The sequence below is a fragment of the Kitasatospora sp. NPDC127116 genome, assembly GCF_042677365.1.
Lineage (GTDB): Bacteria > Actinomycetota > Actinomycetes > Streptomycetales > Streptomycetaceae > Kitasatospora > Kitasatospora lactacystinica.
Map to the genome: position 1 here is coordinate 1 of NZ_JBHXTL010000028.1, position 48376 is coordinate 48376.

47 protein-coding genes are annotated in these 48376 nt (G+C 75.2%); 25 read left to right on the plus strand and 22 right to left on the minus strand.

All coding sequences use genetic code 11. The annotated features are described in order from the left end of the window. Positions 1–65: 65 nt before the first annotated feature. The 4 genes from ACFVHV_RS14085 to ACFVHV_RS14100 form a co-directional block, all read right to left on the minus strand. Positions 66–1364 (minus strand): PLP-dependent aminotransferase family protein, encoded by a 1299-nt coding sequence (locus ACFVHV_RS14085; protein WP_359902545.1) that lies wholly within the window; start codon positions 1362–1364, stop codon positions 66–68. Continuing rightward, complete coding sequence (locus ACFVHV_RS14090; protein ID WP_359902547.1) at positions 1361–2296, minus strand: alpha/beta hydrolase; 936 nt, start codon at positions 2294–2296, stop codon at positions 1361–1363. Before ACFVHV_RS14090 ends, ACFVHV_RS14085 begins: the two co-directional genes overlap by 4 nt. 26 nt (positions 2297–2322) lie before the next feature. Continuing rightward, entirely contained in the window at positions 2323–3099 is a 777-nt protein-coding gene (locus tag ACFVHV_RS14095; protein ID WP_380351322.1) for a class I SAM-dependent methyltransferase, read from the minus strand. 97 nt (positions 3100–3196) lie between these two features. Then, positions 3197–4297: an alpha-hydroxy acid oxidase gene (locus tag ACFVHV_RS14100; protein ID WP_380351324.1), complete on the minus strand. Its 1101-nt coding sequence runs from the start codon at positions 4295–4297 to the stop codon at positions 3197–3199. 179 nt (positions 4298–4476) lie between these two features. On the opposite strand from ACFVHV_RS14100, the gene ACFVHV_RS14105 reads away from it, so the two are divergent. The 11 genes from ACFVHV_RS14105 to ACFVHV_RS14155 all read left to right on the plus strand — a co-directional run bounded on the left by ACFVHV_RS14105 (position 4477) and on the right by ACFVHV_RS14155 (position 16698). Then, positions 4477–5916, plus strand: coding sequence for a class I adenylate-forming enzyme family protein (locus ACFVHV_RS14105; RefSeq protein ID WP_380351326.1), 1440 nt, complete (start codon positions 4477–4479; stop codon positions 5914–5916). 80 nt (positions 5917–5996) lie between these two features. Further along, positions 5997–6272: a phosphopantetheine-binding protein gene (locus ACFVHV_RS14110; protein WP_359902554.1), complete on the plus strand. Its 276-nt coding sequence runs from the start codon at positions 5997–5999 to the stop codon at positions 6270–6272. After that, complete coding sequence (locus ACFVHV_RS14115; RefSeq protein WP_380351328.1) at positions 6269–6535, plus strand: acyl carrier protein; 267 nt, start codon at positions 6269–6271, stop codon at positions 6533–6535. Before ACFVHV_RS14110 ends, ACFVHV_RS14115 begins: the two co-directional genes overlap by 4 nt. Beyond that, entirely contained in the window at positions 6532–7689 is a 1158-nt protein-coding gene (locus ACFVHV_RS14120) for a beta-ketoacyl synthase N-terminal-like domain-containing protein (protein WP_380351329.1), read from the plus strand. The genes ACFVHV_RS14115 and ACFVHV_RS14120 overlap by 4 nt, the downstream gene beginning before the upstream one ends. Before the next feature lie 11 nt (positions 7690–7700). Next, a complete protein-coding gene (locus tag ACFVHV_RS14125; RefSeq protein ID WP_380351331.1) occupies positions 7701–8342 on the plus strand; it encodes a hypothetical protein in 642 nt (213 codons plus the stop codon). A gap of 190 nt (positions 8343–8532) precedes the next feature. Then, positions 8533–10149, plus strand: coding sequence for a class I adenylate-forming enzyme family protein (locus tag ACFVHV_RS14130; protein WP_380351332.1), 1617 nt, complete (start codon positions 8533–8535; stop codon positions 10147–10149). A 73-nt stretch (positions 10150–10222) separates the two neighbouring features. Further along, positions 10223–11479 (plus strand): beta-ketoacyl-[acyl-carrier-protein] synthase family protein, encoded by a 1257-nt coding sequence (locus tag ACFVHV_RS14135; protein ID WP_359902564.1) that lies wholly within the window; start codon positions 10223–10225, stop codon positions 11477–11479. Between the two features lie 177 nt (positions 11480–11656). Further along, positions 11657–13627, plus strand: a complete 1971-nt coding sequence (hppD, locus tag ACFVHV_RS14140; protein WP_380351334.1) for a 4-hydroxyphenylpyruvate dioxygenase — start codon at positions 11657–11659, stop codon at positions 13625–13627. Next, positions 13624–14811, plus strand: coding sequence for a thiamine pyrophosphate-dependent dehydrogenase E1 component subunit alpha (locus ACFVHV_RS14145; protein WP_380351335.1), 1188 nt, complete (start codon positions 13624–13626; stop codon positions 14809–14811). Before hppD ends, ACFVHV_RS14145 begins: the two co-directional genes overlap by 4 nt. Continuing rightward, complete coding sequence (locus ACFVHV_RS14150; RefSeq protein ID WP_359902571.1) at positions 14808–15776, plus strand: transketolase C-terminal domain-containing protein; 969 nt, start codon at positions 14808–14810, stop codon at positions 15774–15776. The genes ACFVHV_RS14145 and ACFVHV_RS14150 overlap by 4 nt, the downstream gene beginning before the upstream one ends. 133 nt (positions 15777–15909) lie before the next feature. Then, on the plus strand, positions 15910–16698 hold the full coding sequence (locus ACFVHV_RS14155) for a DUF3050 domain-containing protein (RefSeq protein WP_380351337.1): 789 nt from the start codon (positions 15910–15912) through the stop codon (positions 16696–16698). Between the two features lie 37 nt (positions 16699–16735). On the opposite strand, the gene ACFVHV_RS14160 is transcribed toward ACFVHV_RS14155, so the two are convergent. Next, on the minus strand, positions 16736–18085 hold the full coding sequence (locus tag ACFVHV_RS14160) for an acyltransferase (RefSeq protein WP_380351339.1): 1350 nt from the start codon (positions 18083–18085) through the stop codon (positions 16736–16738). 429 nt (positions 18086–18514) lie between these two features. Between ACFVHV_RS14160 and ACFVHV_RS14165 the strand changes: the two genes are divergently transcribed. Both ACFVHV_RS14165 and ACFVHV_RS14170 read left to right on the plus strand, forming a co-directional pair. Continuing rightward, a complete protein-coding gene (locus tag ACFVHV_RS14165; protein WP_359902582.1) occupies positions 18515–18889 on the plus strand; it encodes a DUF1304 domain-containing protein in 375 nt (124 codons plus the stop codon). A 75-nt stretch (positions 18890–18964) separates the two neighbouring features. Next, on the plus strand, positions 18965–19471 hold the full coding sequence (locus tag ACFVHV_RS14170; protein ID WP_359902585.1) for a hypothetical protein: 507 nt from the start codon (positions 18965–18967) through the stop codon (positions 19469–19471). Positions 19472–19575: 104 nt separating this feature from the next. Here ACFVHV_RS14170 and ACFVHV_RS14175 read toward each other — a convergent pair whose 3' ends face one another. Both ACFVHV_RS14175 and ACFVHV_RS14180 read right to left on the minus strand, forming a co-directional pair. After that, positions 19576–20916, minus strand: coding sequence for a streptophobe family protein (locus tag ACFVHV_RS14175; protein WP_380351341.1), 1341 nt, complete (start codon positions 20914–20916; stop codon positions 19576–19578). Between the two features lie 361 nt (positions 20917–21277). After that, on the minus strand, positions 21278–21721 hold the full coding sequence (locus ACFVHV_RS14180; protein WP_359902591.1) for a helix-turn-helix domain-containing protein: 444 nt from the start codon (positions 21719–21721) through the stop codon (positions 21278–21280). 135 nt (positions 21722–21856) lie between these two features. Here ACFVHV_RS14180 and ACFVHV_RS14185 point away from each other — a divergent pair, with 135 nt between their 5' ends. Then, on the plus strand, positions 21857–23098 hold the full coding sequence (locus tag ACFVHV_RS14185; protein WP_380351343.1) for an MFS transporter: 1242 nt from the start codon (positions 21857–21859) through the stop codon (positions 23096–23098). A 22-nt stretch (positions 23099–23120) separates the two neighbouring features. Here the strand turns inward: ACFVHV_RS14185 and ACFVHV_RS14190 are convergent, their stop codons facing one another. Then, positions 23121–23555 carry a DUF4259 domain-containing protein gene (locus ACFVHV_RS14190; protein WP_380351344.1) on the minus strand — a complete coding sequence of 145 codons (435 nt, stop codon included), beginning with the start codon at positions 23553–23555 and terminating at the stop codon, positions 23121–23123. 121 nt (positions 23556–23676) lie between these two features. Between ACFVHV_RS14190 and ACFVHV_RS14195 the strand changes: the two genes are divergently transcribed. Together ACFVHV_RS14195 and ACFVHV_RS14200 are read left to right on the plus strand one after the other, a co-directional pair. After that, positions 23677–24504 carry a nucleotidyltransferase domain-containing protein gene (locus ACFVHV_RS14195; RefSeq protein WP_359902599.1) on the plus strand — a complete coding sequence of 276 codons (828 nt, stop codon included), beginning with the start codon at positions 23677–23679 and terminating at the stop codon, positions 24502–24504. Continuing rightward, positions 24501–24833 carry a hypothetical protein gene (locus tag ACFVHV_RS14200; RefSeq protein ID WP_380351346.1) on the plus strand — a complete coding sequence of 111 codons (333 nt, stop codon included), beginning with the start codon at positions 24501–24503 and terminating at the stop codon, positions 24831–24833. The genes ACFVHV_RS14195 and ACFVHV_RS14200 overlap by 4 nt, the downstream gene beginning before the upstream one ends. A 22-nt stretch (positions 24834–24855) precedes the next feature. On the opposite strand, the gene ACFVHV_RS14205 is transcribed toward ACFVHV_RS14200, so the two are convergent. Together ACFVHV_RS14205 and ACFVHV_RS14210 are read right to left on the minus strand one after the other, a co-directional pair. After that, a complete protein-coding gene (locus ACFVHV_RS14205) occupies positions 24856–26484 on the minus strand; it encodes an LCP family protein (RefSeq protein ID WP_359902605.1) in 1629 nt (542 codons plus the stop codon). After that, positions 26477–27091 carry a DUF6542 domain-containing protein gene (locus ACFVHV_RS14210; RefSeq protein WP_380351347.1) on the minus strand — a complete coding sequence of 205 codons (615 nt, stop codon included), beginning with the start codon at positions 27089–27091 and terminating at the stop codon, positions 26477–26479. The genes ACFVHV_RS14205 and ACFVHV_RS14210 overlap by 8 nt, the downstream gene beginning before the upstream one ends. 267 nt (positions 27092–27358) lie before the next feature. On the opposite strand from ACFVHV_RS14210, the gene ACFVHV_RS14215 reads away from it, so the two are divergent. Together ACFVHV_RS14215 and ACFVHV_RS14220 are read left to right on the plus strand one after the other, a co-directional pair. Further along, positions 27359–27565, plus strand: a complete 207-nt coding sequence (locus tag ACFVHV_RS14215; RefSeq protein WP_359902610.1) for an antitoxin — start codon at positions 27359–27361, stop codon at positions 27563–27565. A 71-nt stretch (positions 27566–27636) separates the two neighbouring features. Continuing rightward, positions 27637–28329: a lytic transglycosylase domain-containing protein gene (locus ACFVHV_RS14220; protein WP_380351349.1), complete on the plus strand. Its 693-nt coding sequence runs from the start codon at positions 27637–27639 to the stop codon at positions 28327–28329. A 13-nt stretch (positions 28330–28342) separates the two neighbouring features. On the opposite strand, the gene galE is transcribed toward ACFVHV_RS14220, so the two are convergent. The 4 genes from galE to ACFVHV_RS14240 all read right to left on the minus strand — a co-directional run bounded on the left by galE (position 28343) and on the right by ACFVHV_RS14240 (position 32285). Continuing rightward, entirely contained in the window at positions 28343–29359 is a 1017-nt protein-coding gene (gene galE, locus ACFVHV_RS14225) for a UDP-glucose 4-epimerase GalE (protein WP_359902616.1), read from the minus strand. 130 nt (positions 29360–29489) lie between these two features. Next, complete coding sequence (locus ACFVHV_RS14230; protein WP_359902618.1) at positions 29490–30113, minus strand: hypothetical protein; 624 nt, start codon at positions 30111–30113, stop codon at positions 29490–29492. A gap of 845 nt (positions 30114–30958) precedes the next feature. Then, complete coding sequence (locus ACFVHV_RS14235; protein WP_380351351.1) at positions 30959–31468, minus strand: hypothetical protein; 510 nt, start codon at positions 31466–31468, stop codon at positions 30959–30961. Between the two features lie 52 nt (positions 31469–31520). Further along, on the minus strand, positions 31521–32285 hold the full coding sequence (locus ACFVHV_RS14240) for a sigma 54 modulation/S30EA ribosomal C-terminal domain-containing protein (RefSeq protein WP_380351353.1): 765 nt from the start codon (positions 32283–32285) through the stop codon (positions 31521–31523). Positions 32286–32627: 342 nt separating this feature from the next. On the opposite strand from ACFVHV_RS14240, the gene ACFVHV_RS14245 reads away from it, so the two are divergent. After that, positions 32628–35219: a cytochrome P450 gene (locus ACFVHV_RS14245; protein ID WP_359902626.1), complete on the plus strand. Its 2592-nt coding sequence runs from the start codon at positions 32628–32630 to the stop codon at positions 35217–35219. A gap of 19 nt (positions 35220–35238) precedes the next feature. On the opposite strand, the gene ACFVHV_RS14250 is transcribed toward ACFVHV_RS14245, so the two are convergent. From ACFVHV_RS14250 to ACFVHV_RS14260, 3 genes are all read right to left on the minus strand, one after another. Then, positions 35239–35370: a DUF6126 family protein gene (locus tag ACFVHV_RS14250; protein ID WP_359902629.1), complete on the minus strand. Its 132-nt coding sequence runs from the start codon at positions 35368–35370 to the stop codon at positions 35239–35241. A gap of 43 nt (positions 35371–35413) precedes the next feature. After that, on the minus strand, positions 35414–35755 hold the full coding sequence (locus ACFVHV_RS14255) for a metalloregulator ArsR/SmtB family transcription factor (RefSeq protein WP_359902632.1): 342 nt from the start codon (positions 35753–35755) through the stop codon (positions 35414–35416). A gap of 284 nt (positions 35756–36039) precedes the next feature. After that, positions 36040–36501: a hypothetical protein gene (locus tag ACFVHV_RS14260; RefSeq protein WP_359902635.1), complete on the minus strand. Its 462-nt coding sequence runs from the start codon at positions 36499–36501 to the stop codon at positions 36040–36042. 221 nt (positions 36502–36722) lie between these two features. Here ACFVHV_RS14260 and ACFVHV_RS14265 point away from each other — a divergent pair, with 221 nt between their 5' ends. Further along, complete coding sequence (locus tag ACFVHV_RS14265; RefSeq protein ID WP_380351355.1) at positions 36723–37451, plus strand: polysaccharide deacetylase family protein; 729 nt, start codon at positions 36723–36725, stop codon at positions 37449–37451. A gap of 160 nt (positions 37452–37611) precedes the next feature. Here ACFVHV_RS14265 and ACFVHV_RS14270 read toward each other — a convergent pair whose 3' ends face one another. Together ACFVHV_RS14270 and ACFVHV_RS14275 are read right to left on the minus strand one after the other, a co-directional pair. Then, complete coding sequence (locus tag ACFVHV_RS14270) at positions 37612–38805, minus strand: glycoside hydrolase family 3 N-terminal domain-containing protein (protein WP_380351357.1); 1194 nt, start codon at positions 38803–38805, stop codon at positions 37612–37614. 115 nt (positions 38806–38920) lie between these two features. Further along, positions 38921–40441 (minus strand): PLP-dependent aminotransferase family protein, encoded by a 1521-nt coding sequence (locus tag ACFVHV_RS14275; RefSeq protein WP_380351359.1) that lies wholly within the window; start codon positions 40439–40441, stop codon positions 38921–38923. Positions 40442–40470: 29 nt separating this feature from the next. Here ACFVHV_RS14275 and ACFVHV_RS14280 point away from each other — a divergent pair, with 29 nt between their 5' ends. After that, the gene (locus tag ACFVHV_RS14280) at positions 40471–41382 is read left to right on the plus strand and encodes a methyltransferase domain-containing protein (RefSeq protein ID WP_380351360.1); all 912 of its coding nucleotides are present in this window, start codon (positions 40471–40473) and stop codon (positions 41380–41382) included. 267 nt (positions 41383–41649) lie between these two features. Here the strand turns inward: ACFVHV_RS14280 and ACFVHV_RS14285 are convergent, their stop codons facing one another. Further along, a complete protein-coding gene (locus tag ACFVHV_RS14285; RefSeq protein ID WP_380351361.1) occupies positions 41650–42147 on the minus strand; it encodes a MarR family winged helix-turn-helix transcriptional regulator in 498 nt (165 codons plus the stop codon). Between the two features lie 111 nt (positions 42148–42258). On the opposite strand from ACFVHV_RS14285, the gene ACFVHV_RS14290 reads away from it, so the two are divergent. From ACFVHV_RS14290 to ACFVHV_RS14300, 3 genes are all read left to right on the plus strand, one after another. Then, positions 42259–43182: an EamA family transporter gene (locus ACFVHV_RS14290; protein ID WP_359902649.1), complete on the plus strand. Its 924-nt coding sequence runs from the start codon at positions 42259–42261 to the stop codon at positions 43180–43182. 95 nt (positions 43183–43277) lie between these two features. Then, positions 43278–43919, plus strand: coding sequence for an NAD(P)H-binding protein (locus tag ACFVHV_RS14295; RefSeq protein ID WP_359902652.1), 642 nt, complete (start codon positions 43278–43280; stop codon positions 43917–43919). Positions 43920–44029: 110 nt separating this feature from the next. Then, entirely contained in the window at positions 44030–45631 is a 1602-nt protein-coding gene (locus ACFVHV_RS14300) for an alpha/beta hydrolase (RefSeq protein ID WP_380351363.1), read from the plus strand. Positions 45632–45643: 12 nt separating this feature from the next. Here ACFVHV_RS14300 and ACFVHV_RS14305 read toward each other — a convergent pair whose 3' ends face one another. Further along, complete coding sequence (locus tag ACFVHV_RS14305) at positions 45644–45952, minus strand: hypothetical protein (RefSeq protein ID WP_380351365.1); 309 nt, start codon at positions 45950–45952, stop codon at positions 45644–45646. Positions 45953–45968: 16 nt separating this feature from the next. Beyond that, a complete protein-coding gene (locus tag ACFVHV_RS14310; RefSeq protein WP_359902661.1) occupies positions 45969–46352 on the minus strand; it encodes a hypothetical protein in 384 nt (127 codons plus the stop codon). A 572-nt stretch (positions 46353–46924) separates the two neighbouring features. Between ACFVHV_RS14310 and ACFVHV_RS14315 the strand changes: the two genes are divergently transcribed. Beyond that, positions 46925–48307: a lytic transglycosylase domain-containing protein gene (locus ACFVHV_RS14315; RefSeq protein ID WP_380351367.1), complete on the plus strand. Its 1383-nt coding sequence runs from the start codon at positions 46925–46927 to the stop codon at positions 48305–48307. The last annotated feature ends 69 nt before the right edge of the window (positions 48308–48376 follow it).

The following is a 48376-nucleotide window of genomic DNA, read 5'->3' on the forward strand; positions in this document are numbered from 1 at the left end:
GGGCCCGGCTCACCACGAGCCGGGCCCCTCCGCCGTTCCGCGCCCCCGCCGTTCCGCGCGGGCTCTCAGTCCGTCACGAAGGCCGTCACGAAGGCCGCCAGCCTCGCCACGCCGTCGATGATCTGCGCCTGCGTCAGCGAGCTGACGGACAGCCGCAGCCGCTGCTCGCCACCGCCCGCCGGGTAGAACGGCGCCATCGGTGTCCAGAGCACCCCGTGCTCGCGGGCACAGCGCTCCATGGCGGCCTCGTCGGCGACGAACGGCACCGTCAGCACCGCGAAGAAGCCGCCGTCCGGCCGGGTCCAGGAGATGCCCAGCCGGTTCCGCACGGAGGCCGGGAAGTGCCGGTCCAGCTCCCGCAGCAGGGTGTCCAGGCCGGCCGCGTAGTGGGCCGTGGCACGGGCGTTGGCGGCCCGCAGGCGGCAGTCGTGGGTCAGCAGCATGCCGCCGATGACGGCCTGGCTGAGCGCCGGGGTGTTGACCGTCGTCATGCTCTTCAGCTTGGCCAGCTCGTCCGCGAGGAGGCTGCGCCGGCCGTCGGGGCCTGTCACCTCCTGGTCGGCGACCACGTAGCCGAGGCGGGCCCCGGGGAAGCAGGTCTTGGCGAAGGAGCCCAGGTGAACGACCTGGCGGCGGCGGTCCAGCGCCTTGAGGGTGGGCCGCAGCCCCGGGGTGCGGGAGAAGAAGCCGTACGGGTTGTCCTCGACGACGAGCACGCCCTCCTCGGCCGCCGCCTCCAGCAGCCCGGCGCGGGCCGGGACCGGCATGCTGGTGCCGGAGGGGTTGGCGAAGTCCGGGACGACGTAGAAGGCGCGCGGACGGCGCCCCTCGGCCCGCACCGCGCGGGCGGCCTCCCGGAGCGCCGCCGGGTCGGGGCCGCCGTCCGGGCCCTCGGGGACGGGGCGGACGGTCAGGTCGAGCAGCCGGGCGGCGCCGGTGACGCCGACGTAGCAGGGCGAACTGACCAGCAGGACGTCGTCCGGGCCGGCGCACAGGGCGCGCAGCGTCAGCAGCATGCCCTCCTGGGCGCCGACCGTGACCACCACGGCCGCGGGGTCGACGGTCAGGCCCTCGTCGTGGGCCAGCGTGCGGGCGATCAGCTCGTTGATGATGCCCTTGGTCGGACCGTACTGGAACAGCGCGGTGCGCACCGCGTCCCGGTCCAGGCCGCGGTCGGCCAGGTGGGCGAGGTAGGTCTCCAGGTACGCCGGGACGTCCTGGGGCTCGAAGAAGCCCTCGTAGGGGCGGCCGGGGGCGAAGGAGACCGCCTCCGGGTAGCGGGTGGTGACCTCGTTGAGGAAGGTCATCGCGTCCAGCAGCGGATCGGCCAGGGAGGCGTGCAGGTCGCTCAACGGGATCGTCATCGCAGCGCCTCCCGGAGGCGCTCGGCCGCGAAGTCCTGGGCCTCGGCGGCGGCGTCCAGGGTGCCGGTCATGGCGAAGAAGCCGTGCGGCATGCCCTGGTAGCGGCGCAGGTCCACCGGGACCCCGGCGGCGCGCAGCGCCTCGGCGTACTGCTCGCCCTCGTCCCGCAGCGGGTCGTACTCGGCCGTCAGGACGGTCGCGGGCGGCAGGCCGGCCAGGGTGGCGGCGCGCAGCGGGGAGGCGTACGGGCTGGCGCCGTCGCCCTCGTCGGCCAGGTAGTGGCCCCAGTACCAGGCCACCGAGCGGCGGTTGAACAGTGCCGGGTCGTCGTGGGCGCGCAGCGAGGGGGTGTCGGCGCCGTGGTCGGTGTTGGGGTAGACCAGCAGTTGGTGGCGCAGGGCGGGGCCGCCCTCGGCGCGCAGCAGCAGGGTGAGCGCGGCGGTGAGGTTGCCGCCGGCGCTGTCGCCGCCGACCGCGATCCGGTCCGGGTCGATGCCGAACTCCGCCGCCCTTTCTACGAGTTGCAGCAGTGCGGCGCGGCAGTCGTGCAGCGCCGCGGGAAAGGGGTGTTCGGGGGCGAGCCGGTAGCCGACGGAGGCGGTGACGCAGCCGACGGCGTTGGTGAGCCGGCGGCAGATCGCGTCGCTGGTGTCGGGCGAGCCGAGCGTCCAGCCGCCGCCGAACAGGTAGAGCAGGGCGGGCAGCCGGCGGCCGGGCGGCTCGGGGCGGTAGAGCCGCAGCGCGAGTTCGCCGCCGGGACCGGGGATGCGGTACTCCTCGACGGCGGCGACCGGTTCGGGTGTGCCGGCCGCCGCGCGGATGTCCGCGAGGTCGGCGGCACGGGCCTCGGCGAGGCTGAGGGTGTAGAGCGGCGGGGCACCGCTGCCGGCGCGCCTGGTGCGCAGCGCTTCGGCCTGGGGGTGCAGGGGCATGGGCGGATCCATTCGGTGCGGAGGGCTCAGCGGTCTGCCTCGACGTAGACGGTCTCGTCGGTGCGGAAGGCCGTGTCGAGGTCGGCGACGTCCGGCCGGGTGCCCTGCCGGTAGGCGCACGGGCGAATCCTCCCGGGGTCGAAGCCGGCCCGGGTGAGGACATGCCGCAGTTCGTCCAGGTCGTAGATCCACTGGTGCCCGAAGTGCCGGAAGATCTGGTTCACCAGGAAGGCCGGACGCGCGGGCATCGGCGGGCCGAAGCCGAGGGTGGTCAGCCGGCGCCGGTGCTTGGCGAGGAAGCCGTCGCCGGTGGCGTAGCCGACCAGGTAGCGGGCGAGGTCGGGGGTGGTCAGGCGCAGGACGCCGCCGGGGCGCAGCACCCGGCGGGCCTCGCGCAGCCAGCCGACGGCGACGGGCATGGTGACGTGCTCGATCAGGTGCTCGGCGTACACCCAGTCGACGCTGGCGTCGGCGAAGGGCAGCGGTTCGGCGATGTCGAGCCGGGTGAACCAGCGGTCGCCGTCGACCCGGTAGAGGGTGCCGGGCTCGGTGGCGGTGTCGGGGCTGCGCAGGGTGGCGAGGTCGGTGCCGAGCCCCTGCGGGTGGGCGGTCCGGAAGGCGGCGAACTCGATGCCGGTGATGCCGAGTTCGCTCAGGCCCGCGTGGTCGCGCGGCAGCCCGCCCGGATGCGCTTCGAGCTTCTCGCAGGTGGCGACCTGTTCGCCGAAGGCGTCCAGTCGGGGGGCCAGCCCGTCCGGGTCGTCCCAGTCCCAGCCCGGGAATCGCTCGCTCTGCTCGGTCATGTGTCGGACCTCCTGGTGGGAAGAACGCGGTTCGGGGGCGGCGCGGTTCAAGGGCCGCGCGGGTGCGAAGCGGACGAAGGACCGCGCGGGTGCGGTGTCAGCCGGCCGGGAAGGGCCAGGGGGCGAGGACCGTGCGGTCCAGGTCGGCGAGCCGGGGGCGGCCCAACAGGGCCATGGTGTGCTCCAGTTCCTCGCGCAGCAGGTCGAGCACCCGGTGCACCCCGGCCTCGCCGCCGGCGGCCAGGCCCCAGAGCGCGGGGCGGCCGATCAGCACGGCGCGGGCGCCGAGGGCGAGGGCGATCGCGAGGTCGGTGCCGCTGCGCACGCCGCCGTCGAACAGCACCGGCAGGTCGGCGGGCACCGCCTCGACCACGTCCGGGAGTGCCGCCAGGGCCGGTACCGCCCCGTCGAGTTGGCGTCCGCCGTGGTTGGAGACCAGGAGGGCGTCGACGCCGTGCTCGACGGCCAGCCGGGCGTCCTCGGCGGTGAGGACGCCCTTGAGGACCAGCGGCAGCCGGGTGCGTTCGCGCAGCCAGGCCAGATCGGTCCAGCTCAGGGTGGGGTCGAACTGTTCGCGGGCGTGCTCGGCGATGCCCGAACCGCCGTCGGCGGCGCGGTGGCTGGCGGACATCAGGGACGGGTCCAGGTTGACCGCCCGGACGGTGGGCGGGACGGCGAAGCCGTTGCGCAGGTCGCGCAGTCGGCGGCCGATCCTGGGGGCGTCCACGGTCAGCACCAGTGCGCGGTAGCCGGCCGCCTCGGCGCGCTCCACCAGGGCGGCGAGGGCGGCGCGTTCGCGCAGCCAGTACAGCTGGAGCCAGAGCGGTCCGGTGGCGGCCGCGGCGATCTCCTCCAGGGTGCGGCTGGCGAACATCGCGGCGACCAGCAGGGCTCCGGCCCGTCCGGCGGCGCGCGCGGTGGCGGTCTCGCCCTCCGGGTCGACCAGCCGGTGGTAGGCCATCGGGGCGATCCCGAGCGGGAGGCGCAGCGGTGCGCCGAGCAGGGTCAGTGCCGGGTCGCAGACGGAGACGTCGACCAGCGTGCGCGGACGCAGCGCATGGCGTCCGAACATCTGCCGGTTGGCCGCCAGGGTGCGTTCCGCATCGCTGCCGCCTTCGATGAAATCCCAGATTTCCGTTGGGAGTCGGTCGCGCGCCGCGCGCTCGATCCCGGCCGACGTGAGAACTCTCACGGGCATTCCTCGTTCCAGGACGGCCACGCGCGGGCCGGTCCTGGTTGGGCAGCGTAGGAGCAACGACCACATTGGTATAGACCTTGATTTGACCAAACGTCTGTGCCATGGTCTGGCCACGGAATTGGCCGTTCTGACTTGTTAACGGCGTTCATGTCAAATCCCCTCACTTGTGTGGAGCCGCGTTGACCGGCTTTTCCCCCTCCGTACTTCCGGCTGCCTTCCTGCCGCACTCCGACGCCCCGGACTCCTGGGTCGACCGGCTGCTGCTGGCCGGCCCCGGCACCGAGGAGTGCCTGCGCCTCGGCGCACCGCTCGACCGGGACGCCCTGCGCGCCCTGGTCGAGGAGCAGTCCGACCGACTGGCGGCCGCCGGACTCGGCCCCGGCGGCACGGCGGCGCTGCGACTGCCGCCCTCGGTGGCGTTCGTCGCGGTGCTGCTGGCATGCTGGCGTCTCGGCGCCCAAGTCGCACTGCTCGACCACCGGTTGACCGACCACGAGATCGACGCGGCGGTGGCGCGGCTGACCCCGCAGGTGCTGGTAGGCTCCGCCCATCGGTCCGCGGCGGCCCTGCGCGGCTTCTCCGAAGTCGAGCCGGTGGCCGTCCCGTTGACGGACGGACGCCCGGCCCGCACCGGGCACGCGTTGATCCAGCTCAGCTCCGGATCCACCGGTCCGGCCAAGGTCATCGCCCGCACGGCGGCCGATCTACTACGCGAACTCGACTGTTACCGAAGGCTGGTGGAGTTCCCCGGCGAGGGCGAGCGGGTCGTCCTGCTCTCCTCGGTGGTGCACGTTCTCGGCCTGGTCGGCGGGCTGCTCAACAGCCTGCACGCCCGGGTCGCGCTCACCGTGCCGGAGCGGATGACGGCGGCGGGCATCCTCGCCGAGGTCGCCGCGAGCGACCGGCCGACCACCGTGATCGGGGTACCCTTCCACGCCGAGCTGCTGGCGGGGACGGTCGCTCCCCCGCCACTGCCCCGGCTGCGGCGGATGGTCGTGGCGGGCGAGCTCGTCCGCCCGGGACTGCCCGCGCTGTTCACCGAACGCTACGGCGTCCCGCTCGGCACCATGTACGGCATGACCGAGACCGGGGTGATCGCCACCGACCTCTCCGGCACGCTCCACCCCGCCAAGCGGCCCGTGCACGGCATGGAACTGCGCCTGGTGAAGGGCGAGTTGCAGATCGGCGCGGCGGCCTCCCCGTACCCCGGGCTGGACGATCCGACCCGCTGGTCGGACGGCTGGCTGCACACCCGGGACGCCGCCGAGCTGACCGCCGACGGCCTGGTCACCGTGCTCGGCCGACTGGACTCCCAGGTCTCGATCGGCGGCCTGAAGGTCGACCTCACCGAGGTCGAGCAGACGCTCGCCGCGCTGCCCGAGGTCCGCGAGGCCGTGGTGGTCTTCGACGGCGGCGCGATCGAGGCCTACCTGGCCACCGAACCCGGGGCCGACCTCGCCTCCGTCCAGGACGGGCTGGCCCGCCGGCTGGCCGCCTACAAGCGGCCGCGCCGGCTCGCCCGGCTGGACCGGCTCCCCCGCACCGCCACCGGAAAGCTGCTGCGCGACCCGGCCGCACTGCGCGAGAGCGCGGCCGCCGGCCGGCCCGCCGCAGGCTGACCCCGCCCGCCACCGGGCCGGCCGCACCCGGCCGCACCCCGATCCCTTCGCACCACCACCCCGACAAGGAGCCCACCACCATGCAGGACCGCATCCGCGCCTTCGTCCTGGCGGCACTCGCCGAGATGCAGTACGACGTCTCCGAGGTCACCGGGGACACCGACCTCGGCCCGGCCGGACTGGACCTCGAATCGCTCGCCCTCGCCGACCTGTCGGTGCAGGTCGAGGACGAGTTCGGGATCAAGTTCGACCTGGACGAGATGGAGACCACCGCGCTGATGACGCTGGACGAGTTCACCGCCGACGTCACCCGCCGGGTCGACGCCCTCGCCGCCACCTCCGGCAGCGCCGCGTGACCGGCTCCCCGCTCCCCGGCGCCCTCCCGGACCGGACCGAGGTCCTCACCATGCTGGCGGCGTTCGGGCAGCGCGCCGTCGACGCCGTGCCGGAGGACCTCGGGTCGCTCGAACTCACCTGGCTCGTCGCCGAGTTCGAGCAGCGGTACGGGCTCCAACTGGACCTGGACGACGACCGCTTCGGCGCGGTGCGCACCGTCGACGACGCCGCCGAACTGCTGCGCGAGGCCGTCCTCGCCGACCGCGCGGGCGCACGGCCGTGATCGCCGCCGGGACGGGCACCGGACCACCGGGCCGGACGGCCGGCCACCCGGTCGTCACCGGTGTCGGGGTGCTCAGCGCCGCCGGGCGCGGACTCGCCCCGCTCACCGAGGCCGTCACCCACGGCAAGTCCCTGTTCGGCCCGGTCACCCGCTTCGACGTGAGCTCCCGCCGCACCACCCGGGCCGCGCTGTTCCCCGCCACCGTGCCGCTGGCCTGCACCTTTCCGCTGGCCAGGGCCGTGCTCGACGCGATCGGCCAGGCCTGCGGGCAGGCCGGACTGACCGCCACCGAGGGCGCCGGACCGCCCGTGCTGCTCGCGCTGCACAGCGACGAGCGCACCCGCGCGACCGCCGCCGCGGTGGCCGCCGGGGTCCGCGCCGACTGGGGCGCGCCGGGCGTCACCCGGGTGTACAACGGCGCCTGCGTGGCCGCCGCGACCGCCGTCGCCGACGCGGGCGCCCTGGTGGCCGCCGGACGGCACGAGCGGATCCTGGTCGCCGCCGGACACCTGGTCGAACCGGGCGTCTTCGCGGTCTTCGACGCCGGACGGGCGCTGGCCCGGGACGGCGAGGCGCGCCCGTTCAGCGCCGGCCGCACCGGCACCCTGCTCGCCGACGCGGCCGCGGCCGTCCTGGTCGAGTCCGCCCCGGCCGCCGAACGCCGCGGCGCGCCCGCCCTCGCCCGGCTGGCCGGCTGGGGCCGGGCCGGGGACGCCCACCACGTCTGCCGCCCGGAGCCGGAGGGCGGCGGGGCGATCCGGGCGATCGGGGCCGCGCTCACCCGCGCGGGCGCCGACCCGGCCGAGGTCGGCTACGTCAACGCCAACGGCACCGGCTCCGCCCTCGCCGACCGGGCCGAGGCCCACGCCCTGCGGCGGGTGTTCGGCCCGCACACCGACCGCCTGCCGGTCAGCTCCAGCAAATCCGTGCACGGGCACGCCCTGGAGGCCTCCGCGCTGCTCGAACTCGCCGCCACCATCGGCGCGTTGGGCACCGGACTGCTCCCGGTCAACGCCGGCTGGCTCGGCCCGGACCCGGACCTCGCACTGGACCTCGTCCTGGACGGCCCGCGCGCCGCCCGCCCCCCGTACGCCCTCAGCCTCAACTCCGCCTTCGGCGGCGCCAACACCGCGCTGCTGCTGGCCCCGGGATGACAGCCACCGCCATGACCACCCCTGCCGACCACACCCACGGACTGCGGATCCTCGCCGAGGCCCGCCACCCCGCACCGGGCCCGGACGGGCCCCCGCCACCACTGCCCGGCTTCTCCGCCTCCGGCTTCAATCCGCTGGTCGCCGACACCGCCGAACGCTGCCTGCGCGCCCACCACGGCGAGCCGCCCGCACCCGGGCGGACCGCCCTGCTGCTCGCCAGCGCGAGCGGCGACCTCGAAACCGCGCGGGCCATCGAGCGCAGCGCCGAACCCGGGCAGCGGACCGGCCCGCTGCTGTTCTTCCAGTCCAACCCCAACGCCGTCCTCGGACACATCGCCGCGCGCTGGGGCCTGAACGGTCCGGTCGTGGCGATCTGCCCGGCCGAGGCCGAACCCGGCCGTGTCCCCGCCGAGGCGTTCGAACTCGCCGCACTGCTGCTCCAGGACGGCGACGCCGACCGGGTGCTGGCCGTGGCCGCCGAGCAGACGCCCGACGGGGACCTGGCCGCGGCCGTCCTGCTCGCCGGTCCGGCCACGGAATCCGGACGGGCCGAAACCGAACGGACCGAACCCGGACGGGCCGAAACCGAACGGACTGAACCCGAACGGGCCGAAACCGAACGGACTGAACCGGCCGCCCGCCCCTGGCCGTAGCAATCATCGAGGCCCGGCGCCTGACGCAGCCGCACCCGGCACACCAGCGCCCCCGCCCGTCCCCGCCTCACTCCCGACATCCGCCGCCCGACGACGCGCGGCCGACCGGACCCGCCGCCCGTGCGGCCGCCCCTGCCACCCGATCAGCCGCCCGGGCCGTCCACCGGCCCCGAGGGAGGGATCCACCCCCGTGACCATCCGCAGCCTCCGCACCCAGCTCGCGGACGACCCCGACGTGGGCGCCGGCAACGTCCTGACCGCCCGGATCGCGCTCGGGCTCGACCTGGACGTGCCGTTGCTCAGCTTCGACACCCCGGTGGACGACCACCCCGCCTGGCAGCCCTTCACCCTGCGCGAGCTGGACCGCGCCGTCCGGGCCCGCGCCGCCGCGCTGCACGCGCTGGGCATCACCCGGCGCGACCCCGTCGTGGTGTACGCGAGCGACGCCGCCGACCACGTGCTCTCCTTCCTCGCCCTGGCCCGGCTCGGCGCCGTCCCGGCCCTGCTCAACCCCAACCTGGACGGCGAGCGTGCCGCCCGCTACATCGCCCGCCTCGGCGCGGCCGGCGTCCTCGCCGACCCCGCCCACCTGGCCGCACTGGCCGGCCACGACCCCGGCGCGCCGCTGCTGCCGGAGATCTCCACCCTCGGCGCCGGCGACCCGGACGCCGCCCCCGAGCCGTACCGGCACTGGTCCGGCGACCCGGTGGCGATCACCCACTCCTCCGGCACCACCGGAATGCCCAAGGCCGTCGTCCACTCGCACGCCAGCCTGTACGCCGCGATCCGCCACCGGCTGCGGCTGCCCCGCCCGCAGGGCCAGGACCGGATGCTCAGCGCACTGCCCGCCCCGCACGCCGCCACTCTGATCGCCCTCAACCTCGCGCTCAGCTCGCACACCGAACTCGCCGTGCTCTCCCGGCAGTCCGGCGACGGCGTGCTGGAGGCCGTCGAGCGGTGGCGGCCCACCGGGGTGATCGGCTTCGCCGCCACCTGGGCCGACCTCGCCCGGCACGACCTCGCCGCCCGCGACCTGAGCTCCGTCGCGCTCTGGTGGAACACCGGAGACTGCGCCCACGAGGTGCACATCCGCCGCCTGATCGCCACCGGCAGCCGGGAGACCGTCACCCGGGCCGGCCGCACCCGGCTGCCCGGCTCGCTGTTCGTGGACGGCCTCGGCTCCACCGAGATGGGCCACTCGCACTTCTTCATCACCCACGGCCCCGGCACCGAGCGCTACGGCCGCTGCGTCGGCCGCCCGCACGCCTTCGTCGACTGCGAGCTGGTCGGCCCGGACGGCGAACCGCTCGGCCCCGGCGAGGTCGGTGAACTCGCCACCGCCTCACCCACCTTGGCGCTCGGCTACTGGAACGACTCGGCCACCACCTTCCGCACCCGGCTGCGCGGCCGCTTCCTCACCGGGGACCTGATGTACCGGGACGAGGAGGGCTACTACTACCACGTGGACCGGGCCGTCGACTCGGTCGAACTCGGCGGCGGCAAGCGGCTGTTCACGGCCATGTCGGAGGAGCGGGTGCTGGCCGCCTGCCCGGACGTGCTGGACTGCACGGTGGTCGCGGTACGGGACGGCGAGCGCGTGGTCACCGACGTGCTGCTGCTCCTCGCCGCGGACGCCGACCCGGCCGCCGACCGCACCGCGGCGGTCGTCGCCGCCCTGGACGAGGCCGTCGGCGCGACCGTCCGCAAGGTGCTGGCGGTCTCCCCCGACGACATCCCGCTCGGCCCGACCGGCAAGGTCCGCAAGGTCCTGCTGCGGGAGATCCACCTCGCGGCGGTGGGCGCATGAGCGAGCGGAGCGAACGCGTCGTCGAGGGGTGCGCGTCGCGCGAGGCGACCGCCGAGCGGAACGAGGTCCGCGCATGAGCCCGCGCCCCGGTGCCGTCGTCACCGGCATCGGCCTGCTCTCCCCGCTCGGCCGCCGACCCGCCGAGGTGTTCGAGGCGCTGGTCACCGGCCGCTCCGGCCTGCGGGCCGTCCCCGAGGACCACCCCGCGCACGGCTGGCTGCCCGCCGCCGGGATCGCCCCCGTCGTCGACGGCCGGGAGGTGCTGCCGCCCACCGAGACCCGCTGCGTGGACCGCTTCGTGCTGCTCGCCCTGGCCGCCGCCGACGACGCGCTCGCCGACGCCGGCCTGGCCGTCGGCCGGGACTCCGACCCGCACCGCACCGCCGTGGTACTGGCCACCGGCGGCGGCGGACTGGAGACCTTCGAGCAGCAGTCGCACCGCCGGCTGGAACGCGGCCGACCCGGCGTCAGCCCGTACCTGCTGCCCGGGATGCTCTCCAACATGGCCGCCGCCCGGATCGCCATCAAGCACGGCATCCGGGGCTACAGCTCGGCCGTGGTGACGGCCTGCGCGGCCGGCGCCCAGGCGATCGCCGAGGGGCTGCGGCTGATCCGGGCCGGGGACGCCGACGTGGTGGTGTGCGGCGGCACCGAGTCGTCGCTGCACCCGACCATCGCCGCCGCCTTCACCAACGCCCGCGCCCTGGCGCAGGGTTGGGACGAACCGGAGCAGGCCAGCCGGCCCTTCGACACCCGCCGCAACGGCTTCGTACTGGGCGAGGGCAGCGCCGTCCTGGTCCTGGAGCGGGCCGAGCACGCCGAGGCCCGCGGTGCCGCCGGGTACGCGGACGTCCTCGGCTGGGGCGCCTCCACCGACGCCCACCACCCGACCATGCCCCGCCCCGACGGCACCGGCGCCGCCGACGCGATGCGCGCCGCACTCGCCAACGCGGGCCTGGCCCCGGGCGACATCGACTACGTGAACGCCCACGGCACCGGCACCAAGCTCGGTGACGTGGCCGAGACCGCCGCGCTGCGCGCCGTCTTCGGCGCGCAGCCGCCCGCGGTCAGCTCCACCAAGGGCGCCACCGGCCACCTCCTCGGCGCCGCGGGCGCGCTGGAGGCGGCGGTGACCGCCCTGGCGGTGGCGCGGGGGACGCTGCCGCCGACGCTCAACCTGACCGACCCCGACCCGGCCTGCGACCTGGACCACGTCCGGGGCGCCGCCCGATCCGCCCCGGTGCGCGCCGCGCTGAGCAACGCGTTCGCCTTCGGCGGCCACAACCTCAGCCTGATCCTCGGCCCGGCCTCCACCCGGGCCGGCCGGTAGCGGTCGCCCAGTAACGGTCGCCCGACAGACGCCGCCCGACAGTGGCCGCCCGCCGGCGGTGGCCCGAGTGCCGCCGGCCGGGTGCCGCCGCCCGTCGGCGACCGCCCGCCGCCCACCGCCGCGCGGCGGCCCGCGCGCCGATCCCCGATCCACCGTTCCCTCCGGGGGGAGATCCCGTTGTCCATCCAGACCATCACCCACGTCGAGTTCCATTGCGCGGACGCCGACAAGACCGCGGCCGGACTCCGCGCCGACCACGGCTTCACCGTCGACGCCCCGGCCACCGCGCCCGACGGCGCCCGCACCGTCGGGCTGCGCCAGGGCACCATCCGCCTGCGGCTGACCTCCGCCCCCGACCCGGAGCACCCGGTGGCCGAGTACGTCGCCCGGCACGGGGACGGCGTGGCCGTCCTCGCGCTCGGCTGCGCCGACCCGGCGGCCGCGCTGGACCGGGCCGAGCGGCACGGCGCCCGGGTGCTCGACCGGGCCGGCGCCCTGATCGAGGGCTTCGGCGACACCGCACTGCGCCTGGTGCCGCTGCCGGACGCCGGGCCCACCCCGGAGCCCCGCCTGCTGGAGGACCTCGACCACGTCGCGATCTGCCTGCCGGCCGGCACGCTCGCGGACGCCGTGCGGTTCTGCGAGACGGCCCTGGGCTTCCGCACGATCTTCGAGGAGTACATCGAGGTCGGCGAGCAGGCGATGGACTCCAAGGTGGTGCAGAGCGCCTCCGGCGGCGTCACCTTCACCCTGATCGAGCCCGACACCACCCGCCGCCCCGGCCAGATCGACGAGTTCCTCGCCGCCCACGGCGGGGCCGGCGTCCAGCACCTCGCCTTCAGCACCCGCGACATCACCGGCGCCGTCCGGACCGCCCGGGAGCGCGGCGTGGAGTTCCTGAGCACCCCGGACGCCTACTTCGACGCCCTGACCGAGCGCTTCGGCGGGACGGCCATCCCGGTGGCGACCCTGCGCGACCTGCACGTCCTGGTCGACCAGGACCACGGCGGCCAGCTGTTCCAGATCTTCGCCCGTTCGACACACCCCCGGCGCACCTTTTTCCTCGAACTGATCGAACGGCAGGGAGCGGGTACCTTCGGCACCGCGAACATCAAGGCCCTCTACGAGGCCGTCGAACGGCACAGTCCCACCGCCGACGACCGGCCCGCAGCCGTCGCCCGGCCCACCGCCGCCGACCGGCCCTCCCCCGCGCATCCGAAGGAGGCCCTCCCGATGGCCGCAGCCTCCGAGTTCCGGCTCACCGAGGCCGAGCTCGCCCTGCTGCCCACCCCCGACGAGGTGGCGCACTACCGCGAGCACGGCTGGTACCTCTCCCGCAGGCTGTTCAGCGACGAGGAACTGGACACCCTCCAGGCCGCCACCGAGCTGTACTACGCCGGCCACCGCGACCGCGAGCTGCCCGCCCGGCCGCCCCGGCTGGCCTCCTGGCGGCCCGAGGACGGGCCGGTCCAGCGGCACAACGACTACGTGCACTACGAGAGCGACGCGATCGGCGCGGTCCTGCGCAAGCCGCTGATCGGCGCGGTGGCCGCGCTGCTCGCCGGAACCGAGGAGATCCGGATCTTCCAGTCGACGCTCATCTACAAGCCCCCGGTGCCCGAGGAGCCCAGCAACCGGGTGCCGTGGCACTTTGACAAGCACTACTGGCAGACCTGCACCTCGGACGAGATGCTCACCGCCTTCATCCCGTTCCACGACTGCCGCGAGGAGAACGGCACCATCACCATGGTCGACGGCAGCCACCGCTGGCGGGAGCTGCCCTCCGGCGAGGACTCCACCCGGCACTTCGCCGACCGCGACGGCTCCGAGCTGGAGGACATCCTGGCCGCCAACGCCGCCCACAACGGGCAGCGGGTGCGGAAGGTGCCGATGCTGATCCCGCGCGGCCACATGTCCTTCCACCACTGCCGCACCTACCACGGCAGCGGCCCCAACCTGGCCTCCCACCCGCGCCGGGCGATCTCGCTGCACCTCCAGGACAGCGCCAACGAGTACCGCCGGCACGACCGGCCGGACGGCGAGCCGGTGGTGTACAACCACGACGTCCTGGTGCGCCGCACGGACGACGACCGGCCGGACTACGCGGACCCGCTGTTCTGCCCGGCGATCTGGCGGGGACGGCCGTGACCGCTCCCGCACGCACGACCGACGAGGGCGCCGGCCCGCCGGAAGGCCCCGGCGCGCAGGCCCGCCCCGACGCACGGGCCCGCCGCGATGTGCGGGCCCGCCCTGGTGCGCAGGCCCGCCCCGGCGCGCAGGCCCGCCCCGCCCCGCTGGACACCCCCGCCGAGCGCTACCGGATGCTGCGGCTGATCCGCGGCTTCGAGGAGCTGGCGCTCGGCCTGGTGAAGTCCGGCGCGATCCCCGGCGGCATCCACCCGTACATCGGGCAGGAGGCCGTCGCGGTGGGCGTCTGTTCGGCGCTCGGCCCCGACGACCGGCTCGCCAGCACCCACCGCGGCCACGGCCACGTGCTCGCCAGGGGCACCGCCCCGCACCGGCTGCTCGCCGAGCTCCTCGGGCGGGTCGACGGATCGAACGGCGGCCGGGGCGGCTCCATGCACGCCGCCGACTTCGCGCTGGGCATCCTCGGCGCCAACGGCATGGTGGGCGCCGGCGCCCCGATCGCCGTCGGCGCCGCCTGGGCGGCCCGGGCCGCTTCCTCCCCCGAACGGTCGGCGGCCGAACGGGTGACAGCCGACGGTCCCGTCGCCGGGCGGCCCGATTCGGGCCGGACCCCGGTCGCGGTGGCCTTCTTCGGCGACGGCGCGCTCAACCAGGGCGTCCTGCTGGAGTCGCTCAACCTCGCCGCGATGTGGCGCCTGCCGGTGCTGTTCGTCTGCGAGGACAACGGCTACGCCACCACCCTGCCCGCCGCCACCGCCGTCGCGGGCAGCGCCACCGGCCGGGCGGCCGCCTTCGGCATCCCCGCCGAGGAGGTGGACGGCATGGACACCGAGGCCGTTCGCACCGCCGCGCTGCGCGCCGTCGAACGGGCCCGCACCGGCCGCGGCCCCGGCTTCCTGGTCTGCCGCACCTACCGCTACGAGGGCCACCACACCATGGAACGCCGGATGAAACTGCGCTACCGCTCCCCGGAGGAGGTCGGGTCCTGGCGCGAGCGCGACCCGCTCCCCCGGGCCGCCGCCCTGCTCGACCCCGCGACGGTCGCCGACCTGGACCGCGCGGTGGCCGAACAGCTCTCCGCCGCCGAGGAGTTCGCGCTCGCCTCGGCGCACCCGGACCCGGCGGGGGCGCTGGACCACCTGTATGCCGACGGGCTGCGGCCCCGGGCGGGGGTGACACCGTGACCAGGCTCTCGTACACCAAGGCGCTCAACCGGGCGCTGGCCGACGAACTCGCCGCCGATCCGGCGGTCTGCGTCTTCGGCGAGGACATCGGCGCCGGTCTGGCCGGGCCGACCCTCGGCCTGCTGGACCGCTTCGGGCCGGGGCGGATCGTCGACACCCCGCTGTCCGAACAGGCCTTCACCTCGATGGCGGTCGGCGCCGCGCTGGCCGGCCGGCGTCCGGTGCTGGAGTTCCAGATCCCGTCCCTGCTGTTCCTGGTCTTCGAGCAACTCGTGAACCAGGCCCACAAGTTCTCGCTGATGACCGGTGGCCAGGCGACCGTCCCACTGACCTGCCTGGTGCCCGGCTCGGGCTCCCGGGACGGCTGGGCCGGGCAGCACTCCGACCATCCGTACAGCCTGTTCGCGCACGCCGGGGTGAAGACCGTGGTGCCCGCCACCCCGACCGACGCCTACGGGCTGCTGCGCTCGGCGATCCGCGACCCGGACCCGGTCGTGGTGTTCGCGCCCGCCGCCGCGATGCCGGTGCGCGAGACCGTCACCTGGGACCTCGTGCCCGTCCCGCTGGGCCGGGCCCGGATCCACCGGCCGGGCACCGACGTCACCGTGGTCGCCCTCGGGCACCTGGTGCACGACGCCCTCGCGGTTGCCGAGGAGCTGGCGCCGGACGTCTCGGTGGAGGTCCTCGACCCGCGCACGGCGTACCCCTTCGACTGGCAGGCGCTCGCCGACTCGCTGGAGCGCACCGGGCGACTGGTCGTCCTGGACGACTCCAACCGCAGCTGCGGCTTCGGCGCCGAGGTGCTGGCCACCGCCGCCGAGGAGATGCGCCTGATCGCCCCGCCCCGCCGGATCACCCGCCCGGACGGCGCCGTGCTGCCCTTCGCCCCGGCCCTGGACCGCGCCGTCCAGCCCGGTCGTGAGCAACTGCGGCACGCGCTCGGCCTCGTGCTGAAGCACCGCTGACCGCACCCGTCCACGAACTGTTCGGCATCGAATCACAAAGATCACTGACGAGTACGCGCCAGAAACCGTACGATGATCGCGCAAGACCCCCGTAGACCCGTTGACTGTCCAACGAGCCCACCAAGGAGTCGCATTGTCCACGAACCGCTACCACTGGGACCGTTCGCACCCCGGCCTGAGCAGCCTTCAGCAGGCCATCGACCCGCTGCGCCGCGAGGTCGTCGAGCACTCGGTGTACCGCTCGCTCACCGGCATCGAGCGTGTCCGCACCTTCCTCGGCAGCCACGTGTTCGCCGTCTGGGACTTCATGTCGCTGCTCAAGAGCCTCCAGCGCGACCTCACCTGCGTGGACGTGCCGTGGGTCCCGAACGGCCCGACCGCCAGCCGCCGGCTGATCAACGAGATCGTCCTGGTCGAGGAGAGCGACGAGCTCGGCGAGGGCTACACCAGCCACTTCGAGCTGTACGTGGAGGGCATGCGGCTGGCCGGTGCCGATCCGCGTCCGATCGAGGAGTTCCTGGCCCTGCTGGGCGCCGGCAGCACCGTTCCGGAGGCCCTGAAGAAGGCCGAAGTTCCGCAGGCCGCCCTCGACTTCACCTCCACCACCTGGTCGATCGTGGAGAACGCTCCGGTGCACTGCCGGGCCGCCGCCTTCGCCTTCGGCCGCGAGGACCTGATCCCGGACATGTTCGCCCAGGTCATCCGGATCGACGACCCCGAGGACACGCTCACCGTCTTCAAGGACTACCTGGCCCGTCACATCGAGGTCGACGGCGAGCAGCACACCCCGATGGCGATGCAGATGCTGATCGACCTGTGCGGCGACGACCAGGACAAGTGGGACTCCTGCGCCGAGACCGTCCGCACCGCGCTGCGCGCCCGGCTCGGCCTGTGGACGGCGATCGAGCAGTCCTTCCAGTAGTCCTTCCAGTAGTCCTTCAGGACGGACCCCGGACCACCTAGATCACCTTGGGCAGGACGGCCGCCGACGCGGGCGGCTGATCCTCCGCCCGCCGGTAGCGGTGCAACGCCGCCCGGCCCTCCGCCCCGCGCACCCGGGCGGCGAGCCGGGCCGGCAGCACCACGGTGGCCAGCCGGCCCTCGCCGCGGAACCCCTCCACCGTCCAACAGACCCAGGGAATCGGATAGTTGGCGGAAGGACTGAAGAGCACCGGACGCCTCCCCTGGAAGCCCACCGCATAGGCACCGAAGCCGCTCCAGTTGGAGAAGCTGAACCGCCGTGCCGCCGGGTCGAAGCCCAGCGGCACGCAGTCGCGCAGCCGCGCGCGGCCGAGGGTCGCCAGGAACCACAGGTTGGCGCGGAGGTTGAGGTGCGCGGCGGGGAACTCCTCCAGCGCCGTGCGCAGCGCGCCCGCCAGCACCGCCGGGCCGTCCTCGGGCCGGTGCGGCAGATGGACCTCGCTCAGCAGGTTGCCCATCAGCGCGGGCGACAGGCCCAGCCAGCGGCGCACGTTGACCGGCACCGTCAGCATCCGTTCGGCCTCGTCCCCGTCCAGCTCCCGCAGGGTGCTCAGGAGGTGGGCGCAGAGCACGTCCCCGGAGGAGAGCCGGCGCCCGGCCACCGCGCCGAACTCCTCGCACATCCGGGCCAGTTCGGCATCGGTGAAGGCGATCTGGACGAGCCGGTTGGCGCGCGGCCCGGCCGCCACCTCGCGGGCCAGCAGCTCCGCCTCCTCCGCCGAGGGCAGCCGGAAGCCGGGCCGGCCGCAGTCCTCGACGGGGAGCACCTCGGCCAGCAACTCGTCCTGGTCGTCGACGAGTTCGGCCTCCGGCAGCGGCTCCCCCTCGACCGCCGCGGACCAGGCCCGCAGCAGCAGCATGAAGCTGTGCAGGTCGCCGATCGCATGGTGCCAGGAGCAGCCGAGCACCGTGCCGCCGTCGGCCGTGCGGGTCACCCGTACGGTGAGCAGCGGGACGCCGCCGTCGCGCGCGGCGCGGGCGTCCAGCGGGGCGACCAGTTCGGAGCCGGGCGCCGTCACCCGACCCATCGCCTCGGCGAGCGTGCCCTCCACGGCGTAGACCTCGAACGGCACGCCGGTGTCGTCGCAGACGGCCTCCAGGACGCCCTCGACGGTGCGCAGGCGTCCGGCGAAGACCGGCACCCGCTCCAGCGCACGGGCCAGCCCGGCGGCGAGCCGGTCGTCGTCCAGCGGGTGCTCGAAGCAGAGCGCGACCGAGACGGCGAGGTCGGCGAGCATGGTGTCCATCAGGCCGCAGCGCAGCACCCGGCCGGTGGCCTGCCCGACCCGGACGGTCCTGGATCTTCGCAACTGCGGCCAGATGCTCATGGGTTCCGTTCCGAAGCACTCGACGACTTCCGGCGACGCGCGATGCGTTCCGGCGGCGCGCGATCCGCGGGCACGCCGAACGATAGTGGTGCGCGGAGGCAGTGGTCCAGTCCAATCCCGCACTCCGGAAGGGCTCTTCGACCGCCGCGGCGACCGCACCGGCGATAGAATGCGCACCATGGGAAAGCGCCCCGGCGCACCCGCCGCGCCGCCCCTCGCACGGGTCACCGGCACCGGATCGCCCTCGATCGGACCGGCCCGGGCCCATCTCGACGATCCGCCGCCGGCGCTGCGCGAGCAGCGGCCCGCCCGCGGCGCCGCGGCCGCCCGGCCGGGCCGATCCGACCGCTCCGGCCGCCCGGCGTCACCGTCCGGCCACCGCCACCGCCCACCCGCCTCCGCCGCCCCGCCAGGAGGGAGCCGTCCGCCATGAACGCCGTGAGCCAGGTCTTCGCCGTGGTCGCCGCGGCGATCCACCTGATCGTGTGGCCGCTGGAGAGCTTCCTGTACGGACACCCACGGGTGCGCCGCGTGCTGACCGGCAGCACGGCGGACGCCCCGGAGGTCCGGCTCTGGCGCGTCAACGTGGGCTTCTACAACCTGTTCCTGGCACTCGGCCTGGTCGCCGGACTGGTCCTGCTGCACGCCGGGCACCCGGGGGCCGGGCGACCGGTGGTGCTCTACGTCGCCGCGTTCATGGTCGCGGGCGGGATCACCCTGTTCACCTCGGAACCGAAGCTGTGGCGCGGCGCACTCGGTCAGGCCGTCCCGGCGGCCATCATCCTTCTGGCCGAGGCTTTCTGACGCCGCACCAGCGGTTTCGAGGCCCTCCGGAAGGGCTACGATCCGCCTACCCCGCGACGGTCGCGGAGGCTGGGGGTGGCAGCAGTGGTCAGGATCCCGATCAGCGACCGGTACGTCGTCAGCCTCGGCTGCCGGGTGAGCGTCGAGCACGGAGCCTCCGTGACGAAGGTCAACTGGAGCATCGCCCACCTGCCGGAGGGCGGCTCGCCCCGGCCCACCGGCGGCGACCGGGAGATCGGCGTCATCTGCCCGCGCTGCCGGCGCTCCTTCTCCGTCCGGGTGGAGACCGCCACCAGGGCGCGGGTCAAGCGGCGGATCCACCGGGCGCTGGGCTGGCTGCTGGTGCTCTCGCTGCTGGTCACCGTCCCCCTGCTGATCCAGCTGGGCGGCCGGACCGTCGAGGAGGGCGACGACCAGGCGGTCGACAACTTCGGCATGCTCTTCGCCCTGGCCGCCGCGGGCGTGATCGTCGGCCCCTCGCTGCTGTTCAGCGCGAGCGTGCACGACGGCATCAAGAAGCTGCGGCTGATCCGGGCCAACGGGCGGAAGACCATGTGGGTGCAGGGCCACCGGCTGTTCTGAGCCGGTCCGCGCAGTCCCTCATCCCGCGCCCCCTCACCTCACCCCGCGCCCCCTCGCCGCCGAGATCGCCGCCCCTCGCTTCCGTGCTCCTCGCCCGGCGCCCCTCACCGCGGATCCGCCGGCAGCTCGCCGCGGTGGCGCACCCGGGTGGCGAGCAGGGCGCCGAGCGCACCGGTCAGCAGACCCCAGCCCGCCGCGAGCGGCACCGCCGTCCACAGCACCGGGCGCAGGGTGAGGCTGCCGCCGCCCAGCGCGGCCAGCGGGTTTTCGGCGCCGAGCACGGCGCCCAGCAGGTCGCCCAGACCGCCCTGGCCGAGGCCGACGCCGAGCACGGAGAGCCCGTAGGCGGCGTCCACCCGGCTCCACAGACCCACCAGCAGCACGGTGACGGCGGTGGCGACCGCGAACCGGACGGCGTGCTGCCGGAGCAGGACGGTGCGCGGCGCACTGCGGGCCGCCAGGAAGGCGGCCGCGAGCAGCAGGACGGCGGCCAGCGGCAGCAGCCACCAGCTGGCGGCACCCTGCTCCGCGAGGGTGCCGAGGTCGACGGTCGCCTGCCCGCCCTCGGGGGCGCGCAGCACGGCGCTGAGCGCCTTGGGCACGGGCAGCCCGAGCGTACCGACCAGCCGACCGTGCCACTCGGCCCCGAGTCCCAGGCCGAAGGCCGGCCAGGCCAGGTTCGGCAGCGCGAGCAGCACCACGGCCAGGGTCTGCCGGGCGTCGCCGTGCACGATCGCGGTCAGCACCCCGGCCACCGCACCGATCGCAAGGTACGCCAGCAGGACCAGCCAGAGCGCCGAGGCGGCCGGGCGGACGGCGAGTTGGTGGCGCACCAGCGCGGGCGGCAGCGGGGCCCGTCGGGACACCGCGAAGGTGAGCGCGAGCACCAGCAGCAGCCAGGCCAGCCCGATGCCGACGGTGGTCGGGCCGTCCGCGTGGAAGCCGACCTCCGGGGTCAGCCCGAGCGCTCCGCCGATCGACTCCGCCAGGTCACCGCCGAGCGGGACGACGAAGCTGTGCCGGGCACCGAGGGTCAGCAGCACCAGGGCGAGCGCCCAGAGCAGCAGCGTCCGGCCGATCCGCCCGAGCAGTTCACCGCCGCTCGCGACCGCACGGAAGCGCAGCCCGCGCAGGAACACCTCGGCCATCGCGACCGCTCCGGCCACCGAGACACTCAGCGGCATCGCGCTGATCCCGGCCCCGACGGCCGCGAAGTCTCCCGCGCCGCCGTCGAGTCGGACGGTTCCCCCGACCGCGAGCGCGAGCGTCGCGGCCAGCACGGCGGGGAAGCCGCCGTCCGGGAGGTCGTCGGCGCCGGCCAGCCAGAGGCCGAGCGCGGCCACCGCCGCCATCGCGACCAGTCCGGCCAGCACGACGGCGAGCGCCTCCAGCCAGCCGCGTACGGCGCCGGGCGGGCCCGCGACCCGGGTGGTGGGCTGCTGCATGCCGCCTCCTCGTCGCTCGCGGGCCGCTCCGGGGCCCGGGGCGGGCCTGGGCTCGATCGGCCCGATCGAGCTCCCGGCGGACGCCCGGCCGACGCCCGGTGAGGTTTCCAGGGTGACCGACGACCGACGGGCACGCTCGGCGACGCCCCGCACACCCGCTGTTGCGACGGGCGGGGGCGGCGGGAGTGGCGGACGGGGCGGCGGGAGCGGCGAACGGGGCAGCGGGAGCGGCCGGAAGCCGGCGACAGGGCTCGCCGGGCCGGACGCGCCCGACTCGGCCGCCCGCGAAACGGCGAGCCGACCCGGCGCCCGCACCGCTCCCCGCCTCCGGCCGCCGCCCGTCCGGTGGCGGCGGCGCGCCTCAGGGCAGCAGCACCCTCGTGTCCTCGGGGCCCAGCACCCGGCCGTCCGCCGCGTGCACCTCGACCGGCGCGACGGGCGCACCGGAGTCACGGTCCACCAGCCGCGCCCGGGGCTCGCCCTCCTCGAAGAACCACTGGTCGCCCCACTGGCGCAGCGCCGTGATCACCGGGAACAGCGCGCGGCCCTTCTCCGTGAGCACGTACTCCTGGTACGGGCTGCCGTCGGTGGCCGGCGCGAGGTCGAACACGCCGTTGGCGACCAGGTTGGCCAGGCGGGTCGACAGGATGTTCTTGGCCAGGCCGAGGTTCCGCTGGAACTGCCCGAAGCGGCTCAGCCCGTCGAAGGCGTCACGGACGATCAGCAGCGTCCAGCCGTCCCCGACGACGTCGAGCGGACGGGCGACCGGGCAGGCCGATTCCTCGTGCGTGGTGCGTTTCGGCACTTCTCCCACCTCTCAGCCCTCACCGGTCGGCGCCCAGCCTACCGACCAGGACGTGGTTGCTTATTAAAACCAGGCTATGCCATGGTGTCGCGGTAGCACTTTGAAACCACCGTGCCGTTCGAGGGAGCCCCGCCCATGACCTCGCCCGCCCGCACAACCGCCTCCGCCACGGACGCCACCGCCGACCCGTCCGGCATCCCCGGCGGAGCCCCGTCGCGCGGCCTGTCACCCGCCGTCGCCTGGCTGCTGTCCGTCGCCTGCGGCCTCGCCGTGGCCAACGTCTACTACTCGCAGCCACTGCTCGACCTGATCGCCCGGGACTACGGCATCGACCCGGCGACCATCGGCCTGGTCGGCACCCTCACCCAGACGGGCTACGCCCTGGGCCTGCTGCTGCTCGTGCCGCTCGGCGACCTCGTCAACCGCCGCACCCTGATCACCTCCCAGCTCGGCCTGTCCGTCCTCGCCCTCCTCGCCGTCGCACTCGCCCCCTCCGCTCCGCTGCTGCTCGCCGCGATGGCCGCCGTCGGCGTCCTCGCGGTCGTCGCCCAGGTGGTCGTCGCCCACTCCGCCCAACTCGCCGCCCCGGCCGACCAGGGCCGCGTGGTCGGCACCGTGACCAGCGGCATCGTGATCGGCATCCTGCTCGCCCGAACCGTCGCCGGAACCATCGGCGACCTGGCCGGCTGGCGGGCCGTCTACCTCGTCTCCGCCGTCGCGACCGCCGCCATGGCCCTCGCCGTCGCGGCCGCCGTCCCCTCCGAACGGCACCGCACGGCCGAGCGGATCGGCTACCCGCGCCTGGTCGGCTCGGTGTTCGCGCTCTTCGCCCAGGAGCGCGTGCTCCGCACCCGGGCCGTCCTCGCCCTGCTCGGCTTCACCTCCGTCACCGTGCTGCTCACCCCGATGGTGCTCCCGCTCGCCGCACCGCCGTTCAACCTCAGCCACACCCAGATCGGGCTCTTCGGCCTCGCCGGCGCCGCCGGAGCGCTCGGAGCCGGGTACGCCGGCCGTCAGGCCGACCGCGGCCGGGCCGAACGCACCGCCGGAATCGGCCTGGTGGCCATGCTGGTCGGCTGGCTCCCGGCCGCACTGCTGCCGCACTCGGTCTGGTGGCTGGTGCTCGCCATGGTGGTGATCGACTACGGCCTGCAGTCCCTCCACGTCGCCAACCAGCACCTGCTCTACCAGCTCCGCCCCGAGGCGCGGAGCCGCCTGACCGCCGGCTACATGCTGCTCTACTCCGCCGGGTGCGGCGCGGGCGCGATCCTGTCCACCGTCGTCTACGACCACGGCGGCTGGACGGCCGTCTGCCTGCTCGGCGCCGCCACCAGCCTCACCGCGCTCGGCTACTGGTGGACGGCGGCCCGCACGTGACGGCCGATCGCCCCGGGCCCGCTCAGCTCCCGGCCACCGGCGCGTCCGCCGACACCGCCGCGGCCAGGACCGCCCGCAGCTCCAGGATGCCCTCGCGCCAGGCCGGACCGCTCTCCGTCTCGTCCCACAGCTCCGCGAGCTCCGACTCCGCCGCCACCACCCGGTCGAGCGCCGCCACCGCGAGCGGGCGCAGCTCGGCGGCGAGCGGCGGTATCGGCTCCTTGGGCCCGTAGGCCGTGGTCACCGCCGTCCCGCCCGGGCACTGCGCCGCCACCAGCGCGGCGGCGGCGACCGCCTCCACCGCCTCGTCGGAGTCCAGGAACTCCTCCGACCCGACGGCGCACAGCAGCGCGGACCGGAGCAGCGCCTCGCGCTCGCCCGGCGCCGCGTCGTCCAGACCGCCGCCGAAGTCCGCCGCCGAGTCGTTGTCGAAGTGCCCGATGTCCCAGGTGCCCATGCCGATCCCCTCACGCCTCTCGTGTTCGTGTGCGTCGCATGCTTGCACGCCCCACTGACAATCCGCCGGGCCGCCGGATAATCGCTGGTCACCACGGGTGGGGGTGGGGCAGAGTGCCCCCATGACCACCACTCAGGGACTGGACCGGGACGGCTGCATCGCACGGGAGGGCTCGCTGGACCGCGTGCCGCCCGCGTTCGCGCCGGTGGTCGCCGCCGCCCGCGAGCGGATCGCCGCGGCCTTCGGCCCCGACCGGCTGCACAGCGCCTACCTCTACGGCAGCGTCCCGCGCGGCACCGCGACCCCCGGCGTCTCCGACCTCGACCTGCTGCTCGCCCTGCACCACGAGCCCACCGCCACGGACCGGGCCGGGGCGGACGCCCTCGAAGCCGCGCTCGACGGCGAGTTCGCGCAGGTGAACGGGGTCGGCGTGGTGCTCGCCGGCACGGACACCCTGCTGAGCGAGCTCGAACGCCACGACCTCGGCTGGTTCGTCGCCTGTCTCTGCACCCCGCTGCTCGGCGAGGACCTCGCCGCCCGGCTCCCCCGCTACCGCCCCACCCCGCTGCTCGCCCGGGAGACCAACGGCGACCTCGCCCTGTTCCTGCCGCGCTGGCGCGAACGCCTGGCCGCCGCCGACACCGCCGCCGACCCCGAGGCCGAACTGCGCCGCCTCGCCCGCGCCGTCTCCCGCCATCTCGTCCGCAGCTGCCTCACCCTGGTCATGCCCCGCTGGGGCGGCTGGACCAGCGACCTCGCCGCCTCCGCCGAGGTCTTCGCCGGCTACTACCCCGAGCGGGCCGCCCAGGCGCGCCTGGCCGTCACCGTCGCCCGCACCGCCGCCACCACTGCCGACCGGGCCGCCCTCACCGAGCTGGTCGACGACCTGGGCCCCTGGCTCGCCGCCGAGTACGCCGCCGTCCACGGCGTGAAGGCGCCCCGCCCGTGACGGCGCCGCAGCACCCGCTGCTCCGCGAGGTCTTCCCGGACCTGCTCGACGAACTGGTCGACCTCCTGGAGGAGGAGGGCGAGCACGAACTGGCCGTCGCCGCCCGGGGCCTGCGGCTGGTCGCCGAGTGCGGCTGCGGTGACGGCTTCTGCCAGAGCTTCAGGACGGAACCGCGCCCGGACGGTCGGCCCTACGGCCCGGACCACCGGTGCGTCCCGCTCTCGCCGGCCCACGGCATGCTCGTCCTGGACGTCGTCGGCGGGCGGATCGTGTACGTCGAGGTCCTCGACCGGGAGCCGCTCCGGGACACCCGCCCCGGCCGGGGCTGAACTCCCCGCCGCCGGCCGGGCCTCAGTCCACGCACGGGATCCCGCCCGCCTTCACCGCCGGTCCCTGCATCGGCAGCCCCGCCGCCGGGTCGGCGGAGGGATCGCCGGCCGCGGCGGCCGAGGGGACGGCCGTCGGCGCGGGGGTGCGGGAGACGGCGAGGGTGAGCAGGATGCGCCCCGCGGGGACGGCCGACGAGAAGAAGGCGTTCACCCCGTAGCGGGCGGCGAGGTGCTGTGCGTCGGCCTTGGCCCCCGACCCGTACGCGACGGTGGTGGCCCGGGTCCTGGCCGGGGCGTCGCCGATCCGGCCCGCCTGGTAGCCGAGTTCGGCCAGCGCCCTGGACTCGTCGGCCGCCGCGCCCGCCCCCGCGGCCGCGTTGACGTCGACCAGCGCCTTGGGCGCCGTGCTCGGGGTGGCGGAGGGCGACGGGGCCGGTTCGCCCGGCCCGTCCCCGGGCGGCGCGGCGGCCGGCGGGGCCGGCGCCGGCTCGTGGTTGAAGAGCTGCCGGACGATCTTCCTGATCAGGTCCGGGTTGACGGTGTTGACCTCCTGCCCGCCGACCGTCCTGAAGCCGCTGATCGGCAGGGTGTTGAACTCCACGTTGCCGCCGGTCAGGTTGGGCGCCTGCTGGGCGAAGTCGAGGATGTTCCACTCGTTGTCGATGACCACGTCCTTCTTCACCACCGCGAACAGCTTCTGCATCTGCCCGAGGTCGTTCAGGATGCCCTGCTGCTTGAGCTTGTACTCGACGGAGGAGAGGAACGCCTGCTGCCGGTGGGTGCGGTCGAGGTCGCCGTTGGTGAGGTGGTGGCGCTGGCGGACGAAGGAGAGTGCCTGCGCGGCCTTGAGGGAGCTGATCCCGGCCGGGAGCCTGAGGCCGGTGCCGCCGCCCTCGTGGGTGGCGGTCCGGGCGATGATCGGGTCGTCCACCGGGTGGTTGAGGCAGACCTGGATCGGCTCGACCGCCTTGGCGATGTCGTAGAAGCCGATCAGGTTCACCTCCGCGAAGTGGTCGATCGGGACGTCCAGGAGGCTCTGCACGGTCTGGATGGTGGCCGAGCGGCCGGCCTCGCGGCTCTGCCGCTCCAGCAGCGCCTTGGAGAGCCCCTTGCCGGCCAGCTTCTGCTCGGCGGCCTCCTTGGCGATGCCGTACGCCTCCTTGATCTTGTGCATCCTCCCGTCCGCGCCGACGGTCTGCACGTAGTCGTCGCGCGGGACGGAGAGCGCGGTGACCTTGCCGCCGTTGGCCGGGATGTGCAGCACGATCAGGGCGTTGGTGTTGTACCCGCCGATCCCGCTGGAGCCGGCGTGCAGTTCGTCCTCGACGAACTGCTTGGGCAGGTCGTTGCCGTCCATGTCCTTGCGGCTGTCCAGGCCGATCAACAGCAGGTTGACGGACTTGTCGAGGTGCGGCGGGGCGTTCTTCTTGGCCTCGCTCAGCGCGGAGGACTTGACCATGCCGTCGTCCAGGCTGCGGTACTCGTACCAGGTGAAGCCGCTGGCGCCGAGCACGGCGACCGAGACGGTGCAGGCCAGGGTGCGCCCGGCGACGGTCAGCGGGGCGGCGGCGCGGCGCGCGGCCTGCCCGCGCTGACCGCGCTGCCCGCGCTGACCGCGGCCGCCGGTACGGCTGCTGCCGCGCTCAGCCACGGCGGCCCCTTCCGACCGGGGCGGCCGTCCGGCCGGTTCGTCGGCGCTGCGGCACCACCCGGCGGCGGGTCGGCACGGCGCGGACCGCGACCACGGCGAACGCCACCGCGACGGCCGCGGCCATCACCGGGAAGGCCCCGACCACCCAGCGCAGCGCGCCGGTGCCGAGGTTCTTCCCCTGGTACGTCCCGGGGTGCGCGAGGTACTCGACGCCCGAGGCGGTGAGCAGCACCACGACCGGCGCGGCCGTCACCACCCACCACCGGCCCGCCCGGCTGCACAGCAGTGCGGCGGCCGCCGTCCCGAGCACCGAGCCCACCGCGAAGAGGAGGCTGATGCCCGGTCCGTCGACCTCGTCCGCGACCGCCCCGAGCAGCGGCAGCCCGACCGCCGAGAGCACGGCCGCCGTCGCGCCGCGACGACGCGCCTGCTGGCGGCGGCGGGCCGCCCCGGGGCGCGGTGTCCGGGCCGCCCCGGGCGCCCCGGGCGCCGCGGGGCTCCCGGGACCGCCCGCACCGGCCGCCCGGGAGCGCTGCGCGGGCAGGGCGCGGTCCTCGGTGCGCGGTCCCGCGTCCTGGTACGGCGTTCTCGCCCGCTGACCGGCCATGCGCACTTCCCTCGATCGTTGCGGCCGCGGCGGAGCGATCGCGCCGCCGCGCGTGCCGGGACGCCTTCGGTCCTGGTGGCGTCCTGGTGGGGACCCCACCCTCTACATCGCTGTAGAAGATGGCCTGAGCATACGAACCCATTTCAGCAAAGTCATCCGCCGTCACCCGGCGGCGACGAACCGCCTGGTGGGCCGTCGTTAGGATGGTCATGATCCCCGCCACGTCGGCACACCATCAGGAACGCATCAGAGGAGCAGAGCGTCACCATGTTTGAGAGTCTGAAGAACCTCGCGGACAAGGCCACCGACCTCGCCCGCGAGCACGGCGACGTGATCGGGCAGGGCCTGGACAAGGTCGGCGACGCGATCGACGACCGCACGGACGGCAAGTACAGCGGGCAGATCGACACCGGCGTCGAGAAGGCGAAGGACTTCCTGCGCAACCTCGACGGCGACCAGAAGCCCGCCGAGTAACCTGCCGCAGGGAGCGATCAGCCGCACGGCGCTCGAACGGGCGCACGAGCGAACGGGGAGGGGCGGCAGCGGTGAGCGAGGAGAAGAAGGGGTCCGGCCGGGGACGCTGGCTGGTGATCGGCGTCGTGGTGGTGGCCGGACTGGGTCTCGTCCGCGGCAACGGCCACGACGGCGCGGCCTCCGCCGACCCCTCCCCCACCGCCGCCTCCGGCCCCTCCCCGGGCACCGCACCGTCGGCCGGCTCCTCCGCTCCGCCGTCGAAACCCTCGAAGCCCTCGGGCCGCTACGACCCGGCCGACTACGCGGCACCGGTCCGCCAGTACGCCGCTGAGGCCGGGGTCAACCCGCAGCTGCTGATGGCGATCCTCTACAACGAGGCGTACAAGCCGCACGACCCCGAACTCGAACGGGCCTGGCAGCGCGGCAAGCCGGACGCCTCGTTCGGCATCGCCAACATGCACCGGGCCGCCTTCGACGACACCAAACCCGGCCGCCCGTTCGCCTCCCGGCAGTGGGAGGAGCTCCCGGACGACCGGAACCTGGCCGTCCAGGCGGCCGCCTGGCACCTGCACGACCTCGCCGCGCAGCTGCCCGCCCGCCCGGGCGTGCCGCTCACCCGGGACGAGCTGGTCGCCCTCGGCTACAACGCGGGCGCGGGCAACATGCTGGCCTTCGCCCGGGGCGTCAAGATCGGCTCCCAGGCGCAGTCCTACCTCGACCGGCTGCGCGACAACTGGTCGAAGTCCGGCGAGGCCGTGGCCTGACAGCCTCCGGCGGTCAGCTGACGCCGATCCGGGCGGACCAGACCCTCCGCCAGGCCAGCGCGTCGGCGACCCCCTCGGCGATGCCGCGCCGCGGCTGCCAGCCGAGCAGGTCCCGTGCGGTGTCCACGACGGCGTAGCAGCCGATCACGTCCCCGGGCCGCGGGCCCGCCTCCCGCACCTCCAGGCCGGTGCCGACGGCCTGTTCGAAGGCGGCGATCAGTTCCCGCACGGTGGTCCCGTCCCCGGTGCCGACGTTGATCACCCGGTAGCGGTCCGCCACGCCCGGGGCGATCACCTCGTCGAACCGGAGCAGCGCCGCGACGTGCGCCTCGGCGAGGTCCTGGACGTGGACGTAGTCGCGGATGCCGGAGCCGTCGCGGGTCGCCCAGTCGGTGCCGGTCACGGTGAACGGGGTGCCCGTGGTGTGCGCCTCGATCAGCTTGCCGAGGGCGTGGGTGGGCCGGAGGTCCTGGAGGCCGGTGCGCAGCTGCGGGTCGGCGCCGATCGGGTTGAAGTAGCGCAGGGCGATGACCCGCTGGCGCTCGGCGCCCTCGCCCCGGGTCCAGTCCTGGAGGACCTGCTCCATCATCTGCTTGGTGCGCGCGTACGGGCTCCCGGCGTCGACCGGGCTGCTCTCGTCGACCCGGGCGTCGGGGGTGGGGGCGTAGATCGAGGCGGAGCTGCTGAAGACGACCCGGGTGCAGCCGTGGCGCTGGAGGGCCTCCAGGAGTTCGACGGTCTTGGCGACGTTCTCCCGGTAGTAGTACAGCGGCTTGGCCACCGACTCCGGTACGACGATCTTCGCGGCGCAGTGCACGGTGGCGTCGATGTCGGGGTGCTCGGCGAAGATCCGGTCGAGCAGGGCCGCGTCGGCGATGTCGCCCCGGTAGAAGACCCGGTCCGCGACGAACTCGGTCCGGCCCCGGGACAGGTCGTCCAGCACGACCGGGGTGATCCCCCGGTCGAGCAGGGCGGAGGCGACGGTGCTGCCGATGAAACCCGCGCCGCCGGTGATCAGGACCTTCTTCATGCGCGGACGCTCCCTTGCGGTCGTCCGGGCGCCCGGTGGCGCCCGGTGACCGGAAGGGACGTCGGTTCGCACCCGGCCGGTTCCACGGCGGGTGCGTCCCCGTTCCCGGGGCGGGCGGCTTCCGGGCGGCTCAGCCGCGGTGACGGCGCAGCCAGAGCCCGGTGGCGACCAGGACGACGGCCGCGCAGGCGGTGCCGATGGCCGCCCAGGCGGTGGCGTCGGAGGTGGTCGCGTGGGCGGGGCCGGGCGAGGCCTCCCGGGCGGAGACGGGGGCGGCGGTGGTCCCCGTCGCGCCGGTGCTCTCCCGGAGCGGGGCGGGGGTCACCCCGGCGGACCGCGGCGAGGTTTCGGACAGCGCCGTGGGGGGCGCCGGGTCGGCGATCTCGACGGTGTCGACGTCGAGCTCGCGCTCGCCGTGCCCGAGGGCGGGGAAGGCGCAGTCCACCGTCACCCGCCAGTGCCCGACCGGGAGGACCTCCCGGGTGGTGTACGTCCCCGGGCGGCCGGGGACGGTGACCAGGCGCCAGGGCCCGACGGTGCGGCCGTCGGAGGCCGTCGCCAGGAGCGTGCCGGCGAACTCCCCGGTCACCGGGTCGTGGTCGTTCTCCCAGGTGGCGACGGTGCTGACACGGCCGTTCTGCTGGCCGGTGACGTCCAGGTGGACGCTGTCGCCGTGGGCGGCGGCGGGTACGGCCGCGGACAGCAGGGCCGCGGCGGTGAGGGCGAGGGCGGCGAGGTGGGGGCGGGTTCGCATACGGGAGGGTCCTCGGGGCGGTGTGGGGGGCAGGGACGCTGGGAACGGCCGGCGCCGGGAACGGCTGCCGCTGGGTGGGCGGCGGCCGCTCCCGGCGCGACGGACCTGCCGGCCTGCGGGCCTCGCGGCGCGCGGGCGTCGGCGGCTCGGGGCGAAGGGTCGGCCGGCGTACGGGCCGACCGGTTTTACGGGCTCACGGGAACAGCCTTACCCCGAACGGCTCACGAGGTCTTCGACAGCGACCAGTTCTGGTAAGGGCTGCCGCTTCGACTGTCGCGGCTCCGGCGGCCGGCCGCCGCGGTACCGCCGCGCTCCGGGCCCGGGCAGCGGCGCGCCGCCGTCCGCGGTGAGGGTGGACCGGCGGCCGGCTTCGGCGGGTGGTCGCGTCCGGGCGGCCGCGTCGGCGCGCGGCTGCCGGCCGGGGCGCCGGACCGGGAGTGCCGGGCGGGCGCGGCCCGTCGAATCAGGTCGGCGGAATTCGGCGCGATCTGGCTGATGGACACCTCATGGGGTGAGCCTGCGCTCCTGCGCCGGCGGAGCCCGCCGCCCGGGTGCCCCATCGCGTTCCCTCCTCGTGCGACGACGACCCGCGCGTCCCCGCGGTGGAGGGGGCCCGGGTCTTCCGACACTTCGGAGAGCGGGAGGGGTGACCGGGAATAACAGAAACCTCTTGCAGAATTCCCCGGACGGTTCGACGCCCGGTTCGCCAGGTTCGATCGCCCGGTTCGGCCGGACCGCGGTTCGGGCGCACCGGACCCGCCCCGGACGGCGGCCGGGGCGCGGCTCAGGCAGCCGAACTCGCCTACACCCAGCGCATATGACGGATCGTCAGGCAGGCCGGGAGGTCAGGCCGCGGCCTTCACCGGCTCCACCCCGAAGGCCGCCCCGCCCACTCCGGAACGCACCGCCCCGCCCACCCCGGAGCGCACCGCCGCACCCACCCCCGGTCGCACCGCCTCCACCGCACCGGCGCCGCAGCCCCCGTGCAACCGGGCCAGCCCGGCCGCCAGGACGACCCGGTCCCCGGCGAGCCAGAGCCGCAGGGCCGCGGAGAGCGCGGCGCTGGCCGGCCCGGCCGCGGGGCCGCCGGTCCGTACGAGCCGCTCGCCGAGCAGCGGCAGCAGGTCCGCGACCGGCGCGGGCAGCCACAGGGTGAGCGCGAAGGGTGCCGGCCTGGCCAGAACGCGCAGCAGCGGCAGGCCGCAGGCGTCGTCGTGCAGTGCGGGGATGACCTCCAGCAGCCCGTCCACCGCCACCTCGGAGACGTCGCCGCCGTGCCCGCGTGCGAGGTCGCGCAGCAGTGCCCGCTCGGCGGCGGTGATCCGGACGGTCAGCATGACCTCGTCGCAGTCCATGGTCCCGGCCCCTGTCGTGGAGAGTTCGTGGTGTGGTCGTTGCGTCGTGGTGTCAGTCCTGTGCCAACAGGGTTCCTGCCCCGATCCGGCCGTCCGATACCGGCGCTATCAGGCCGTAGTGGCCGTCGAAGCGGCGGTAGAGCACCCGCGCCCGGTGGTCGCCGGGGTCGGTCCAGCCGACGAACGGGCGACCGGTGAGCCAGAGCCGGCGGGCCGCCTCGGCGAGGTCGAGCGGGGGCATCGCACTGGTGCCCGCGGCGCACAACTCCAGCATGCCGCCCGGCGAGCAGCGGTGGACCAGGCCGTCCCGGCCGGTGGCGGCGTCCGCGAAGAGGTGGAACCGCCGGTCGAGGGCGAGCAGTTCGAGCACGGCCTGCTCGGGGCTGCGGCGGGCGGGCACGACCGCCTTGTGCCGGGCGATCCGCCGCTGGGCGAGCGGGCGGTAGGCGAACTGCGGGCGGTAGGCGCTCTCGTACGCGGCGGCGAAGCCGATGTCGCCCTGCTCGCGCAGTCGGACGGCCCGGCCGGCCAGCGTGCCGAGCACCAGGTCGACGGACTCCCGTGCGGTGCCGGTGGCCAGCTGCACCCGGACCGGCCCGACGCCCGCCAGTTCGACGTCCGCCTGGGCCAGCGCGGGCCGGGTCACCGACCGGTTGCGCGAGCGGGTCAGCCGCAGTCGCAGCGCGCGGGTGTCGGGGCCGAGCGCCGTGGCGGTGGCCAGCGCCCGGGCCCGGGCGTACTCGGCGTCCTCGCGGGGCAGCTCGCCGCGGATCTCCACCCGGACGTCGAGGGCCGGCCGGTGGCGCAGACGGGTCATCAGGTTCCTCCTTCTCCGCATCCATGCTGTCCCTCGCACGCCCGTGCGGCGAGGGTCCAAAGACCCTGCCTCGCAGGCAAGCCGCGGACCACCCGTACGGACGCATCCGCGCAGGTCAACACGGAGTTTCGAGCACGCACGAAAGGGTCGATCCACTCGGCCGTTGGAGTGATCCCCGCACATTCGGCGCAACGCTCGGGAAACCGGCGCGTTTGCTCAACGTGCGCCCTCCCGCCGGGGGCGCGCGCGGGGCCCGCGCTGGGCGGTCCCCCGGCTCCCGGCCGGCCCGCCGTTGCCGCCCGGCATCGCCCGCACCGGCCACTCTGGTTGAGAGGTAGTGTCATGTCCCTGCTGACCGAAACGCGGAAGCTGATCGTCCCCCCGAGAACCGTTCCCGGCCCGTCCCCGCTGGCCCGCGCCGCCGTCCCGCCGCTGGCCCCCGGCGCCCTGCCCGGCCTCGGGCACGCCGGCGCCCTGCTGCGCGACCCGCTCGGCTTCCTCGGTTCGCTCGCCCGCCAGGGCGGGGTGGTCCGCATCCGGCTCGGACCACGCACCGTCTGCGTGGTCACCGACGCCCGGCTGGTCCACACCCTGCTGGTGGCACTGGCCCACGACTGCCCGCGCGGGGCCGTCCAGGACACCCTCAGGACGGCCTTCGGCGACGGCCTGCTGATGTCCGAGGGCCAGGCCCACCGCGACCGCCGCCGGATCATCCAGCCGGCCTTCGGTCCGGACCGGATGGGCGAGTACCTGGCCGTGATGCAGCAGGTCACCGAGGAGCGGGCCGGACGCTGGCGCCCCGGGCAGGTCCTCGACGTGGCCAAGGAGATGAACCACCTGGCGCTGGAGATCGTCACCCGCACGCTGTTCGACGCCCGGCTCAGCGAGGACGCCACCGTCGCGTTCCACCGGGCGCTGCCGGACCTGGTGAAGGGCCAGATCGTCCAGTCCCTCTACCCGAACCCGGCGCTCGCCCGGCTGCCGCTGCCCGTCAACCGGCGCTTCGACGACGCCGTGCGGGTGCTCAACCGGGTGGTCGACCAGGCCGTCAACCGCCGCGCCGCGACCACGGGCCCCGGAGCGGGCCGGCGCACCCTGCCCGCCCTGCTGCGCGCCGCGACCGACCCGGCCACCGGGCGCCCGCTCACCGAGGCCGACGTGCGGTCCGAGGCGATCACCATGTTCGGCGCGGGCACCGAGACGGTCTCCACCACGCTCACCTGGCTGCTGGACGAGCTGCTGCGCCACCCCGAGGTGGAGGCCCGGATCCTCGCCGAGCTCGACGAGCACCTGCCCGCGGGCGCCGTCCCCACCCCGGAGGCACTGGCCCGGCTCACCTACACCCGCAGCGTCACCCAGGAGGTGGTGCGGCTGCACGCGCCGAACGCCTTCCTGATGCGCACCGCCCGGGTGCCGGTCGAGCTCGGCCCGTACCGCGTCCCGGCCGGCACCGAGCTGCTGTACAGCCTCACCGCGCTGCACCGCGACCCGGTGCGCTACCCGGAGCCGATGAACTTCCGGCCCGAGCGCTGGCAGGACGGCGGCGGCTCCGGGCGGCCGTCCTTCCTGCCGTTCGGAGCGGGCAAGCACAAGTGCATCGGCGAGGCCTTCGCCTGGGCGGAACTGACCGTCGCGGCCGCGACGATCCTGCGCCGCTGGCGGCCCACGGCGGTGCCGGGGGCACGGGCCCGCGAGGTGGTGTGGACGACGGTCCAGGCGCACGGCCTTCGGGTGCGGCTCGCGCCGCGCGGCGCGCGCTCCCCACGCGGGCGCACCGCGGCGGCCTCCCGAGAGGGCGATGCCGCGTCCTCACCGGGGGCCGCAGTGCCCTCCTCGCACGGTGAGCCGCCGCCGGTCCGGTGTCCCTTCACCGGCACCGCCTCCACGACCGGCCCCACGACCACCTCCACGACCACCACGACCGCTCCCACGGCCGCCCCCGCGGGTCCGGCCACCCCGGCCGGTCCAGCCTCCCCCGCGGGTCCGGCCGCTTCGGCGGACCCCCGGCCGTCCGACGAGCTGCGCCTCGCCGCCGACCGGCACGCCGACTGGGTGGTCCGCCGCGGCCTGCTCACCCCGGCGGAACTGCCCCGCTACCGGGCCTACGGGCTGCAGAAGCTGATCGGCCACGCCTTCCCCCGCGTCCGGGGCGCCGAACTCGACCTCCTGGTGGACATGCTGGGCTGGTTCACCATCCTGGACGACCGTTTCGACGGCCCGCCCGGCCGCCACCCCGCCGCGGCCCACGCCGTGGTCGACCCGCTGATCGCGGTCCTCGGCGGCACCCGCGGCGGGAGCCCGTCCCAGAGCCCGTCCGAGAGCCACATGCTGGTCTCCTGGCGGGAGTTGTGGAAGCGGCAGACCGCTTCGACCTCCCCCGAGTGGCGGGCCCGGGCGGCCCGGGAGTGGCGGGCCTGCCTGGCCACCTTCCCCGCCGAGGCCGACCACCGCGCCCGCGGCACCGTGCCCGCCCTCGGCCTCGACCTCACCGACACCATGAAGCTGCGCCGGCACGGCAGTTGCCTCTACCCGTTCATGAACATACTGGAACGGGTCCACGGCGCCGACGCCCCGGCCGCACTGCACGCGGAGCCCGCGCTGCACCGGCTGCGCGCCAACACCGCCGACGCCGCCACACTGATCAACGACCTCTACTCACTGCGGCGCGAGGAGCGGCAGGCCGGGCCCGCGTTCAACACGGTGCTCACCCTCCAGCGGGCCCACGGCTGGACCCGCGGCCGGGCGGTCCACGCGGTGCGCGCCCGGGTGGCACGGCTGCAGCAGGAGAGCGAGGAACTGCGCCGCGACCTGCTGCGCCGCCACCCGGCCGGGCGCTGGTACCTGGACGGCACCCGGGAGCTGGTCGCCGGCGTTCTGGCCTGGACCAGCACCAGCGACCGGTACCTGGTGCCGGACCACGGGCGGCGCCGGTGAGCCACCGGTTCCCGGTGCGCTACTTCCGGCCGCCGAGCGCGAACAGCAGCAGCACGAAACCGGCGAACAGGTGCGTGGCGAAGATGTAGATGCCCGCGCGGATCAGCATCGCCTTGCGGCGCCTCTTCTCGTCGCTCGTGCTGTCGCTCATGGTGGTGCTTCTCCTCGGATCGGGCGGACGGGCCGGGCGCGGCTCAGCGGAGCCGGCCACCGGAGGCGCGCAGCTCGGTGAGCAGCGCGCCCTGGTCGGTGATCAGCTCGGTCAGGATCCGGCGGGCCGCGCGCAACAGCTCGGCGACGTCCGGGGTGCTGAGCGCGTACACCACGGTGTTGCCCTCACGGGTCGCCGTGACCAGCTGGGTGCGGCGCAGCACCGCGAGCTGCTGGGAGAGGTTGGACGGCTCGACCTCGATCTCCGCCAGCAGCTCGCGCACCGGCCGGGGGCCGTCCTGGAGCAGCTCCAGGACCCGGATCCGCACGGGGTGGCCGAGGGTGCGGAAGAACTCCGCCTTGGCCTGGTACAGCGGCACCGGCATCGTCCGCGCTCTCCCTCGGTTCCGGCTCGGTGGTCGTCCGGCCGGGCGGGGATCGATGCCGCGGCCGGTAGGCATCATCGCGACAGATGAAGATTTCTTCAAGTCGTCACAGCGCGTCGAGCGCCGGCAAGACCCCCGGCGGGCCCTCGACAGACCTCCGGTCCGCCCTCGGCGGGCCGCCGCCCGGCGCTCCCCCCGACCGCCCGCCGACCGGACCGCGACATGCAGAAGCCGAGCCCGGGATGCTGCCAACTCCCGGGCTCGGCAGTCACGGTGACGCGCCGTCAGCAGACTACAGGCACATCCACCGTGGCCGGCACCTGGCCGCTCCAGAACCCCTCGACGTCAAAGGACACGTGCACGGTGGACCCGCACGGCACGGTGGTCGAGATGCCGTCGACCCGCACCGTGGACACCTGGAACACCGTGCGGCCGTTCACCGTGCCGAGCGAGGCACCGCCGGTCACGTTGGCCGACAGGTGGGTCACCAGCTCCTTCGGAGCCGGCGGCCACGGGGTGCCCGGGGACGGCGGACCGGCCAGGCCGATCTTCCCGTAGATCGCGACGCCGTCACCGGTCACGTCGGCGCAGGCGTACGTGGCCAGGCCCGCCTGGAGGCTGTAGGAGCCGCAGGTGGTGACGGTGGTGGTGGCGACGGCCGGGGCCGCGGCGAACGCGGGGACGGGGGCCGAGAGCAGGGCGGCGGCACCGACGGCGCCGGCGGCGATCCGGGCGATCCGGTTCATGGGTTCCTCCTTGGAGGGGACGGACGGACTGGGACAGGTGGTGTGGCACATATGACATTTCATAGGCCCACGACAGGAACTTTGCCATGCGATTCCTATGCGGTGACGCCGATTTACCCTTGGATACGAGGCCTCGTCCGAAAGCAGACCTTCGATGGCGCAATCACCCTCGAACGGCCGAACTTCCGTACCCTCCCAGGCAACGCCCACGTTGAGCCCGGATGAACCGCATCCGAACCGCCACCGGGACCGCCGCCGCGGCCGTCCTCGTCCTCCTCGCGCTGCTGGCCGCCGCGTCGCCGCCGGCCACGCTCATGGGCACCGAGATCCGCCGCCTGCCCACCGCGGAACGCGTCCTCGCCCTCACCTTCAACGCCGCCTGGAACGAGACCGGGCTGGACACCGTCCTCGCCGTCCTGCGCGACCGCGACGCCCCCGCCACCTTCTTCCCGACCGGCGAATTCGCCGACCGCCATCCCCGCGCCGTCCGCGCGATCGCCGCCGCCGGGCACGGCCTCGGCAACCACTCCTACAGCCACCCCGACTTCTCCACCCTCGACGCCGACCGGGCCCGCGCCGAGGTGCACCGCGCCGACACCGCGATCCGCCGCGCCTCCGGGGCCGAACCGCTGCCGTTCTTCCGCTTCCCGTACAGCGCGACCACGCCGGAGGGCATCGCCACCGTCAACCGGCTCGGCTACGCCGACCTCGAATTCACCGCCGACACCAACGGCTACCTGGGCCCCACCCACGGCATGACGGCGGACCGCGCGGTCGAGCGCGCCCTCGCCGCGCTCACCCCGGGCGCCGTCCTCCAACTGCACGTCGGCGCCTCGGAGGAGGACGGACCCGACACCTGCCTCGACGCCGAGGCGCTGCCCCGCATCCTCGACGGCGCCCGCGCCCGCGGCTACCGCGTCATCGACCTGCGCACCCTGCTCGACCGGTGACCGGCCGGGGCCTTCCGCGCCCCGGCGTCACCCGCCCGGACGGGAGTCCGGGGAGCGGACCACCGCCGCCCCGCCCGCCGACGCCACCGCGCCCCGCGGCCAGCCGGTGCCGCCCCGCCCCGCGGCGCCGTGCCGGACGGCACCGACCGGCCCCGTCGGCTCACTCCAGCGAGCCGCGCAGGGCGTCGACCCGGGCCACCGCCTCGGCGAAGGCGTGCCGGTCCAGGCGGCCGTCGTCCAGCGCGGCGGCCAGCGCCTCGGTGGCCTCCTCGCCCTGCCGGGGGTCCCGGGCGGAGCAGAGCAGCAGGTCCATCCCGGCCTCGGCGGCGGCCAGCGCCCGGGCGCCGGTTCCGCCGTACGGGGCGAGCGCCTCCGCCTCCATGGCGTCGGTGACGGTCACGCCGTCGAAGCCGAGCCGGCCGCGCAGCTCGCCCTGGATGATCGTGGACGAGAACCCTGCCGGGTGGTCCGGGTCCAGCGCCGGGTAGACCGCCCACGAGGCCATCACCAGCCGCACGCCCGCCGCGACGGCCGCCCGGTACGGGGCCTCGCCCCGGGAGCGGAGCTGCGACAGCGGGACGTTCAGGGTGACGGGGCGCTCGTCGGTGTTCTCCCCCCGGGGTGCGGCGCCGAGGCCGGGGAAGTGCTTGGCGGTCGCGGCCACGCCGAGGCCCTGCTGGGCGGTGAGGAAGGCGCTGCCCAACTCCGCCACCTTGGCCGGGTCCTGGCCGTAGGAGCGCTCGGGGTGGTCGATGAAGTTGTCCGGCTTGTCGTAGACGTCGAGCACCGGGGCGAGGTTGAGGTTCAGTCCGGCGTCGGCGAGGGTCCGGGCGGCGCCGGCCCCGGATTCCGCGGCCGCGGCGAGCGGGTCCGGCGCCAACCCGACGCGGCGGGCGGAGAGTTCGGGCGCACCGGGCAGCCGGCGGACCTTGCCGCCCTCCTGGTCGGTCATCAGCAGCAGGGTGCGCGGGTGCGGCGCCTCGGCCGCGGCCTGTTTCAGTTCCGCGACCGACTCCGCGAGCTGCTCCGGACTCGTGACGTTCTCACCGAACAGGATCACCCCGGCGGCCCGGCCCTCCCGGATCGCCTGGAGCACCCCGGCCGGCGGCGTCGGACCGGGGTACGACAGCACGATCCGTCGCCCGGCGAGCACCCGCGCGTCCTCCCGCTCCTGGCCGGCCATCGCCGCACCCCTCTCGTTCGGAGCACCCGGAGCACCCGCAACGCCCGCAACGCCCGGAGTGCCCGGGGCACCGTGCGGCCGGGCGGGCGCGCCGAGCGGCACCGGACCGAGCGCGATCCCCATCACGGCCAGCACCACGCCGAACTGGGCGACACTTCGGAACAGGGCCATCACGCCTCCCGGGCCGACATTTGACTTCGGCATGTCAACGTACCCAGGGGTACCGCGGGGCACTCCCCCCTGCACCAGATTCATCCGATAATCCGCCTTAATATCCTCATCGTCCTCACATCGACGACGAACGCCGGACCAGCCGCCCCAGGACGGCGAGCCCCTCGGCGATCTCCGCCGTCGAACCCGCCGCGTACCCGAGCACCAGGCCCGGCGGGTACGGCAGCCGGGCGTGCCAGGACAGCGGCTGCACCTTGACCCCCTCGGCCAGGGCGGCGGCGGCCAGCTCGGTGTCGGTGCGGCCGGGTGCCTCCGGAAGCGTCAGCATCAGGTGGAGGCCCGCCGCCGCGCCGTGCACGGTGGCTCCCGGCAGATGGGTGCGGATGGCGGCGATCATCGCGTCCCGGCGGCGGCGGTGGCGGCGGCGCAGCAGCCGCAGATGGCGGTCGAGGTCGCCGGACTCCATCAGCCGGGCGAGCACCAGCTGGGGCAGCACCGGGTTGCCGAGGTCGGCGAAGCGCTTGGCGTTCAGGACGGCGTCCCGCAACCGGGCCGGGACCAGCAGCCAACCGGTGCGCAGCGCCGGGGCGAGCAGCTTGGAGATGCTGCCCGCGTAGCAGACCCGGTCCGGCAGGGCGGCGCGCAGGGCCGGGACGGGCGGCCGGTCGTAGCGGTGCTCGGCGTCGTAGTCGTCCTCGATGACCAGGCCGCCCTCGCCCGCCCAGCGCAGCAGTTCGCGCCGCCGGTCGCCGCCCAGTACGACGCCGGTCGGGTACTGGTGGGCGGGGGTGAGCAGGACGGCCGGGGCGCCGGTGGCGCGCAGCGCGTCAACCCGGATGCCCTCGGCGTCGACCGGGACCGGCGGGGTGGCGGCGAGCCAGTGGGCGAGGTGGTGCCGGGCACCGAGGGAGCCCGGGTCCTCGACCGCGACCTCGCCAATGCCGGCCCGGCCCAGGGCCCGGCCGAGCAGCGCGAGCGCCTGGGCCGTGCCGGCGACGATCAGCACCTCGTCCGGGTCGGCGCGGATGCCCCGGTTGCGGGCCAGCCAGTGGGCGACGGCCCGGCGCAGGGCCGGGGTGCCGCGCAGGTCGCCGTAGCCGAGGTCGGAGGCGGCGAGGTCGTCGAGGACGGCGCGTTCGGCGCGCAGCCAGGCGGCGCGGGGGAAGGCCGCGAGGTCGGGCACGCCCGGGGTGAGGTCGATCCGGGCGGGGGTGCCGCGCAGCAGGTCGAAGACCTCGGGGCCGGGATCGGCCCGGAACAGCGCGGGCGCCGGGCGGGGTGGCTCCGCCGCGGGCGCCCGGTGCGGCGCCGCGGGGGCCGCGGGGGCCGCGGGGGCCGCGGGGGCCGCGACCACGACCGTGCCGCCCCGCCCGCGGCCGACGACCTGCCCCTCCTCGGCGAGGCGCTGGTAGGCGTCGGTCACCACACCGCGGGAGACGCCGAGTTCGGCCGCCAGCACCCGGCCGGCGGGCAGCCTGCTGCCGACCGGGAGCCGCCCGTCGGCGACGGCCTCGCGCAGCCGGCGGGTCAGCCAGTCGGTGAGCCCACCGGGCGGGGCATCGGCCGGGTCGAGCTGCAGGAAGTCGGCGCCGGCCTCTTTGGACCGGTCGGATGCCTCGGCTTTGGACCTGTTCACCGGACCATAGTGGCGGCGAGGGTGGGGCCATGACCACGGAAGCGCCCATGCTCACGGAAACGCCCACGACCACGGGATCGCCCACGACCACGGGGACAGCGGCATCGGAGCGCCCTGACGACCGCCCCGACGACCGCCCCGACTACGTCCACGGCTACTCGCGGACCGAGGCGCGGCGCCTCGGCGACCAGGCCGACACCCTCGCCGACCTGCTGCACGCGGGCACCGCGTACCCGGCCGGGAGCCGGGTGCTGGAGGCGGGCTGCGGGGTGGGGGCGCAGACCGTGCACCTGCTGGCCGCCAACCCGGGGATCCGGCTGACGGCGGCAGACCTCTCCGCGGAGTCGCTGGCCCGGGCCCGCGCCCGGGTCGCCGAGCAGGCACCCGCCGCGGACGTCAGCTGGCACCACGGCGACCTGCACCGGCTGCCGTTCCCGGACGCCTCGTTCGACCACGTCTTCCTGTGCTTCGTACTGGAGCACCTGCCCGACCCGACGGCCGGGCTGGCGGCGCTGCGCCGGGTGCTGCGGCCGGGCGGGACGATCACGGTGATCGAGGGAGACCACGGCTCGGCCTTCTTCCACCCGGAGAGCCCGGCGGCCCGGCGCACCGTCGACCACCTGGTCCGGCTGCAGGCCCGGGCGGGCGGCGACGGCCTGCTCGGCCGCCGCCTCCACCCGCTGCTGACCGCGGCCGGCTTCACCCGGGTGTCGGTCCGCCCGCGCACGGTCTACGCCGACGGGGCCGACCCGGCTCTGGTGGAGGGGTTCACCCGGCGGACCTTCGTCGCGATGGTCGAGTCCGTCCGCGCGGACGCGGTGGCCGCCGGACTGACCACCCCGGAGGACTTCGACCGGGGCATCGCGGAGCTGCGCCGCGCGGCCGGGCCGGGCGGGACGTTCCACTACGCCTTCTTCAAGGCGGTGGCGGTCAACCCGTAGCCGCCGCGCAGGACGGCTCGGGCCGGGACGGGCTCGGGCTCGGGCTCGGGCTCGGGCTCGGGCCGGAGCGGAGCCCGCGGGCGGGGTCGTGGACGGGGGTCTCGACCGCGCCCGCGGGAGCCACCGCCCCGACGACCTGACGACCTGACGACCCGCCGCCCCACCGGGTACGGAGGCGGGCCGGGACGGCACGGGCACGCGCACGGGCACGCGCACGCGCACGGGCACGGGCACGGGCACCGGCACCGGCACCGGCACCGGACGGGGCTACTCCGGGCTGTCCCCGAAGTCCGCCAGCAGGGTGCGCATCACCTCGACGAACGCCGTCCGCTGCGCCTCGTCGAGGCCCGCCAGCATCCGGTGCTCGGTGGCGAGGTGGTCGGGCAGCGCGCGGTCGATCAGGGCGTGCCCCTCGGGGGTGAGGGCGACCTCGCGGCTGCGGCCGTCCTGGTCGCTGCGGGTGCGGGTGACCAGGCCGCGGGCCTCCAGCCGGTCGAGCCGCTGGGTGATGGCACCGGAGGTGACCATCGCGGACTGCATCAGTCCGGAGGGGGTGAGGCGGTAGGGCGGGCCGCTGCGCTTGAGGGTGGCGAGCACGTCGAAGGAGGCGGCGTCCAGTCCGTGCTCGGCGAAGGTGCGGTTGAGTGCCGCGTCCACCAGCCGGTAGAGGCGTTTGAGCCGGCCGAACACCTCCATCGGGGAGACGTCCAGGTCGGGGCGCTCGGCACCCCATTGCGCGACGACGCGGTCCACATGATCTGCCACGGGTTCAGGGTAGGCGATCCCCACTGGATTCCTTAGCGGTGAGGTAACTGTGAGCCACATCACTCACCCGATGCGGTGAAGAATGCCTTAGCGCTGAGATATATTGCCTTAGTGCTAAGAAATCGCCTCGCCCTCGTCCTGCTGACGGCCCTCGCTCCGGCGGTCTGGGGCACGACCTATCTGGTCACCACCGAACTCCTGCCGCCCGGCCGCCCGCTGCTCGCCGCCGTCATCCGCTGCCTGCCCGCGGGGCTGCTCCTCGTCGCCCTCACCCGCCGTCTGCCGCAGGGCAGTTGGTGGTGGCGTTCGCTGGTCCTCGGCGCCCTCAACATCGGGGTGTTCCAGGCTCTGCTCTTCATCGCCGCCTACCGTCTGCCCGGCGGCATCGCGGCCACCGTCGGCGCCGTCCAGCCGCTGGTCACCGCCGGGCTCTCGGCCCTGGTCCTCGGCGACCGGCTCACCCTGCGCACCGTGCTGTCCGGCATCGCGGGCGTCGCGGGCGTCAGCCTGCTGGTGCTGCGGGCCAACGCCCGGCTGGACGCGATCGGGGTGCTCGCCGCGCTCGGCGGCGCCGTGGTGATGGCCGCCGGGATCGTCCTCTCCAAGCGCTGGGTCTCCCCCGCGCCGATGCTCGCCACCACCGGCTGGCAGCTCACGGCCGGCGGACTGCTGCTGGTACCGGTCACGCTGCTCTCCGAGGGCGCGCCGCCGTCCCACTACACCCTCGCCAACGTGCTCGGCTACACCTACCTGTGCCTGATCGGCGCGGCCGTCACCTATGCGCTCTGGTTCCGCGGGCTGCGCGCGCTGCCGCCGACCTCGGTCTCCTTCCTCTCGCTGCTCAGCCCGGTGGTCGCCACCCTGCTCGGCTGGCTGGCGCTCGGCCAGGACCTCAGCCCGCTCCAGGCGTTCGGCGCGCTGGTCGTGCTCGGCTCACTGATCGCCGCCCAGACCCGACGGACCCGCACCGCGCCCGAGCCGGCACCCGGAACCGGGCCGGCGGACACCCCGCGGCCCGTCCGCGAGAACGCCTGACCCCGTCCCACCGACACCGTTCCCGCACCCACCGATCCCACCGATCCCACCGTTCCCCAGCACCACCGATCCCCACCACCTACAGGGAGTACCCCATGCGCATCACCGTGTTCGGCGCCACCGGCAACGTCGGCAGCCGGGTCGTGGCCGAGGCCCTGGCCCGCGGCCACCAGGTCACCGCCGTCGTACGGGACCCGGCGAAGCCGCACGGCCTGCCGTCCGCCGCCGCCCTGGCCGTCGGCGACGCCCGCGACCCCGAGGACGTCGCCCGGATCGCGGCCGGACAGGACGTGGTGATCACCGCCACCCGTCCGCTGCCCGGCAGCGAGCACGAACTGGCCGTCGCCACCAAGGGCCTGCTGGCCGGGATCGCCGGCACCGGCGTACGGCTGCTGGCCGTCGGCGGCGCGGGCAGCCTGCTCGTCCCGGGCGGCGGCGGGACCACCCTGGTCGACAGCCCCGGTTTCCCCGACGAGATCCGGCCGATCGCCCTGGCCTGCGACGAGCAGCTCGGCCTCTACCGTGCCGCCGGCCCGGACGTCGACTGGACCTACCTGAGCCCGGCCGCGCTCCTGGAACCCGGCGTGCGCACCGGCCGGTTCCGGACCGGCCACGACGACCTGCTGGTCGACGCCGAGGGCAACTCGGCGATCTCCATGGAGGACCTCGCCGTCGCACTCCTCGACGAGGCCGAACAGCCCGTCCACCGCCGGGCCCGGTTCACCGCCGCCTACTGAGCCCTCGACCGCCTGGAGCCCCCGCCCCGGCGGGGGTGCACCCAGCACCACCCCGAAGACGGTAGTGGGGATGATCGATCATCAGGCCGGGGCCGGACAGGATCGTTCCCGTGACCGAGCCTGAGACCAAGAGCAAGACCAAGAGCAGGACCGCAGCCCAGCGCACCGACGCCGCCCCGACCCGCGTCCGGCACGCCCGTCGCGCCGCCCTGGCCGTGGCGGCCGCCGTCCTGGCCGGCCTGGCCGTGCCCACCACCGCGGGCGCCGCCACCGGCCGGGACCCGGGCGACGCCGCTCCGGTGCCCGCCCGCTACACCCACCAGACGCTGAACTGGCAGCCCTGCGCCCGGCAGCCCGCCCTGGACTGCGCCACCATGGCCGCCCCGCGCGACTGGCACCACCCCGGTGTCGGCGCCGATCTGACCATCGCCGTCTCCCGGCACCGCGCGACCGGCCCGGCCGAGCGCAAGGGCACCCTGCTGATGGCGGCCGGCGGCCCCGGCGGCACCGGCCTGCTGCGCCCGGCCAATCTGGCCGCCGGTGCCCCGGCGGTCGCCGCCGCGTACGACATCGTCGGCTTCGACCAGCGCGGGGTCGGCGAGAGCACCAAGGCGGTCTGCCAGACCGAGGCGGAGATGCAGGAGTTCCTGGCCGGCGACTACCGCGACCAGTCCCCCGCCGCGATCGACCGCGTCATCGCCAACTCCAGGAAACTGGCCGCCAGTTGCCAGGAGCGCAGCGGCGACCTGATCCCCTACCTGACCACCGAGCAGACCGCCCGCGACATCGACCTCTTCCGCGGCCTGCTCGGCGAGCGCAAGATCGGCTACTACGGTCCTTCCTACGCCTCGATGATCGGCGCCTACTACGCGACGCTCTTCCCGCACCGGGTCGAACGGATGGTGCTGGACAGCAACATCGGCTTCGACGGCACCTGGGAGAAGTACGAGCTGGGCCAGCCGATGAGCTTCCAGCGCCGCTTCGACGAGGACTTCGTGCCCTGGCTCGCGGCGCGGGACACCACCTACCACTGGGGCTCGACGCCGGAGCAGGTGCGGGCGCACTGGGAGCAGCGGCGCGCCGCGCTGCACGATTCCCCCATCGTCGAGGGCTCGGTGACGATCGGCCCGAACCAGCTGGACAGCCTCGCCATGTCGGCGATCTACCGGGCGTCCGACTTCCCGGAGCTGGCCCGGATGCTGGCCGCCGTCGACAACTGGCAGGGCCTCGACCCGGCGACCAGGGCGGCGGCCGCGAAGATCTTCGGCAGCTACCTCTCCCCGGAGTTCCTCGCCGAGTACTTCGCCGTGACCTGCAACGACACCCCGTGGACCAGGGACCTGGACACCTGGATCGAGCGCGGCGCCGAGAACACCGCCCGCTGGCCGCTGGCCGGCGCCCGGACGCTCGCCTTCAGCGCGGTCTGCGCCGCGTGGCCGGTCGCCCCGGCGCCGGAGGTCAAGGTGACGGGCGCCCGTCTGCCGACCACGCTGATGCTCAACTCGGTGCACGATCCGGCGACGTACTACGAGGCGGCGCTCGGCGCCCATCGCGCGCTGCGCGGCTCCAGGCTGGTCACCGTCACCGGGAGCGGCGACCACGGCCAGTACCCCACGTCCAACACCTGCGTCAGCGGGGTGGTCGAGCGGTACCTGCTGGACGGCGAGGCGCCCGCTCGCGACCTCACCTGCCCCTCGCCGCAGGCCGGTTGACCAACCGGGTGCTCAACTCCCGGGCCGGGAGCGCAGCCTGGCCCGGAGCCAGGAGAGCCCGACCGCCAGCCCGGCGAAGCCCCCGACGGCGAGCTTGATCCCGGCCTTGGCGACGATCCAGCCGATCCACGGCACGGACCAGCCCAGCCAGTGGAACACCGCCAGCAGCACCGCCGCACCGCACACCGCCGCGAGCACGGTGACCGCGACGGCCGCCGACCGGGAGAGCTCCCGCGGGCCGCCGGCGCGTTCCCCCGCGGCCGTGTCGTCCGCCTCGCCGGCCGGGCTGTCCACCATCTCGTTCGTGTCCCCCACAGTCATGCGGCGATGATACGCGTCAGCGGCAGGCGTGGTGGGTGTCGCCGAGGTGCTCGCCGGTCTCGCCGTCGGGGAAGCTGACGGCGAGGGTGACGCGGTACTCGTGGACGTCCTCCCGGTGGCCCGGCACCCGCGCCCAGGCCAGCGAGTGCACCTCGGCCTCGGGGGCCTGCCGGCACCAGGCGGCGGCCTCCTCCAGGACGGTGGCGGCCGACCGCCCGGTGCACACCACGGCGGTGTACGCGGCGACCGCGACGTCCCCACCGGTGCGACGGGCGCGCGACACCGCCCGGACGGCCGCGGCGGCCTGGGTCAGGTCACGGGCCAGGTCGTCCACCACCCGAGGGGGCGCCGGCAGGACGACCGCTCCCTCGGCGAGGGTCTCCGGCAGGTTCGCGCTCACGGTCTGGACCTCCATCCGCATCATCACGCGGCACAGCATGCCGGGCGGTGATTCCTGGCATGCCCACTTTCACCAGAACGTCACCCGTCCAGGGCCGAGTCGGGGCGGCGCCCTGGCGCCCCGGCGCCCGCCCTGGTAGGGGGCGCCGGGCCGGGCGCCCGACGTTCCGGCAGGTCAGGAGAGCGGGCGGTGGGCGCCGCCGGGGAGCCCGAAACGCCGCGCACGCACCACCCCTGTGCTCCGAACCGCCGTTCCGGCGCCCGGGAGCGCCCGTCCCGCCGCGGTGGCCCTTCGGTCAACTTTCCGCAGCGAAAGGTGAGTTGGCACTGGATAACGGAAGGGGGCGGCCGGCGGCGGGGCCCCGGAACGGCGCGGCACCCGTCGGCACCCCCGCTGAAGTGCCGAGTTAACCCCTCGGAGGGCCCCGGTCCGCCTCCCGGTCACCCTGTCCCTGTCAGATCGTCGTGATACTAATCGTCCCGGCGGCGGGCCCGGCCCTCGGCCGGACGGGCACGATGACGACAGCTCAACCGTTCCGGGATGGTCCGGGCGGCGACGGGGAGGGGTAGCGGATGACGGTGCGGATCGGCAAGGCCGAGGGCGGACGGAAGCTCCGGATCGGCAAGCGGCTCACGGGCACGGCGGCGGCCTTCGTCGCGCTGGCCGCGCTGACCGGTTCTCAGGTGACGGGCATCGGGCTCGCCCCGGTCGCGGTCGCCGACGCCGGTCCGGCGAACGGCGCCGACGGCCAGGGCGTCGGCCGTTCCCTGCCCGACGGCAGCCCCTCGACGGACGTCCCCGGCACCTTCGGCACCGGCGTCCCGGCCGACGGCGGCGGAACCGTCCAGCTCCCGCAGCCGCCCGGCACGCTGCCCGGCACGACCTCGGCCGGCCCGTTCGCGGCCACCGGCCCCGCACTGCCCGCCACCGTCCTCGCCGCCTACCGCCAGGCCGAGGCCTCGCTGGCGCAGCGTTCGCCGGGCTGCCACCTGCCCTGGCAACTGCTCGCCGCGATCGGCCAGGTCGAGTCCGGCCAGGCCAACGGCGGCCGGGTGGACGCCGCCGGCACGACCCTGACGCCGATCCTCGGCCCGGCGCTGGACGGCAACGGCTTCGCCGCGATATCCGACACCGACGGCGGCCGCTACGACGGCGACTCCCGCTGGGACCGCGCCGTCGGGCCGATGCAGTTCATCCCGTCCACCTGGGCCTCCTGGGGCGTGGACGCCAACGGCGACGGCAAGGCCGACCCGAACAACGTCTTCGACGCCGCCGAGGCGGCCGGCCGCTACCTGTGCGCGGGCGGCCGCGACCTCGCCGACCCGGCGCAGCTCGACCGGGCGGTGCTCAGCTACAACAACTCGGGCGAGTACCTGCGGACGGTGCGCAACTGGATGGCGCACTACGGCAGCGGCACGGTGACAACCGTCCCGAACCGCCCCGGGTCCCCGGTCCCGCCCACCTCGCTGCCCACGCCGAACCCGCCGGGGCTCCCGAGCCTCCCCGGGGGCGGTGGCCCGAGCACGACCGCGCCCAGTACGGACCCGCAGCCGACCGTACCGGTCACGCCCGCCCCGGAGCAGTCGCCGAGCGCCCAGCCGACGACGACCCCGAGCGCCACCGCCACGCCCACGCCCGGCGGTTCGGCCTCGCCCTCCGCGACGCCGACGACCACCCCGAGCGGCGGCACCTCCCCCACGGCGACCCCGACCGGCACGCCCACGGGCACCCCGACCGGTACGCCGACCACCTGCCCGGACCCGTCGGCCACGCCGACCGGCACGCCCACCCCGACGGGCTCCCCGTCGCCGACCGCCACGCCCACCGGCACCCCGACGGCAACGCCCCTCCCGGGCTGCCCCACCCCCGGCCCGACCGCGACCCAGACCCCGGGGGCGGCCGCCGGCACCACGCCCGGCTCCGCGTTCTCGCCGTCGGCGGCCCCGACGAAGTGACCCGAGGGGCGCGGTTCCTTCCCGGGAACCCCCCCCCCCGGCCCCGCACGGGCGGCCCCCGGGTAGGGC

What these genes read in the sequence shown, in the direction of transcription:
- ACFVHV_RS14210 (WP_380351347.1), bottom strand. Translation starts at nt 27,091, where the DNA reads ATGGCCGGTCAGCGGGCGAGAACGCCGTACCAGGACGCGGGACCGCGC.
- ACFVHV_RS14085 (WP_359902545.1), bottom strand. Translation starts at nt 1,364, where the DNA reads ATGACGATCCCGTTGAGCGACCTGCACGCCTCCCTGGCCGATCCGCTG.
- galE (WP_359902616.1), bottom strand. Translation starts at nt 29,359, where the DNA reads ATGAAGAAGGTCCTGATCACCGGCGGCGCGGGTTTCATCGGCAGCACC.
- ACFVHV_RS14135 (WP_359902564.1), top strand. Translation starts at nt 10,223, where the DNA reads ATGAGCCCGCGCCCCGGTGCCGTCGTCACCGGCATCGGCCTGCTCTCC.
- ACFVHV_RS14315 (WP_380351367.1), top strand. Translation starts at nt 46,925, where the DNA reads ATGACGGTGCGGATCGGCAAGGCCGAGGGCGGACGGAAGCTCCGGATC.
- ACFVHV_RS14305 (WP_380351365.1), bottom strand. Translation starts at nt 45,952, where the DNA reads ATGACTGTGGGGGACACGAACGAGATGGTGGACAGCCCGGCCGGCGAG.
- ACFVHV_RS14265 (WP_380351355.1), top strand. Translation starts at nt 36,723, where the DNA reads ATGAACCGCATCCGAACCGCCACCGGGACCGCCGCCGCGGCCGTCCTC.
- ACFVHV_RS14100 (WP_380351324.1), bottom strand. Translation starts at nt 4,297, where the DNA reads ATGCCCGTGAGAGTTCTCACGTCGGCCGGGATCGAGCGCGCGGCGCGC.
- ACFVHV_RS14165 (WP_359902582.1), top strand. Translation starts at nt 18,515, where the DNA reads ATGAACGCCGTGAGCCAGGTCTTCGCCGTGGTCGCCGCGGCGATCCAC.
- ACFVHV_RS14095 (WP_380351322.1), bottom strand. Translation starts at nt 3,099, where the DNA reads ATGACCGAGCAGAGCGAGCGATTCCCGGGCTGGGACTGGGACGACCCG.
- ACFVHV_RS14295 (WP_359902652.1), top strand. Translation starts at nt 43,278, where the DNA reads ATGCGCATCACCGTGTTCGGCGCCACCGGCAACGTCGGCAGCCGGGTC.
- ACFVHV_RS14090 (WP_359902547.1), bottom strand. Translation starts at nt 2,296, where the DNA reads ATGCCCCTGCACCCCCAGGCCGAAGCGCTGCGCACCAGGCGCGCCGGC.
- ACFVHV_RS14190 (WP_380351344.1), bottom strand. Translation starts at nt 23,555, where the DNA reads ATGGGCACCTGGGACATCGGGCACTTCGACAACGACTCGGCGGCGGAC.
- ACFVHV_RS14125 (WP_380351331.1), top strand. Translation starts at nt 7,701, where the DNA reads ATGACCACCCCTGCCGACCACACCCACGGACTGCGGATCCTCGCCGAG.
- ACFVHV_RS14235 (WP_380351351.1), bottom strand. Translation starts at nt 31,468, where the DNA reads ATGGACTGCGACGAGGTCATGCTGACCGTCCGGATCACCGCCGCCGAG.
- ACFVHV_RS14230 (WP_359902618.1), bottom strand. Translation starts at nt 30,113, where the DNA reads ATGCGAACCCGCCCCCACCTCGCCGCCCTCGCCCTCACCGCCGCGGCC.
- ACFVHV_RS14175 (WP_380351341.1), bottom strand. Translation starts at nt 20,916, where the DNA reads ATGCAGCAGCCCACCACCCGGGTCGCGGGCCCGCCCGGCGCCGTACGC.
- ACFVHV_RS14280 (WP_380351360.1), top strand. Translation starts at nt 40,471, where the DNA reads ATGACCACGGAAGCGCCCATGCTCACGGAAACGCCCACGACCACGGGA.
- ACFVHV_RS14255 (WP_359902632.1), bottom strand. Translation starts at nt 35,755, where the DNA reads ATGCCGGTGCCGCTGTACCAGGCCAAGGCGGAGTTCTTCCGCACCCTC.
- ACFVHV_RS14195 (WP_359902599.1), top strand. Translation starts at nt 23,677, where the DNA reads ATGACCACCACTCAGGGACTGGACCGGGACGGCTGCATCGCACGGGAG.
- ACFVHV_RS14250 (WP_359902629.1), bottom strand. Translation starts at nt 35,370, where the DNA reads ATGAGCGACAGCACGAGCGACGAGAAGAGGCGCCGCAAGGCGATGCTG.
- ACFVHV_RS14260 (WP_359902635.1), bottom strand. Translation starts at nt 36,501, where the DNA reads ATGAACCGGATCGCCCGGATCGCCGCCGGCGCCGTCGGTGCCGCCGCC.
- ACFVHV_RS14270 (WP_380351357.1), bottom strand. Translation starts at nt 38,805, where the DNA reads ATGGCCCTGTTCCGAAGTGTCGCCCAGTTCGGCGTGGTGCTGGCCGTG.
- ACFVHV_RS14160 (WP_380351339.1), bottom strand. Translation starts at nt 18,085, where the DNA reads ATGAGCATCTGGCCGCAGTTGCGAAGATCCAGGACCGTCCGGGTCGGG.
- ACFVHV_RS14215 (WP_359902610.1), top strand. Translation starts at nt 27,359, where the DNA reads ATGTTTGAGAGTCTGAAGAACCTCGCGGACAAGGCCACCGACCTCGCC.
- ACFVHV_RS14110 (WP_359902554.1), top strand. Translation starts at nt 5,997, where the DNA reads ATGCAGGACCGCATCCGCGCCTTCGTCCTGGCGGCACTCGCCGAGATG.
- ACFVHV_RS14185 (WP_380351343.1), top strand. Translation starts at nt 21,857, where the DNA reads ATGACCTCGCCCGCCCGCACAACCGCCTCCGCCACGGACGCCACCGCC.
- ACFVHV_RS14245 (WP_359902626.1), top strand. Translation starts at nt 32,628, where the DNA reads ATGTCCCTGCTGACCGAAACGCGGAAGCTGATCGTCCCCCCGAGAACC.
- ACFVHV_RS14240 (WP_380351353.1), bottom strand. Translation starts at nt 32,285, where the DNA reads ATGACCCGTCTGCGCCACCGGCCGGCCCTCGACGTCCGGGTGGAGATC.